The 57311-nt window shown below is 75.0% G+C and carries 52 protein-coding genes and 1 pseudogene (2 of these 53 only partly in view); 15 read left to right on the top strand and 38 right to left on the bottom strand.

What is annotated here, in order from left to right; genetic code table 11:
• Together EDF32_RS03465 and EDF32_RS03470 are read left to right on the top strand one after the other, a co-directional pair.
• Positions 1 to 902 carry the 3' portion of an ABC transporter ATP-binding protein gene (locus EDF32_RS03465; RefSeq protein WP_123307102.1) on the top strand. Its footprint begins 223 nt before the window's first position, so the window shows 902 of its 1125 coding nt (coding positions 224–1125); its start codon lies off the left edge, out of view; the stop codon is at positions 900 to 902.
• Between the two features lie 80 nt (positions 903 to 982).
• Positions 983 to 2269, top strand: coding sequence for a DUF4032 domain-containing protein (locus EDF32_RS03470; protein WP_233565665.1), 1287 nt, complete (start codon positions 983 to 985; stop codon positions 2267 to 2269).
• 24 nt (positions 2270 to 2293) lie between these two features.
• On the opposite strand, the gene rlmB is transcribed toward EDF32_RS03470, so the two are convergent.
• The 3 genes from rlmB to EDF32_RS03485 form a co-directional block, all read right to left on the bottom strand.
• Positions 2294 to 3304, bottom strand: coding sequence for a 23S rRNA (guanosine(2251)-2'-O)-methyltransferase RlmB (gene rlmB, locus EDF32_RS03475; protein ID WP_123307103.1), 1011 nt, complete (start codon positions 3302 to 3304; stop codon positions 2294 to 2296).
• A gap of 90 nt (positions 3305 to 3394) precedes the next feature.
• Positions 3395 to 4837: a cysteine--tRNA ligase gene (gene cysS / locus EDF32_RS03480; protein WP_123307104.1), complete on the bottom strand. Its 1443-nt coding sequence runs from the start codon at positions 4835 to 4837 to the stop codon at positions 3395 to 3397.
• Positions 4838 to 4885: 48 nt separating this feature from the next.
• A complete protein-coding gene (locus tag EDF32_RS03485) occupies positions 4886 to 6160 on the bottom strand; it encodes an alanine racemase (RefSeq protein ID WP_123307105.1) in 1275 nt (424 codons plus the stop codon).
• A 63-nt stretch (positions 6161 to 6223) separates the two neighbouring features.
• Between EDF32_RS03485 and EDF32_RS03490 the strand changes: the two genes are divergently transcribed.
• Complete coding sequence (locus EDF32_RS03490; protein WP_123307106.1) at positions 6224 to 7579, top strand: D-arabinono-1,4-lactone oxidase; 1356 nt, start codon at positions 6224 to 6226, stop codon at positions 7577 to 7579.
• Between the two features lie 13 nt (positions 7580 to 7592).
• On the opposite strand, the gene EDF32_RS03495 is transcribed toward EDF32_RS03490, so the two are convergent.
• Entirely contained in the window at positions 7593 to 8198 is a 606-nt protein-coding gene (locus EDF32_RS03495; protein ID WP_123307107.1) for a TetR/AcrR family transcriptional regulator, read from the bottom strand.
• A 90-nt stretch (positions 8199 to 8288) separates the two neighbouring features.
• Here EDF32_RS03495 and EDF32_RS03500 point away from each other — a divergent pair, with 90 nt between their 5' ends.
• Positions 8289 to 8903, top strand: coding sequence for a hypothetical protein (locus EDF32_RS03500; RefSeq protein WP_148061558.1), 615 nt, complete (start codon positions 8289 to 8291; stop codon positions 8901 to 8903).
• Between the two features lie 15 nt (positions 8904 to 8918).
• On the opposite strand, the gene ispF is transcribed toward EDF32_RS03500, so the two are convergent.
• The 3 genes from ispF to EDF32_RS03515 form a co-directional block, all read right to left on the bottom strand.
• Entirely contained in the window at positions 8919 to 9449 is a 531-nt protein-coding gene (ispF, locus tag EDF32_RS03505) for a 2-C-methyl-D-erythritol 2,4-cyclodiphosphate synthase (protein WP_123307109.1), read from the bottom strand.
• Complete coding sequence (locus EDF32_RS03510) at positions 9425 to 10276, bottom strand: 2-C-methyl-D-erythritol 4-phosphate cytidylyltransferase (protein ID WP_233565667.1); 852 nt, start codon at positions 10274 to 10276, stop codon at positions 9425 to 9427. The genes ispF and EDF32_RS03510 overlap by 25 nt, the downstream gene beginning before the upstream one ends.
• Before the next feature lie 104 nt (positions 10277 to 10380).
• Positions 10381 to 10863, bottom strand: a complete 483-nt coding sequence (locus EDF32_RS03515) for a CarD family transcriptional regulator (RefSeq protein ID WP_123307110.1) — start codon at positions 10861 to 10863, stop codon at positions 10381 to 10383.
• A gap of 215 nt (positions 10864 to 11078) precedes the next feature.
• Between EDF32_RS03515 and EDF32_RS03520 the strand changes: the two genes are divergently transcribed.
• A complete protein-coding gene (locus EDF32_RS03520; protein WP_148061559.1) occupies positions 11079 to 11579 on the top strand; it encodes a hypothetical protein in 501 nt (166 codons plus the stop codon).
• A gap of 122 nt (positions 11580 to 11701) precedes the next feature.
• On the opposite strand, the gene pstB is transcribed toward EDF32_RS03520, so the two are convergent.
• The 6 genes from pstB to EDF32_RS03550 all read right to left on the bottom strand — a co-directional run bounded on the left by pstB (position 11702) and on the right by EDF32_RS03550 (position 17866).
• Complete coding sequence (gene pstB, locus EDF32_RS03525) at positions 11702 to 12481, bottom strand: phosphate ABC transporter ATP-binding protein PstB (protein ID WP_123307112.1); 780 nt, start codon at positions 12479 to 12481, stop codon at positions 11702 to 11704.
• Between the two features lie 85 nt (positions 12482 to 12566).
• The gene (pstA, locus tag EDF32_RS03530) at positions 12567 to 13544 is read right to left on the bottom strand and encodes a phosphate ABC transporter permease PstA (protein WP_123307113.1); all 978 of its coding nucleotides are present in this window, start codon (positions 13542 to 13544) and stop codon (positions 12567 to 12569) included.
• A gap of 1 nt (position 13545) precedes the next feature.
• On the bottom strand, positions 13546 to 14547 hold the full coding sequence (pstC, locus tag EDF32_RS03535; protein WP_233565669.1) for a phosphate ABC transporter permease subunit PstC: 1002 nt from the start codon (positions 14545 to 14547) through the stop codon (positions 13546 to 13548).
• A gap of 127 nt (positions 14548 to 14674) precedes the next feature.
• A complete protein-coding gene (locus tag EDF32_RS03540; protein ID WP_233565670.1) occupies positions 14675 to 15802 on the bottom strand; it encodes a phosphate ABC transporter substrate-binding protein PstS in 1128 nt (375 codons plus the stop codon).
• A gap of 169 nt (positions 15803 to 15971) precedes the next feature.
• Complete coding sequence (locus tag EDF32_RS03545) at positions 15972 to 16670, bottom strand: response regulator transcription factor (RefSeq protein WP_123307116.1); 699 nt, start codon at positions 16668 to 16670, stop codon at positions 15972 to 15974.
• Positions 16667 to 17866 (bottom strand): cell wall metabolism sensor histidine kinase WalK, encoded by a 1200-nt coding sequence (locus EDF32_RS03550; protein WP_123307260.1) that lies wholly within the window; start codon positions 17864 to 17866, stop codon positions 16667 to 16669. Before EDF32_RS03550 ends, EDF32_RS03545 begins: the two co-directional genes overlap by 4 nt.
• A gap of 293 nt (positions 17867 to 18159) precedes the next feature.
• Here EDF32_RS03550 and phoU point away from each other — a divergent pair, with 293 nt between their 5' ends.
• Positions 18160 to 18837 carry a phosphate signaling complex protein PhoU gene (phoU, locus tag EDF32_RS03555; RefSeq protein ID WP_123307117.1) on the top strand — a complete coding sequence of 226 codons (678 nt, stop codon included), beginning with the start codon at positions 18160 to 18162 and terminating at the stop codon, positions 18835 to 18837.
• 86 nt (positions 18838 to 18923) lie between these two features.
• On the opposite strand, the gene EDF32_RS03560 is transcribed toward phoU, so the two are convergent.
• Positions 18924 to 19661: a phosphoglyceromutase gene (locus tag EDF32_RS03560; RefSeq protein ID WP_123307118.1), complete on the bottom strand. Its 738-nt coding sequence runs from the start codon at positions 19659 to 19661 to the stop codon at positions 18924 to 18926.
• 94 nt (positions 19662 to 19755) lie between these two features.
• On the opposite strand from EDF32_RS03560, the gene EDF32_RS03565 reads away from it, so the two are divergent.
• A complete protein-coding gene (locus tag EDF32_RS03565) occupies positions 19756 to 20193 on the top strand; it encodes a nitroreductase family deazaflavin-dependent oxidoreductase (protein WP_123307119.1) in 438 nt (145 codons plus the stop codon).
• A 43-nt stretch (positions 20194 to 20236) separates the two neighbouring features.
• Here the strand turns inward: EDF32_RS03565 and mshA are convergent, their stop codons facing one another.
• The 21 genes from mshA to EDF32_RS03670 form a co-directional block, all read right to left on the bottom strand.
• Positions 20237 to 21544, bottom strand: a complete 1308-nt coding sequence (gene mshA / locus EDF32_RS03570; protein ID WP_123307120.1) for a D-inositol-3-phosphate glycosyltransferase — start codon at positions 21542 to 21544, stop codon at positions 20237 to 20239.
• A 56-nt stretch (positions 21545 to 21600) separates the two neighbouring features.
• Positions 21601 to 22776, bottom strand: coding sequence for a beta-propeller fold lactonase family protein (locus EDF32_RS03575; protein WP_123307121.1), 1176 nt, complete (start codon positions 22774 to 22776; stop codon positions 21601 to 21603).
• A gap of 19 nt (positions 22777 to 22795) precedes the next feature.
• Entirely contained in the window at positions 22796 to 23131 is a 336-nt protein-coding gene (locus tag EDF32_RS03580) for an Lsr2 family protein (RefSeq protein ID WP_123307122.1), read from the bottom strand.
• Positions 23132 to 23228: 97 nt separating this feature from the next.
• Positions 23229 to 23417: a hypothetical protein gene (locus EDF32_RS03585; RefSeq protein WP_123307123.1), complete on the bottom strand. Its 189-nt coding sequence runs from the start codon at positions 23415 to 23417 to the stop codon at positions 23229 to 23231.
• Positions 23418 to 23460: 43 nt separating this feature from the next.
• On the bottom strand, positions 23461 to 24987 hold the full coding sequence (gene lysS / locus EDF32_RS03590) for a lysine--tRNA ligase (RefSeq protein ID WP_370449901.1): 1527 nt from the start codon (positions 24985 to 24987) through the stop codon (positions 23461 to 23463).
• Positions 24988 to 25067: 80 nt separating this feature from the next.
• A complete protein-coding gene (gene nadC / locus EDF32_RS03595) occupies positions 25068 to 26012 on the bottom strand; it encodes a carboxylating nicotinate-nucleotide diphosphorylase (RefSeq protein ID WP_123307262.1) in 945 nt (314 codons plus the stop codon).
• Positions 26013 to 26033: 21 nt separating this feature from the next.
• The gene (locus EDF32_RS03600) at positions 26034 to 27047 is read right to left on the bottom strand and encodes a M15 family metallopeptidase (RefSeq protein WP_148061560.1); all 1014 of its coding nucleotides are present in this window, start codon (positions 27045 to 27047) and stop codon (positions 26034 to 26036) included.
• A 29-nt stretch (positions 27048 to 27076) separates the two neighbouring features.
• Complete coding sequence (locus EDF32_RS03605; protein WP_123307125.1) at positions 27077 to 28768, bottom strand: L-aspartate oxidase; 1692 nt, start codon at positions 28766 to 28768, stop codon at positions 27077 to 27079.
• A gap of 7 nt (positions 28769 to 28775) precedes the next feature.
• Entirely contained in the window at positions 28776 to 29207 is a 432-nt protein-coding gene (gene panD / locus EDF32_RS03610; RefSeq protein ID WP_123307263.1) for an aspartate 1-decarboxylase, read from the bottom strand.
• A gap of 65 nt (positions 29208 to 29272) precedes the next feature.
• Positions 29273 to 30223, bottom strand: coding sequence for a pantoate--beta-alanine ligase (gene panC / locus EDF32_RS03615; RefSeq protein ID WP_123307126.1), 951 nt, complete (start codon positions 30221 to 30223; stop codon positions 29273 to 29275).
• Positions 30220 to 31248 (bottom strand): Rossmann-like and DUF2520 domain-containing protein, encoded by a 1029-nt coding sequence (locus tag EDF32_RS03620; protein ID WP_123307127.1) that lies wholly within the window; start codon positions 31246 to 31248, stop codon positions 30220 to 30222. Before EDF32_RS03620 ends, panC begins: the two co-directional genes overlap by 4 nt.
• A complete protein-coding gene (locus tag EDF32_RS03625) occupies positions 31245 to 32735 on the bottom strand; it encodes a PH domain-containing protein (RefSeq protein ID WP_123307128.1) in 1491 nt (496 codons plus the stop codon). Before EDF32_RS03625 ends, EDF32_RS03620 begins: the two co-directional genes overlap by 4 nt.
• Positions 32732 to 33238 (bottom strand): PH domain-containing protein, encoded by a 507-nt coding sequence (locus EDF32_RS03630; protein ID WP_123307129.1) that lies wholly within the window; start codon positions 33236 to 33238, stop codon positions 32732 to 32734. The genes EDF32_RS03625 and EDF32_RS03630 overlap by 4 nt, the downstream gene beginning before the upstream one ends.
• Positions 33239 to 33250: 12 nt before the next feature.
• Positions 33251 to 33772 (bottom strand): DUF3180 domain-containing protein, encoded by a 522-nt coding sequence (locus tag EDF32_RS03635; RefSeq protein ID WP_123307130.1) that lies wholly within the window; start codon positions 33770 to 33772, stop codon positions 33251 to 33253.
• An 11-nt stretch (positions 33773 to 33783) separates the two neighbouring features.
• Positions 33784 to 35310: a 2-amino-4-hydroxy-6-hydroxymethyldihydropteridine diphosphokinase gene (gene folK / locus EDF32_RS03640; RefSeq protein WP_233565671.1), complete on the bottom strand. Its 1527-nt coding sequence runs from the start codon at positions 35308 to 35310 to the stop codon at positions 33784 to 33786.
• Positions 35307 to 36236: a dihydropteroate synthase gene (gene folP / locus EDF32_RS03645; RefSeq protein ID WP_123307265.1), complete on the bottom strand. Its 930-nt coding sequence runs from the start codon at positions 36234 to 36236 to the stop codon at positions 35307 to 35309. Before folP ends, folK begins: the two co-directional genes overlap by 4 nt.
• A gap of 88 nt (positions 36237 to 36324) precedes the next feature.
• On the bottom strand, positions 36325 to 36912 hold the full coding sequence (gene folE, locus EDF32_RS03650) for a GTP cyclohydrolase I FolE (protein WP_123307266.1): 588 nt from the start codon (positions 36910 to 36912) through the stop codon (positions 36325 to 36327).
• A gap of 73 nt (positions 36913 to 36985) precedes the next feature.
• Entirely contained in the window at positions 36986 to 39067 is a 2082-nt protein-coding gene (ftsH, locus tag EDF32_RS03655; RefSeq protein ID WP_123307131.1) for an ATP-dependent zinc metalloprotease FtsH, read from the bottom strand.
• A 129-nt stretch (positions 39068 to 39196) separates the two neighbouring features.
• Positions 39197 to 39754, bottom strand: coding sequence for a hypoxanthine phosphoribosyltransferase (gene hpt, locus EDF32_RS03660; RefSeq protein WP_123307132.1), 558 nt, complete (start codon positions 39752 to 39754; stop codon positions 39197 to 39199).
• 40 nt (positions 39755 to 39794) lie between these two features.
• On the bottom strand, positions 39795 to 40862 hold the full coding sequence (tilS, locus tag EDF32_RS03665; RefSeq protein WP_123307133.1) for a tRNA lysidine(34) synthetase TilS: 1068 nt from the start codon (positions 40860 to 40862) through the stop codon (positions 39795 to 39797).
• A 2-nt stretch (positions 40863 to 40864) separates the two neighbouring features.
• A complete protein-coding gene (locus EDF32_RS03670; protein WP_123307267.1) occupies positions 40865 to 42022 on the bottom strand; it encodes a zinc-dependent metalloprotease in 1158 nt (385 codons plus the stop codon).
• Positions 42023 to 42115: 93 nt separating this feature from the next.
• On the opposite strand from EDF32_RS03670, the gene EDF32_RS03675 reads away from it, so the two are divergent.
• A complete protein-coding gene (locus tag EDF32_RS03675) occupies positions 42116 to 43801 on the top strand; it encodes an urea amidolyase family protein (RefSeq protein ID WP_123307134.1) in 1686 nt (561 codons plus the stop codon).
• 100 nt (positions 43802 to 43901) lie between these two features.
• Here EDF32_RS03675 and dacB read toward each other — a convergent pair whose 3' ends face one another.
• Positions 43902 to 45320 carry a D-alanyl-D-alanine carboxypeptidase/D-alanyl-D-alanine-endopeptidase gene (dacB, locus tag EDF32_RS03680; RefSeq protein ID WP_123307135.1) on the bottom strand — a complete coding sequence of 473 codons (1419 nt, stop codon included), beginning with the start codon at positions 45318 to 45320 and terminating at the stop codon, positions 43902 to 43904.
• 178 nt (positions 45321 to 45498) lie between these two features.
• On the opposite strand from dacB, the gene EDF32_RS03685 reads away from it, so the two are divergent.
• A complete protein-coding gene (locus EDF32_RS03685) occupies positions 45499 to 45999 on the top strand; it encodes an inorganic diphosphatase (protein ID WP_123307136.1) in 501 nt (166 codons plus the stop codon).
• A gap of 155 nt (positions 46000 to 46154) precedes the next feature.
• Here EDF32_RS03685 and EDF32_RS03690 read toward each other — a convergent pair whose 3' ends face one another.
• Positions 46155 to 49589: a GH92 family glycosyl hydrolase gene (locus tag EDF32_RS03690; RefSeq protein WP_123307137.1), complete on the bottom strand. Its 3435-nt coding sequence runs from the start codon at positions 49587 to 49589 to the stop codon at positions 46155 to 46157.
• 146 nt (positions 49590 to 49735) lie between these two features.
• Entirely contained in the window at positions 49736 to 51190 is a 1455-nt protein-coding gene (locus EDF32_RS03695) for a C40 family peptidase (protein WP_123307138.1), read from the bottom strand.
• Between the two features lie 389 nt (positions 51191 to 51579).
• Here EDF32_RS03695 and EDF32_RS03700 point away from each other — a divergent pair, with 389 nt between their 5' ends.
• From EDF32_RS03700 to EDF32_RS03725, 6 genes and pseudogenes are all read left to right on the top strand, one after another.
• Positions 51580 to 52917, top strand: a complete 1338-nt coding sequence (locus tag EDF32_RS03700; protein ID WP_123307139.1) for a bifunctional o-acetylhomoserine/o-acetylserine sulfhydrylase — start codon at positions 51580 to 51582, stop codon at positions 52915 to 52917.
• Positions 52918 to 52947: 30 nt separating this feature from the next.
• Positions 52948 to 54141: pseudogene (locus EDF32_RS03705) on the top strand (homoserine O-acetyltransferase); the annotation flags it as partial.
• Positions 54142 to 54191: 50 nt separating this feature from the next.
• On the top strand, positions 54192 to 54902 hold the full coding sequence (locus EDF32_RS03710; RefSeq protein WP_123307140.1) for a maleylpyruvate isomerase N-terminal domain-containing protein: 711 nt from the start codon (positions 54192 to 54194) through the stop codon (positions 54900 to 54902).
• A 93-nt stretch (positions 54903 to 54995) separates the two neighbouring features.
• Positions 54996 to 55415 carry a VOC family protein gene (locus EDF32_RS03715; RefSeq protein WP_123307268.1) on the top strand — a complete coding sequence of 140 codons (420 nt, stop codon included), beginning with the start codon at positions 54996 to 54998 and terminating at the stop codon, positions 55413 to 55415.
• A 9-nt stretch (positions 55416 to 55424) separates the two neighbouring features.
• The gene (locus tag EDF32_RS03720) at positions 55425 to 56384 is read left to right on the top strand and encodes a zinc-binding dehydrogenase (protein WP_123307141.1); all 960 of its coding nucleotides are present in this window, start codon (positions 55425 to 55427) and stop codon (positions 56382 to 56384) included.
• A gap of 47 nt (positions 56385 to 56431) precedes the next feature.
• A protein-coding gene (locus tag EDF32_RS03725; RefSeq protein ID WP_123307269.1) for an alpha/beta hydrolase crosses the window boundary here: on the top strand, positions 56432 to 57311 show its 5' portion. 113 nt of this gene lie beyond the right edge of the window; only the first 880 of its 993 coding nucleotides appear in the window; its start codon is at positions 56432 to 56434; its stop codon lies beyond the right edge, outside the window.

Below are 57311 nucleotides of genomic sequence, written 5' to 3' on the forward strand. Positions count from 1 at the left end.
AGGACCGCGACATCGCGATGGTCTTCCAGAACTACGCGCTGTACCCGCACATGTCGGTCGCCGACAACATGGGCTTCGCGCTGAAGATCGCCGGCACGCCCAAGCAGGAGATCCGCAAGCGCGTCGAGGAGGCCGCGGCCATCCTCGACCTCACGGAGTACCTCGACCGCAAGCCGAAGGCGCTCTCCGGCGGTCAGCGTCAGCGCGTGGCCATGGGCCGCGCGATCGTGCGCCAGCCGCAGGTGTTCCTCATGGACGAGCCGCTGTCGAACCTCGACGCCAAGCTGCGCGTCCAGACCCGCACGCAGATCGCGTCGCTGCAGCGCCGCCTCGGCGTCACCACGGTCTACGTCACGCACGACCAGACCGAGGCCCTGACCATGGGCGACCGCATCGCGGTCCTCAAGGACGGGATCCTGCAGCAGGTCGGGACGCCGCGCGACATGTACGACACCCCCGCGAACGTCTTCGTCGCCGGGTTCATCGGCTCGCCCGCGATGAACCTCGCCACGTTCGACGTCACGGACGGCTACGCGAAGGTCGGCGCGGCGCAGGTGCGCATCGACCCCGCGGTCCTCGCGAAGCTCACGCCGGAGGACAAGAACCAGATCGTGCTGGGCTTCCGCCCCGAGGCGCTCGACCAGGCCGAGGCCGACGCGCCCGGCGCGTTCCCGGTCGAGGTCAACATCGTCGAGGAGCTCGGCTCGGACGCGTTCGTCTACGGCAGCCTCACCGGTCCCGCCGCCCAGGACGCGCAGCTGACGTCCGGTGCCGGCGAGGGTCAGGTCATCGTGCGCGTCAACCCGCGCACCGTGCCGGGCAAGGGCTCGACCATCTGGGTCACCATCCGCGAGGGCAGCCAGCACGTGTTCTCCAAGTCGACGGGCGAGCGCCTCTCCTGACGACCGCACCACCACGCACGCCGATCGGGGCGGGTCCGGCTCTGCCGGGCCCGCCCCGTTCGTTATCCTTCCCGGGGGCGGTGGACGCACCGACCGCGACGAAAGGCACCACAGTGCAGAACCTGCAGAAGCTGCAGATCACCGCGTCGGCACCGGACCCGGCCATCCTCGACCTGCCCTGGAGCATCCCGCTGGCCGAGTGGCCCGACGAGGTGCTGGCGGCACTGCCCCGCGGCATCTCGCGGCACATCGTGCGCTTCGTCCGCCTCTCGGGCCGCGTCATCGCGATCAAGGAGATCGGCGAGTCCGTCGCGTACCGGGAGTTCGAGCTGCTGCGCCAGCTGCGCAAGCTCGAGGTGCCGAGCGTCGTCCCCGTCGGGGTCATCACCGGCCGCCAGGACGCCCACGGCGAGCGGCTCGAGGCCGTGCTCGTCACCGAGCACCTGCAGTTCTCGTTGCCGTACCGCGCCCTGTACAGCCAGTCGCTGCAGCCCACCACCGCGACCCGCCTCATCGACGCGCTGGCGGTGCTGATGGTCCGGCTGCACCTGGTCGGCTTCTACTGGGGCGACGTGTCGCTGTCCAACACCCTCTTCCGCCGCGACGCGGAGACGTTCGCGGCGTACCTGGTCGACGCCGAGACGGGCGACCTGCACCGCACGCTGACGCCCGGGCAGCGGGCATACGACCTCGACCTCGCGCGGACCAACATCATCGGCGAGCTCATGGACCTCGCGGCGGGCGAGCTGCTCGACGAGGAGGTCGACGAGGTCGCGATCGGCGACCGCCTCGTGGAGCGCTACCAGGAGCTGTGGAACACGCTCACCGACGAGGAGTCCTTCGCGAGCGGCGACCGCTGGCGCGTGGCGGCCCGCATCGAGCGGCTCAACGAGCTGGGGTTCGACGTCGGCGAGCTGGACATCACGACGGACATCGACGGCACCTCCGTGCGCATCCAGCCGAAGGTGGTCGACGCGGGGCACCACTCCCGCCGCCTGCTGCGCCTGACCGGCCTGGACGTCCAGGAGAACCAGGCCCGCCGGCTGCTCAACGACCTCGACTCCTACCGCGCCGCGACGGACCGGCAGAACGACGACGAGGAGTTCGTCGCGCACGACTGGCTGCGCGAGGTGTACGAGCACACCATCCAGTCCGTGCCGCGGACGATGCGGCGCAAGCTCGAGGCCGCCCAGCTGTTCCACGAGATCCTCGACCACCGCTGGTTCATCTCCGAGCAGGCCGGGCACGACGTCCCGATGGCCGAGGCGGTCGCCTCGTACGTCGAGCACGTGCTGCAGCACCGCCCCGACGAGAAGTCGCTGCTGGGGCTCGCCCCCGGGGAGAAGGACCCCGAGGACGTGGAGTAGCGCGCCGGCGCGGGCCGGTGCGGCTCAGCCCTCGGCGGCCTCGCGCCGCAGGCGAGCCACCTCGTACAGCGAGATGCCCGTGGCCGTGGCCGCGTTCAGCGACTCGGTCTGGCTGCTGATCGGGATCGACGCGATCGCGTCGCACGCCGAGCGCACGAGCCGGCTGAGCCCCTTGCCCTCGGAGCCGGCCACGAGCACGACCGGGTCGTTCGCGAAGGGCAGGCCCGAGATCTCGACGTCGCCCCCGGCGTCGAGCCCGACGACGAAGCACCCGGCCTGCTTGAGGTCCTCGAGCGCCCGCACGAGGTTCTTCACGCGGGCGACCGGGACGCGCGCGGCGGCACCGGCGGAGACCTTCCACACCGACGCCGTGACCCCGGCGGCGCGCCGCTCGGGCACGACGACCCCGTGCGCGCCGAACGCGCCGGCCGAGCGGAGCGTGGCCCCGACGTTGCGGGGGTCGGTGACGCCGTCGAGCGCCACGATCAGCGGCGGGCGGCCGCTCGCGGCGGCGAGGTCGAGCAGGTCGTCGACGTCCTTGTACTCGTACGGCGGCACGTGCAGGGCCACGCCCTGGTGCACCGAGCCGTCGGTCAGCCGGTCGAGGTCCGTGCGGGACGCCTCGCGCAGGTCGTAGCCGCGGCCCATGGCGATCTCGAGGATCTCCTTGGTCCGGTCGTCGCTCTCCAGCCGGCTCGAGACGAAGACGGTCTCGACCGGCGTCTCGGCGCGCAGGGCCTCGAGGACGGCGTTGCGCCCCGCGACGAACTCCTGGGCCGTGCCCTGCGAGCCGGCGCGGTCGCGCGCCTTGGCGTCCTTGCCGCCGCGCGGCCCGGACCGGGCGCCCGACGACGTCGCTGCCTTCTTCTCGGCCTCCACCTTGCGCTGGTGGGCCGGGTGGTAGGTGCGGTCCTCGGCCTTCGGGGTCGGGCCCTTGCCCTCGAGCGAGCGGCGGTTCTTGCCGCCGGTGCCCGCGGTCGTCGCCTTCTTCGTGGTCCGTCGCGTCGCTCCGCGACGCTGGGAGTTGCCTGCCATGGTGGTGACCGTCCTCGGTGGTGGTGTGCGTGGGAGCCCCAGGGGCTCATCGGTGCCGGTGCGTCCGGCGCGGCGGGCCCGCGGCCCGCATCAGGTCTCGGTGCGGCGCTCCGCGAGCGACCAGCGGACGCCGCCCGCCGAGTCCTGCACGACGATCCCCGCGGCGGCGAGCCGGTCGCGGATCGCGTCGGAGGTGGCGAAGTCCCTGGCGCCGCGCGCCTCGACCCGGGCCTGCAGCTCGGCCTCGACCAGCGCGGCGAGCGCGACGGCGGCCGTCGAGTCGCCGCCCTCCGTCCAGCGCGGGTGGCGCGGGTCGAGCCCGAGCACGTCGAGCATCGCCCGCAGCGCCACCAGGTGGTGCCGGGCGACGGCGTCGGCGGCCCGTGAGCCGTCCGCGAGCGCGGAGTTCCCGGCGCGCAGGTGCTCGTGCACCACCGCGAGCGCGGCAGGCACGTTGAGGTCGTCGTCCATCGCCGCGGCGAAGCCCGTCGGCAGCTCGGCGCCGCGCACCTCGTCGCGCGGGACGTCGCCCACGCGCTCCGACGCGCGGTCGACGAAGCCGGCGAGGCGGTCCCAGGTCGCCTCGGCCTCGGCCACCGTGTCGCCGGACCACTCGAGCATCGAGCGGTACTGCACGCTGACGATCGCGTAGCGCAGGACGACCGGCCGCGTCTTCGCGAGCAGCTCGCTCGCGAGGAGCCCGTTGCCGAGGGACTTGCTCATCTTCACGCCGGACTGCGTGATCCACGCGCTGTGCAGCCAGTACCGCGCGAACGGGTCCCCGGCCGCGTGCGACTGGGCGCGCTCGTTCTCGTGGTGCGGGAAGCGCAGGTCGAGGCCGCCGCCGTGGATGTCGAACTCGCTCCCGAGGTAGCGGGTCGCCATCGCCGAGCACTCGAGGTGCCAGCCGGGCCGCCCGCGGCCGAACGGGGCGTCCCACGACGCCGTCGCGGGCTCGTCCGGCTTGGCGCCCTTCCAGAGCGCGAAGTCCCGCGGGTCACGCTTGGTGCCCACTGGCGCCTCGTCCTCGGGGGCGGGCGTGAGGTCGTCGAGGCGCTGGTTGGTCAGTGCGCCGTAGTCGGGCAAGGAGCGCACGTCGAACCAGACGTCGCCGTCGCCGGTCGCATAGGCGTTCCCGGACGCGAGCAGCGTCTCGACGAGGGCGATCATCTCGATGACGTGCGCCGTGGCGTGCGGCTCGTAGGTCGGGCGGCGGACGCCGAGGGCGTCGTAGGCGGCCGTGAACTCCTGCTCGTGCCGCGCCGCCCAGGCCCACCACGGCACGCCGGCCTCGGCGGCGCGCGCGAAGATCTTGTCGTTGATGTCGGTGACGTTGCGGATCGTGGTGACGGCGCACCCGCTGCGCTCGAGCCAGCGACCGAGCACGTCGAAGGCGACCGCCGGGCGCAGGTGCCCGATGTGGGGAGGCGCCTGGACCGTCGCCCCGCAGTAGTAGATGCCGACCTCGCCCGGGGTCCGGGGCACGAAGTCGCGCAGCTGCCGCGCGGCGGTGTCGAAGAGGCGAAGGGTCACACCCGCCAGGCTACCGGGCGCGGTGCGGCCGGGCCGAACGGCGCTCGCTCACCCGAAGCAGTGCCCGTCCCCCCGGTACGTCGGCACCACCTCGACCGTCTCCCGCCCGCGCACGAGGTGCACGCTCGCGAAGCGCTCCATCATCTCGCCGGCCTTGGCGTGGCGGAACCAGACCCGGTCGCCGACGGCGAGCTCGCGGCGCGCCCCGCGCCCGCGGCGCAGCGGCGTCTGGACCTCCCCCGCGCCCTCGGCACCGGTCAGGGACCAGCCCTCGTCCTGCGCGGGGCGCGGGAGGCGGGAGGGGCCCGCCTTGCCCGACGCCGCGTACCCGCCCGCGAAGAGCGTCGCCCAGCCGGGCGCGGGGACCCGCACGACGTCGAGGCCGAAGAACGCTGCCGGCAGCGGCTCGAACGCCCGGTACCCGTCGAACGACGTCGGCACGAACAGCCCCGACCCGGCGCTGACCTCCGTGACGACCGGGTCCGCGGCGGACGTCTCCAGCGAACCGGTGCCGCCCGAGTTCACGAGCTCCAGCGGGTGCCCGACGGCGTCGGCCACCGCGGCGACGACCTCGCCCCGGCGCACGGCCAGGTCGGCGACCGAGGCGCGCTTGACCGCGCGCACGGCGGCGCTGGAGTCCTGCAGCCCCGCGACCTGGGCCTCGTAGAACATGGCGCCCCGCACGTGCAGGCCGGGTGTCGCGGCCACGCGCGCGGCGAGCGCCGCGGCCTGGCCCGGGGTCCGCAGCGGCGAGCGCCGGGTGCCGAGGTGCACCGCCCACCGCCCCCGTCCGAGCCGCAGCGAGGCGTCGACGTCGAGGCACACCTGCACCGGGCTGCCCTCGGCCGGGCCTGCCGCGCCCTCGGTGTCCTCGCCGGCCGCGGCGACCGCGGCGGCCAGGAGCGCGACGTGCGCGACGTCGTCGACCATCAGCGTGATCTCCGCACGGGCGGCGGCGGAGGCGGCCAGCCGCGCGAGGGCCCGGCGGTCGACCGTCGGGTAGGCGACGAGGACGTCGCGCGTCCCGCGCTCGACGAGCCACAGCGCCTCCGCGAGGGAGAAGGCCATCACCCCGGCGAAGCCGCCGACGCCCGCCACGCCGTGGGTCGGGTCGGCGAGCGCCCGCTCGACCAGGGCCGCGACGCGCACCGACTTGGAGGCGACCCGGACGGGCGCCCGCCCGGCCCGCGTGACCAGGCTCCGGGCGTTCGCGTCGAACCGGTCGAGGTCCACGACGGCGACCGGTCCGGCGACGTCGGAGGTCGCCGCGGTCAGCCGGGCGCCGAGGCTCTCGCCGCGGTCGGCGCGCGCTGCGTGGTCCATGTCGCGGAGAATATCGTGCCCGGGCTTCACCGTGGCCCACGTCACGTGACATCCTCGGCGTCCATGAGCACGAGCACGGGGTCGCCCGTCTGGACCAACTGGGCACGCACCGAGAGCGCGCGGCCCGCGCGCCGCGCCGCGCCGCGCGACGAGGCCGAGCTGAGCGCGCAGGTCGCGGCCGCCGCCGCCGCCGGGCTGCACGTGCGCGCGGTCGGCGCCGGGCACTCCTTCACGGGTGCCGCGGTCACCGACGGGCTGATGCTCTCGCTCGACGCGATGGCGCGCGTGCACGACGTGCGGCCCGGTCCCGGGGGCACGACGCACGTGACCGTGGACGCGGGCATGCGCCTGTCGCGCCTCAACGAGGCGCTCGGCACGCTGGGCCTGGCGATGCCCAACCTCGGCGACGTCGTCTACCAGTCGGTCGCGGGCGCGATCTCGACCGGGACGCACGGCACCGGCGCCCGGCTGCGCGGGCTCGCCGCGCAGGTGCGCGGCGTGCGGGTCGTCGGCCCCGACGGCACGGTGTCCGCGGCGAGCGCCACCCAGGACGCGGACCTGTTCGAGGCCAGCCGGCTCGGCCTCGGCCAGACCGGCGTCCTGTCGACCGTCACGCTCGAGGTCGTGCCGGCGTTCCTGCTGCGTGCGCACGAGGCACCCCTGCCGCTGGAGGAGGTCCTCACGGACCTCGACGGTCCCGGCGACCTCGTCGCCGGGAACGACCACTTCGAGCTCTACTGGTTCCCGGGCACGACGACGGCCCTCACCAAGCGCAACAACCGCCTCGGGCCCGACGAGCCGCACGTGGACCCGAGCGGCACCGCCCTCGCCCGCGCGCGCTCGTGGTTCGAGGAGGACTTCCTCGAGAACACCGTCCTCGGCGCGATCGACCGCCTCGCGGCCGCCGTGCCGCGCGCGACGCCGTCGCTCAACCGGTTCATCTCGGGGGCGCTGTCCGAGCGCACGTACGTCGCGCCGTCGCACCGCGTCTTCGCCTCGCCGCGCCGCGTCCGCTTCCGTGAGATGGAGTACGCCGTGCCCCGCGCCGAGCTCGTCGGCGTGCTGCGCGAGGTCGACGCGTGGCTGCGCCGCAGCGGGGAGCCGGTGCCGTTCCCGATCGAGGTCCGCTTCGCCGCGTCCGACGACGTCTGGCTCTCGACCGCCTACGGGCGCGAGACCGCGTACGTCGCCGTGCACCAGTACGAGCGCCTGCCCCACGAGCGGTGGTTCGCCGCGGTCGAGGAGATCGTCACCGCCGTCGGCGGCCGCCCGCACTGGGGCAAGCTCAACGGCCTGGACGCGGCACGCGCCGCGGACCTGTACCCGCGCTTCGAGGACTTCCGGCGGGTCCGCTCGGCCCGCGACCCCGGCGGGGTGTTCGCGAACCCCTACACCGACCGGGTCTTCGGGTCGCGCTGAGGACCGGGCCCGCTCAGGCGGGGTCGAGCGGCTGCGCGAGCGAGAGGACGTAGTCGGCGAGCGCGTGGAAGCTCGCGAGGGCGGCGTCGTCGTCCTGGTCGACGAGCCAGGCGATCTCGATGCCGTCGATGTAGCCCGCGACGAGGCGGCTCAGCATCGCGAACCCCAGGGGGAACTGCACGGAGCCGACCACGGCGAGCCGCTCGAGGATCGCGGACGTCATGGCCCAGGTCTGCTCGAGGTGCTCCTGGGCGACGGCCCGCAGCGCCATGCTCCGGACGCCCGCCGTCGCGAACTCGAAGGTCAGGAGCCGCATGTGGCGCCGCGGCTGCAGCCCGGTCCACAGCGCGTCGGCCAGCGCGTGCGCGACGACGGTCAGGTCGCCCTCCGTCTGCAGGGCGCCGACGACGTGCTCCGAGGCCACGAGCGCCATGCTCCGGCCCATCGCCTGGAGCAGGTCGTCCTTGCCGTCGAAGCAGTAGTGCACCACGCCCAGCGAGACCTGCGCCTCGTGCGCGACGCCGCGGATCGTCACGGCCTCGACGCCCTCGCGGGCCGCCAGGCTCAGCGCCGCGTCGAGGAGCTGCGCGCGGCGCTCCTCGATCGGCATCCTGGTCATGGCCTCCCCCTCACAGGGGCCGAGTCAAGCACGGTGCGGGCGCCGGTGCCTGCCAGGGCCGCCGTGCCGGGCGGCAGTAGGGTGTGCCCCATGCCCCCCGCACGCCTGAGCGGCCCCTGCCGCGCCGCCTCCCGGACGGCACCCCGGACGGCGGCCGCCGTGACCGGGCTCGTGCTCGTCGTGTCCGCCCTGGGCGGCTGCGCGAGCGGCGCGAGCACCGCCGCCCCGGCCTCGACCACGCGGACCTACCCGGTCCCCGGCTCGGCGCTGGACCTCTCGGTGACCGCGCCCTCGACCTGGGTCGCCGGCAGCCAGGACGGCGTGTACTTCGTCCGGTCCGGGACGCCCTACGGCCCGCAGGACGTGCGGCCGACGGTCGTCGTCGTGCCCGACGACGACCCCGCGGGCACCGTGAGCGACGGTGCCGAGGCCGTCGAGGCGTACGCGAGCGACACGTTCGCCGACTGGGTCACCACGGACTCGGGCCCCACCTCGCTCGGCACGCTCGACGGCGCCGGGGTCTCGGGCAGGCATTCGACGCGGGGCGTCGACGTCGTCCAGGAGTCCACCGTCGTTGACACCGGCCAGGCGGCCGGGGCCGACGACGACCACCAGGCCGTCGTCACGGTGACCTATGCCCCGGGGGACGAGGACGGCGCGCACGACGCCCGGTCGGTGGCCGCGAGCCTGACGGTCGGCGGCTGAGCGGGGCGTCCGACCTCAGGCGCGGGGCACGACGAGCGCGGTCGCGATCGCGAGCAGGCCCTCGCCGCGGCCCGTCAGCCCCAGACCGTCGGTCGTCGTCGCGGTGATCGACACGGGGGCGCCCACGGCCTCTCCGAGGACCGCCTCGGCCTCGGCACGCCGGGCGCCCAGGCGCGGGCGCTCCCCCACCACCTGGACGGCGACGTTCCCGATGACGAACCCCGCCGCACGCACCCGCCCCGCCGCCTCCCCGAGCAGCCGAGCGCCGCCCGCCCCGGCCCACTCCGGCGCCGACGTGCCGAAGTTGGACCCCAGGTCGCCGAGCCCGGCGGCGGAGAACAGCGCGTCGGCGGCGGCGTGCGCGACGACGTCCCCGTCGGAGTGGCCGGACAGCCCGCTCTCCTCCGGCCAGTAGAGCCCCGCGAGCCAGAGCTCGCGCTCCTCCCAGACCGGGGCGTAGGCGTGCACGTCCGTGCCCGTCCCGACGCGCGGCAGCACCGGTACCGCCGGCGCACCCCCGCTCACGTGCGTCTCGTGCTCGTCCATGCGTCCTCCTCCAGGAACAGGGTCGCGACCCGCAGGTCGTGCTCGGTCGTGATCTTCATCGCGCACGGCTCTCCGGGCACGAGCACGACGGGCCGGCCGAGCGCCTCGACGAGGGCCGCGTCGTCGGTCGCCGGTGCGGGGCTGCCCGGCCCCGCGTGGGCCGCGCGCAGCGTCGTGGCGTCGAACCCCTGCGGCGTCTGGACCGCGCGCAGCTCGTCGCGGGGGACGGTGGCGACGACGGTCTCCACGGCCGTGGGCGCCGTGCCCCCGCGAGCCGTGCCCCCGCGAGCCGTACCCCCGCGAGCCGTGACGACCCGCTTCACCGTGTCGGTGACCGGCAGCGCCGGCACGACGGCGGGGTGGCCCGCGCGGACCGCGGCGACCACCCGCCGCACGAGGCCCGGGGTGGCGAGCGGGCGGGCGGCGTCGTGCACGAGGACGACGCCGTGTCCCGGGAGCGGTGCTCCGCCGGACACGTCGCCGGGCGCGCCGGGCGCCTGGCCGGGTACGGCGTCGAGCGCCGCCGCGACCGACGCCTGGCGGGTCACGCCGCCGGGCACCACGTGGACCGGCACCGTCACGTCGGCGTCGTCGGCGAGCAGGGCCCGGACCGCGTCGACCGCGCCGGCGGGGGCTGTCACGACGATGGCGTCCACGACGCCGGAGGTCGCGAGGCGCCGGGCGGCATGCAGCACGAGGGGCGCACCGCCGAGCTCGACCAGCGCCTTGGGCACGCCGCGCCCGAGCCGGGTGCCCGAGCCGGCCGCGGTCAGCACCGCGAGCACCCCCGGTGCGGGGGCGCCGGCCGGCCGCTCTGCGCTCGTCACGCGCCCACGGTAGCCGAGCGGCGTACGACGACGGCGACCCCCGGCCGGAGCCGGGGGTCGCCGTCGTCGATGTCCGGAGCGCTCGTGCGCCCCCGCGAGGCCGCCTAGGAGGCGAGGACCTCGTCGAGGATCGCCTCCGCCTTCTCCTCCTCGGTGTGCTCCGCCAGCGCGAGCTCGGAGACGAGGATCTGGCGGGCCTTGGCGAGCATGCGCTTCTCGCCCGCCGAGAGCCCACGGTCGGCGTCCCGGCGCGAGAGGTCGCGCACGACCTCCGCCACCTTGATGACGTCGCCCGACGCGAGCTTCTCGAGGTTCGCCTTGTAGCGGCGCGACCAGTTCGTCGGCTCTTCCGTGTACGGCGCCCGGAGCACCTCGAACACCTTGTCGAGGCCCTCCTGGCCCACGACGTCGCGAACGCCGACGAGATCGACGTTCTCCGCCGGGACTTCGATGGTCAGGTCACCCTGTGCGACCCTGAGCTTGAGGTAGGTCTTGTCCTCCCCGCGGATGGTGCGCGTCTTGATCTCCTCGATCAAGGCTGCTCCGTGGTGAGGGTAGACAACTGTCTCGCCTACTGTGAACGTCATCGGCTTGGTGTCCCCTTTCGCGGCATTCAATTCTACCATGCAGGGGGTCGGCCTCCCGGTCCTCGTGCAGGTGACGGAGCCGCCGCGGTCCGCGGCACGCTCGCACCCCGGACGCACTAGGCTGTGGCCGTGGGCGCCGCGCGCTCCACCGCGCACGGCCACGGAGAGCCGCGCGCGAGCCCGAGCAAGCAACATTGGAGAGCACCGTGACCCGCGTGAGACGACCCGCCGACCGCCGGACCGCGCGACTGGGTCGCACCGCGACACTCGTGGTGGGCGCCGCCGCCCTCTCCCTGCTCGCCGGCTGCGCACCGAACGAGACGGACGCCTTCTACGCACCCTCGGACGGCCTGGACACCCGCGACCTGGGCGACGTGCGCGGCGTCAACCTCCTCGTGCTGTCCTCCGGGGAGGGCGACGCAGGCTCCCTGCACGGCGCGTTCACCAACGACGGCGGCTCGACCGTCCAGATCCAGGTCAGCCCCGAGGGCGGGTCGCCGGTGACGGTCCCCGTCGACGCGGGCGACACGGTCTACCTCGGCACGCAGGACGGCGAGGACGCGACCTTCGCGAGCGTCGACGTCGCGCCGGGCGGGCTCCTGCCCCTGACGATCACCGCCGGCGAGGCGACCGAGGACATCTCCGTCCCGGTCCTCGACGGCACGCTGCCCGCCTACTCGGACTCGGTCCCGAGCACCGGCCCGAGCGCCGGCTGACCCTGAGCACCGGCTGACCCTGGGGGCGCGCCGCGCCACCCTCCGCCGAGAAGTCGAAAAATGCCCCTCTTTCCGCGGAAAGAGGGGCTTTTTTCGACTTCTCGGCGGAACGGGTCAGACGATCACCCGAAGCGACCGGAGATGTAGTCCTCCGTGGCCTTCTCGGTCGGCGACGCGAACATGACGCCGGTCTCGTCCATCTCGATCAGGCGGCCCGGCTTGCCCGTGCCCGCGATGTTGAAGAACGCGGTGCGGTCGCTCACGCGCGCCGCCTGCTGCATGTTGTGCGTGACGATGACGATCGTGAAGTCCCGCTTGAGCTCGGAGATCAGATCCTCGATCGCGAGCGTCGAGATCGGGTCGAGCGCGGAGCACGGCTCGTCCATGAGCAGCACCTGCGGCTTGACGGCGATCGCCCGCGCGATGCACAGCCGCTGCTGCTGACCGCCGGACAGGCCCGAGCCCGGCTTGGCGAGCCGGTCCTTGACCTCCTCCCAGAGGTTCGCGCCGCGCAGCGACGTCTCCACGAGCTCCGCGGCGTCCGCCTTCGAGATCCTCTTGTTCACGAGGCGCACGCCCGCGAGGACGTTCTCCTCGATGGACATCGTCGGGAACGGGTTGGGCCGCTGGAAGACCATCCCGACCTGACGACGGACGGCGACCGGGTCGACGTCGTCCCCGTACAGGTCCACGCCCTCCATCGCCACGGTCCCCTCGACGCGGGCGCCGGGGATGACCTCGTGCATGCGGTTCAGCGTGCGCAGGAAGGTGGACTTGCCACAGCCGGAGGGGCCGATGAACGCGGTCACCGACTGCGGCTCGATCGCCATGCTGACGTCCTGGACGGCCAGGAAGTCGCCGTAGTAGATGTTCAGGTCCTTCACGTCGATGCGTTGTGACATCGTCAGCTCCTCGTTCTCGCGGGAGGCGCAGCGTGCCGCGCCGTGGTGCTCGTACCGGGCCGGCGGCCGGCCGGCCGCGTCGTCATCAGCGCATCCTCGGGGAGAAGTAGCGCGAGACGAGGCGGGCGAGCAGGTTGAGCAGCATGACGATGAGGATCAGCGTCAGCGCGGCCGCCCAGGCCCGGTCGTAGTTGATGGTCGTGATGCAGTCCGTCGCCGAGCTGCTGCAGGGCGCCAGGCCCTTGGAGTACTGGTCGTAGACGTACACCGGCAGCGTCATCATCCGGCCGGCGAACAGGTTGTAGTTGATCGAGTCGATGACGCCCACCGTGACCAGCAGCGGGGCGGTCTCCCCCACCACCCGCGCGACGGCGAGCATCACGCCCGTGACGATCCCGGCCACCGCGGTGCGCAGCACGACCTTCACGATGGTGAGCCACTTCGGCACGCCCAGCGCGTAGGAGGCCTCCCGCAGCTCGTTCGGCACGAGCTTGAGCATCTCCTCGGTCGAGCGCACCACCACGGGGATCATGAGGACCGACAGCGCGACCGAGCCCATGAGGCCGAACCGGGCACCGGCGCCGAAGAAGAGCGCGAAGAGCGCGTACGCGAAGAGCCCGGCGACGATCGAGGGGATGCCCGTCATCACGTCGACGAAGAACGTGACGGCGCGGGCCACGTGCCCGGTGCCGTACTCGACGAGGTAGATCGCGGTGAGGATGCCGATCGGCACCGAGATGACGGCGGCGCCCGCCGTGATCTCGAGCGTGCCGACGATCGCGTGGTAGATGCCGCCGGCGTCCATGCCGCCGAACACCCCGCGCATCGAGTGCTGCAGGAAGTACGGGCTGAACCGGTCGATCCCCTTGTCCACGACGGTCCACGCGACGGACACGAGCGGGACCATCGCGAGGGCGAACGCCAGGTAGACGAGCACCTGCATGATGCGGTCCGTGCGGAACCGGCGCGCGTCGACCTGGCGCAGGCTCGCGGCGACCGCGAGGGTCCGCTCGTCCGAGGAGCCGGGAGCGCCGGCCGGGGAGGGCGAGGTGAGCGTGGTCATGTCAGTTCGCCCCCGAGAAGTCCTTGCGCCGCGCGACGATCGCGCGGGCAGCCATGTTGACGACCATGGTGATGACGAACAGCGCCAGCCCGGTCGCGATCAGCGTGTTCACGCCCAGCGGCGGAGCCTCCGGGTACTGGGCGGCGATGTTCGCGGCGATGGTCTGCTGCTTGCCCGCCTGGAGGACGGCGAAGGAGTACACGAAGCCCGGCGAGAGGATCATCAGCACGGCCATCGTCTCGCCCAGCGCGCGGCCGAGGCCGAGCATCGCGCCCGAGACGATCCCGGACAGGGCGAACGGCAGGACGGCGGTGCGCACCATCTCCCAGCGCGTCGCGCCGAGCGCGAGCGCCGCCTCCTCGTGCAGCTTGGGCGTCTGGAGGAAGACCTCGCGGCACACGGCCGTGACGATCGGCAGGATCATCACTGCGAGCACGACCGATGCGGTCAGCAGCACGCGGGACGGGTCGGACGCCGGGCCGGCGAACAGCGGGAACCAGCCGAGGACGTCGGCGAGCCACACCCAGATCGGGTGGACGAACCCGACGAGCACGATCGCGCCCCAGAGTCCGTAGACCACCGAGGGGATGGCGGCGAGCAGGTCGACGGCGTACCCGAGCGCCTGGGCGAGCCGCCGCGGCGCGTAGTGCGAGATGAACAGCGCGATCCCGATCGCCAGCGGCACCGCGATGACGAGCGCGAGCGCGGAGGCGAGCAGGGTGCCGAAGACGAGGGGACCGATGAACTCCAGCAGCGAGGTGTCCTGGGGGAACCAGGAGACCGCGTCCGCGAGCTCGTCGCTCGGCGTCGAGATCGCGGGCCACGCCTGGACCACGAGGAACACCGCGACGGCGGCCAGCACCACGAGGATCAGGACGCCCGAGCCCGTCGAGACGAGGCGGAACGCGCGGTTCGCGCCGTGGTCGCGCGGCGTCCGGCGCGCACCCCGGCGGGGCGCCGGCTGCGGTCGGTCGGCGGCGGTCGGGGGCGACGTGGCGCTCACGCGGTCTCCCAGGGTCGGTGGTGCATGGTTCTCAGCCTCTCTGCGGACCCGCCGAGGCGGTTCCCGTGCGGACGCCGGCGGGCCGGTCGCGGGTGAGCGACCGTCCCGCCGGCGGGTGCGGCATCGATCAGGACTTGGCGCTGATGGCGTCGATCGCCTTCTGCGCCTCGGCCCGGAACTCGTCCGAGATCGGGGCGGAGCCCGCGGCGGACGCGGCGGCCTGCTGGCCCTCCTCGCTCACGACGTACGTGAGGAAGCCCTTGACGAGGTCGGCCGTGGCCCGGTCCTCGTACGTGGTGCAGGCGATGTCGTAGGAGGCGAGCACCAGCGGGTAGGTGCTCGGGTCCGTCGACGTGCGGTCGATCTCGAGGGCGAAGTCCGCGTCGCCGCGCCCCTCGACGCGGGGCGAGGCGTCGACGATCGCCGACGCGCCCTCGGGGTTGTGCGCCACGTACTCGTCGCCCACCTTGATCGAGACCGTGCCGAGGTCGCCGGCCTGCGAGGAGTCGGCGTAGGAGATGGTCCCCTGGCCGCCCTCGACGGTCTGGATGATCCCGGAGGTGCCCTTGGCGGACTGGCCGCCCTCGATCGGGAAGTCGCCCGACGGGTCGTACGGCCAGCCGTCCGCCCCGGCACCCTTGAGGTACTCGGTGAAGTTCTCGGTCGTGCCCGACTCGTCGGAGCGGTGCACCGGCGTGATCGCCAGGTCGGGGAGCTTCGCGTCCGTGTTCTGGTCCGCGATCGCCTTGTCGTTCCACTTGGTGATCTTGCCGTCGAAGATCTTGCCGATGGTCGCGGCGTCGAGGTTCAGGTTGTCCACGCCGTCGAGGTTGAAGACCACCGCGATCGGGCTGACGTAGACGGGGATCTCGATGACGTCGCTGTCGGAGCAGCGCGTCGCGGCGTCGGTGAGCTCGTCGTCGGCGAGCGCGGCGTCGGAGCCGGCGAACGCGGTGCCGCCCTTGATGAAGTTGGTGCGGCCACCGCCCGACCCGACCGGGTCGTAGTTGACGGTGACGTCCGGGTTGGCGCTCTGGAAGCCGGCGCGCCAGGCGTCCATCGCGGCGCCCTGGGCGGAGGAGCCGGCGCCGTTGAGCTCGCCGCTCAGGTCGCTCTCGGCGGCGGCCGGGGAGGCGGAGCCGTCGGAGCCCGCGGTGTCACCGACCGGGTCGTCGGAGCCGCATGCGGTCAGCGTCAGGGCGAGGGCGCCCACGGCGACCGCGGTACCCACGCGGGAGATTCGGCTGAGCTTCACGTGTCGATCCATCCTGTTCAGCGTCTGTGGTCACGGCGGGTGCCGTCGACGTGGCTGACGCTAAGGAGGGCGGATGACGCGCTCGGGCTCCGCGGGTGAACGAGGGATGAACGCTGGCGGTCAGGACGGGGCCCGGCGCGCGGGGCGGGCCGGGCTGCCGCACCATGCGTCAGCCCGCGTCGTCGGCGAGCTTGTAGCCGAGGCCGCGCACCGTCAGGAGCAGGGCGGGGGCCGACGGGTCGGGCTCGATCTTCGCGCGCACCCGCTTGACGTGGACGTCGAGCGTCTTGGTGTCGCCCACGTAGTCCGAGCCCCAGACCCGGTCGATGAGCTGGCCGCGGGTCAGCACGCGGCCGGGGTTGCGCAGGAAGAGCTCGAGCAGCTCGAACTCCTTGAGCGGGAACGAGACGGCCTCGCCGCGCACCGCGACGGTGTGCCGGTCGACGTCCATCGCCACGTCGCCGACGACGAGCGCGTCGTCGTCCTCCCCCTCGACCGCCCGGTCCGCGCCGCGCCGGCGCAGCACCGCGCGCACGCGAGCCAGGAGCTCACGGAACGAGTACGGCTTGGTCACGTAGTCGTCCGCCCCGAGCTCGAGCCCCACGACCTTGTCGATCTCCGAGTCCTTGGCCGTCAGCATGATGACGGGCACGTCGCCGCGGCGCCGCAGCTCCCGGCACACCTCCGTCCCGCTGAGGCCCGGCAGCATGAGGTCGAGCAGGACGATGTCGGCACCGCCCGCGTCGTAGGCCGCGAGCGCCTCGTTGCCGTCCGCCGCGGCGACGACGTCGTACCCCTCGCGGGTGAGCTGGTACGTCAGCGGGTCACGGTAGGACTCCTCGTCCTCGACCACCAGGATGCGCGTCACTCGTCGATCTCCTCGTCCCTCGCGGCGCCGGGCTGTCCCGGCGCGCCGTCGGTGTCCTGATCAGGTCCGGTCCCCGGGCCCTGCCCCGGTCCCCCCTGCGCCGCGGGGATCCGCAGCGTGAACGTCGAACCTCTGCCGGGCTCCGACCACACCGTCACGTCGCCGCCGTGGTCGGCGGCCACGTGCTTGACGATGCTCAGCCCGAGCCCCGTGCCCCCGGTGTCGCGCGAGCGCGCCGGGTCGACGCGGTAGAAGCGCTCGAACACCCGGTCCTGCGCCGCGCGCGAGATGCCGATCCCCTGGTCCACGACCGCGATCTCCACGAGGCCGGTGGTGCGGGCGACCGTGACCCCGACGCCTACGCGCGTGCCGGGGTTGGAGTAGGAGACCGCGTTGTCGAGCAGGTTGCGCAGCGCGGTGACGAGCAGCCCGTGGTCCCCGTAGACGTGGGCGTCGAGCTGCCCGCCGGCGGTCAGCGTGATGCCCTTGCCCTGCGCGGTGGTGCGGGCGCGGTCGACGGCCTCCTCGACGACGCTGCGCACGTCGACGACGCCCACCTGCTGCAGCGCCCCGGCGACCTGGAGGCGGGAGAGCTCGATGATCTCCTGCACGAGCGCCGACAGGCGCGTCGCCTCCTGCTGCATCCGCTCGCTGAAGCGTCGCACCGCGACCGGGTCGTCGGCAGCGTCCTGCACCGTCTCAGCGAGCAGCGCGAGGGCGCCCACCGGGGTCTTCAGCTCGTGGGAGACGTTGACGACGAAGTCACGGCGGATCATCTCGACCCGGTGGGCCTCCGTGCGGTCCTCGGCGAGGACCAGGATGTGGTGCGAGGAGAGCTGGGCGACCCGCACCTGCAGCACCACCTGCCCGCGCCCGACGGGACCGCGGGGCAGGTCCAGCTCCTCGTCGCGGATCACGCCGTCGCGCCGCACCGCGTCCACCAGGTCGCGGATCGCGACGTGCGCGATCGCGTCGTCGCGCACCACGCCGAGCGCGTAGGCGGGCGGGCTGGCCCGCAGCACGTCGCCGTCGGGGTCCAGGACCACGGCGGCCGAGCGCAGCACGGCGAGGACCCGGACGAGGCCGTCCTCGAGCTCAGGGGTCGTGTCCGTCCGGTCCGGGCGGCGGTGGCGCTCGCCCAGCCGGAACATCGCCGTGGCGACCACGCCGACGACCACCCCGACCACGCCGGCCATCAGTGCGCCCACGCCGCCGTCGAGCCCGCCCGCCTCCCAGATCACCCCCACAGGGTACGGGCGCGGCGCGGCGGCGCGGCGTCGCCCCGGGCACCGTGGGACGCCGTCACCCAACGTTCACCTCGCGGGGGCCCGTCGTTCATCGCGGCGACCGCGCCGACTCACGTCCCGGTGGCACAGTGGCCGGGACCGGCAGCGGCGCGCCCACAGGCGCGCGGGCCGGCGCCGCCCCCGCCGGACCGCGGTCGGGGCGACCGCAGACCAGGGAGCAGGGCTCCCGTGAAGGGGTATCCATGCGCGAGATCTTCGAGGCCGAGCTCAAGCAGGTCGGGGACGACCTCCTCGAGATGAGCACGCTCGTGGTGCAGGCCGTCGACAAGGCGGGCCGGGCGCTCCTGGAGGTCGACCTCGGCCTCGCGCAGGAGGTCATCGTCGCCGACCAGGCGATCGACGAGATCGAGCGCGAGCTCGACGCGCGGTGCGTGCTCCTGCTCGCCCAGCAGGCGCCGGTGGCGACGGACCTGCGCGTCGTGGTCAGCGCGCTGCGGATGAGCGCGACGCTCGAGCGGATGGGCGACCTCGCCCGGCACGTCGCGGAGATCGCCCGTGGCCGCTACCCCGAGCCCGCCACGCCGTCGCTCGCCGGGGTGTTCGCGCAGATGCACGAGGCGGCGACCCGCGCGGCGCGCCGCGTCGAGGCGCTCCTGCAGACCCGCGACCTGGCGGACGCCGACCAGATCGCCCGGGACGACGACGTGCTCGACGCCCTCCACCAGGAGACGTTCGCCGCGATGCTCGGGGGGACCTGGCCGGGGTCCACGCAGGAGACCGTGGACGTCACGCTGCTCAGCCGGTTCTACGAGCGCTTCGGGGACCACAGCGTCTCCATCGCCGAGCGCGTGACCTTCCTCGTCACCGGCGAGTTCAACGAGGCCGCCCACTCGCGCGGCGCGCACGAGAACTCGCTCTGAGCACGGCCCCCCGCACGACGACGGGCGGCGCCCGAGGATCCCCTCGGACGCCGCCCGTCGTCGTGCCGGCCGCGCCGGCGCCGCGGCTACCGGCCCTGGTTCGCGACCGCGGCGATCGCGTCGGACGCCGCCGCGGGGTCGAGGTACTGCCCGCCCCGGGTCACCGGCACCAGGTCCTCGTCCAGCTCGTACAGCAGCGGGATGCCCGTCGGGACGTTGAGGCCCGCGATGTCCTCGTCCGAGATCCCGTCGAGGTGCTTGATGATCGCGCGCAGCGAGTTGCCGTGCGCGGCGACCAGCACGGTCTTGCCCGCCCGCAGGTCCGGGACGATCTCGCCCTCCCAGTAGGGCAGCGCGCGCGTCAGGACGTCCTTGAGGCACTCGGTGCGCACGACGGGCGCGTCGGAGTAGCGCGGGTCGGAGTCCTGGGAGAACTCGGAGCCCAGCTCGATCTCCGGCGGCGGCGTGTCGTACGAGCGGCGCCAGAGCATGAACTGCTCGTTGCCGTACTCCTCGAGCGTCTCCTTCTTGTTCTTGCCCTGCAGCGCGCCGTAGTGCCGCTCGTTCAGGCGCCAGCTGCGCTTGACGGGGATCCAGTGCCGGTCCGCGGCGTCCAGCGCGAGGTTCGACGTCATGATCGCGCGGCGCAGGAGCGAGGTGTGCACGACGTCGGGCAGGACGCCCGCCTCCGTCAGGAGGGTCCCGCCGCGCCGCGCCTCCTCGGTGCCGGCCTCGGACAGGGGGACGTCCACCCAGCCGGTGAACAGGTTCTTGGCGTTCCAGTCGCTCTCGCCGTGGCGGAGGAGCACGAGGGTGTATGTCATGCTCCCATCTTGCCCCAGGGCGACGGCCCGGGCGCGGGTGTCCCGTCTGATGGTCCCGCGTGCGGGCGGCGCGCCGGGCACGTTGGATGGACGCATGCCAGTCACCGGAGAGTACGTCCCCAGCCCCAGCCGCCGGGCGGCCGACCAGGTCGAGCTGTTCGAGCGCACCGACGGCGCCGAGGGGAACACGATGGGCGGCGTCCCGATCGTCGTCGTCACGATGCTCGGCGCCTCGTCGGGCAAGGTCCGCAAGACGCCGCTCATGCGCGTGGAGCACGACGGCGCCTACGCGCTCTTCGCCTCCAAGGGCGGCGCCCCCGAGCACCCCACCTGGTACCGCAACCTCCTCGCCCACCCGGACGTCGAGGTCCAGGACGGCGCGCAGCGCCACGACTACCGGGTCCGCGAGGTGCACGACGACGAGCGGAGCGCGTGGTGGGAGCGCGGCACCGCCGTGTGGCCCGCCTACGACGAGTACCAGGCGAAGACCGACCGGCTCATCCCCGTGCTCGTCGCCGAGCGCAGCTCCTGACGGACCCGTCGGCCCGCCGCCGCGGCAACCGTGCCGCGGTCGCTCAGGACCGGCGGGCCGCCCGCTCGACGCGCGCGGCGTCGTAGACCTTGAGGACCTGCTCGGCGGCGGCGTCCCAGCCGAAGCGCTCGCGCGCGCGCTGGGCGCCGGCCCCGAGCGCGGCCCGCCGCCCGTCGTCGTCGAGCAGCGCCCCGAGCTCCGCCGCCCACGTCACGGGGGCGTGGTCCGCGACCAGGACGCCCGAGACGCCGTCGGTCACGACCGTCCGCAGGCCGCCGACCGCCGCCGCCACCACGGGCGTCCCGCAGGCCTGCGCCTCCGCGGCGACCAGCCCGAAGGACTCGTTGTGGGAGGGGACGGCGACGACGTCGGCCGCCCGGAACCAGCGGGCGAGCTCCTCGCGCGCCACCGGCGGGCGCACCTGGACGTGCTCGGCGACGCCCTCGGTGTGCGCGAGCGCCTCCAGCTCGCGGACCGCGCTGGAGCGGCCGGACGAGCCGCCGAGCACGACGAGGGTGGGCAGCGGCTCCCCCGCCGCGCGCATGACGCCGAGCGCCCGGACCAGCACGTCGGGACCCTTGAGCGGCTGGACGCGGCCCGCGAAGAGCACGAGGGGGCGCGGGCCGAGGCCCAGCTCCGCGCGCAGCGCCGCGCGGTCCGCGGGCGTGCCGCCGGGCCCGGGCGGCGACGGCGTGAACGTCTCCAGGTCGACGCCCGGCGTGACCACGTGCACCCGGGCCGGGTCGGCGTGGTACTGCTCGATCAGGTCCTGCGCCTCCGCGCCGGTGGACGCCACCAGCGCGTCCGCCTCCGCCGCGACCTGCTCCTCGCCGATGACCCGCCCCTGCGGCTCGGCCTCGTCGCCGGGGGCGAGCGACGCGTTCTTCACGCGCGCCATCGTGTGCATGGTGTGCACGAGGGGGACGTCCCAGCGGTCGGCCACCAGCCACCCGACCTCGCCGGAGAGCCAGTAGTGGGAGTGCACGACGTCGTACCAGCCCGGCGCGCGGCCGGCCTCCGTGCGCAGCACCCCCGCCGCGAACGCGCACAGCTGGCCGGGCAGGTCGCGCTTGTCGAGCCCCTCGAACGGCCCGGCCACCACGTGCCGGACCGTGACGCCCGGCGAGGCCTCGACCGCCCGCGGCTGGGCCGACGACGTCGCGCGGGTGAAGATCTCGACCGACGCGCCGCGCTCGGCGAGCGCCTTCGCGAGCTCGACGACGTAGACGTTCATGCCGCCGGCGTCGCCCGCGCCGGGCTGCTCGAGCGGCGAGGTGTGCACCGAGAGCATCGCGACCCGCGGGCCGCGGGGCTCGGGTGCCGCCCCGTCCTGGTCCGCGTGCGTCGACATGCCCCCAGTATCTCCCCGGTGCCGCGCCCCGCCGCACCCGCCGGCGGTCGGGTCCGTCAGGCCGGCAGGACGCAGGCGGGGCTCGGGACGCGGGCCGTGGAGAGCAGCTCGGCCCGCCCCGAGTCCCGCGCCACGCGCAGGCTCGCGAGCGTCCCCGAGACCTGGTTGGCGACGACGACGAGGTCGGCCGCCGGGTCCGCACCGTCCAGCTCGTCGCCGAGCGCGCCGACGACCGCGAAGTGGCGCGGCCACGCGCCGCCGACGGGGGTCTGCGCCAGGCGGCGCAGGGTGGGCGCCTGGTCGCGCGGCCCGGCGTCCTGCCCGCCGCCGGGCGCGGGGACGACCTCGAAGGCCACCAGGACGTCCGGGCCGCGCACCGCGACGTACAGGCGCGCACCGTCCGCGCTGAGCGCGACGTGGGAGGGCTGCACCGGCAGCTCCTGGCCCCCGGCCGGACCGGGAGCGCCGTCGACGACGTCGTAGCGCGCGACGACCGCCGGCTCGGCGGCCGCCTCGTCGCCGAGCGAGACGACCAGGACGCACGGGTCGAGCTCGCACACCACGAGCACGGCGCCCGGCACGGTGACGAAGTGCCGCGGCCCGGACCCCGCCGGCAGCGCGACCTCACCGACCACGGTGCCGTCGGGGGCGTACCGGACGAGCCGGTCCGTCCCCAGGTCGGCCGACCACACCTCGTCGTCGACCCGGCCCACGAAGTGCGCGTGCGGGCCCTCCTGCCGGTCCTCGCGCGGACCCGAGCCGGTGTGCCGGTCGGTGCGGGTCGCGCCCGCGAACGCCCCGCCGTCGTCCACGGGGAGCCGGCTCACGCTGCCGGAGCCGTAGTTCGCGACCCACACCGCGTCGTCGGTCGCCAGGACGTGGCACGGGTAGGCGCCGTGCGTGGTCAGGGACGCGTCGGGGTGCGGCTCGAGGTCCGCCGCGGCGGCGTCCAGGCCGAACGCCTCCACGACGCCGTCCGACGCCTCGGTCACGCTGTACAGGGTGCGCCCGCTCGGGTGCAGGGCGAGGAACGACGGCGAGGGGATCTCGGCGATCTGGCGCAGCTCCTCGAACGCGCCCGTCCGCGCGTGGACGTCGACGCGCCAGACCCCCTCCCCCGTCCCGACGCCGACGTCGGGGCCGTCGACCGGGTAGGTGCCGACCCACAGCGCCACCCTCCTCCGGTCGGAGAAGGGCGGCGCGGTGGTCGAGGGGGTCGGCGCTGGGGTCATGCGCCGAGCCTAGTGGGGCTCAGTGGGCGTCGTCGTACGCCTTCTGCACGTCCGCCGAGATGCGGCCGCGCTCGCTGACCTCGTGGCCGTTGGCACGGGCCCACTCGCGGACCTCGGTCGCCTTCGACGGGGTGCCGGCGCGGCGCGCGGCGCGCGCGGGACGAGGCGCGCGGGCCCCGCGGGTCACCTTGCGGGCGTGCCCGATCCACGACGCGAACGAGTCCCGCAGCTCCTGTGCGTGCTCCGTGCTGAGGTCGATCTCGTACGAGACGCCGTCGAGCGAGAAGGTGACCGTCTCGTCCGCCGCGGCCTCGTCGATGTCGTCGATGAGGATGACCTGGACCTTCTGAGCCATTTCTTGTGCGCCTTTCGGGGGTCGGGGTGCTGCGTCACGGAAATAGTGGCACACCGATTTCACCCGGTCAAAGCGGAAACGCCCGACGTCCGGAGAATTATCTTTCCGGGTGCTCCGGAACATTCGCCGCGGAATTGGCCGCCGCGTCCTGGGCAGCCTCCAGGCGGGCGACCGCGAGACGCTCGTTGCGATCGGCGCGGATCACCGCGCGCATGGCGAACCAGAAAAGGAGGCCGACGCCGACCGAGGGGACGAGCGCACCGAGTGCGGGCCAGATGTCGTTCACGTTCTCGATCCTACGTCGTCGGGAGAAGAAAGAAGCAGCGCGGTCAGCGCGACGGCTTGACGAGGGGGAAGAGGATCGTCTCGCGAACTCCCAGGCCCGTGAGCGCCATGAGGAGCCTGTCGACCCCCATCCCCATCCCGCCGGACGGCGGCATCGCGAACTCCATCGCGGTGAGGAAGTCGTCGTCGAGCCGCATGGCCTCGTCGTCCCCGGCCGCGGCCAGGCGCGCCTGCGTCTCGAACCGCTCCCGCTGGATCACCGGGTCGACCAGCTCGGAGTACCCGGTGCCCAGCTCGAACCCGCGCACGTACAGGTCCCACTTCTCGACGACGCCCGGCACGGTGCGGTGCGCGCGCACCAGCGGGGAGGTCTCCACCGGGAAGTCGCGCACGAACGTGGGCGCGTACAGGTCGTCGCCCACGTGGTGCTCCCACAGCTCCTCGACGAGCTTGCCGTGATTCATCTTCTTCAGGTCGACCGAGATCTCGGCCTTCTCGGCGAGCTCGGTCAGATGATCCACCGTGGTCTCGGGGGTGATCTCCTCGCCCAGCGCCTCGGAGAGCGAGCCGTACATCGTGATCTGCGCCCATTCGCCGCCGAGCTCGTACTCCTCACCGTCCGGGAGCGTCACCACGGTGGTCCCGAGAACCTCACGTGCCGCCCGCTGCACGAGATCCTGCGTGAGCGCCCCGATGGAGTTGTAGTCGCCGTACGCCTCGTAGGCCTCGATCATCGCGAACTCCGGGGAATGCGTGGAGTCGGCACCCTCGTTGCGGAAGTTCCGATTGATCTCGAAGACCTTCTCGACCCCGCCCACCACGGCGCGCTTGAGGAAGAGCTCCGGCGCGATCCGCAGGAAGAGCTCGATGTCGTAGGCGTTCATGTGGGTGGCGAACGGCCGCGCCGCCGCGCCGGACGCGACGGTCTGCAGCATCGGCGTCTCGACCTCGAGGAACCCGCGACCGTGCAGGTTGTCCCGCAGCGAGCGCATGACCCCCGCGCGCGTGCGGACCATGTCCCGCGCGGCGGGGCGAGCGATGAGGTCGACGTAGCGCTGGCGGACCCGCGCCTCCTCGGAGAGGTCCTTGTGCAGCACCGGCAGCGGGCGCAGCGCCTTCGCCGCCATCTGCCACGAGCCCGCGAAGACGCTCAGCTCGCCGCGCCGCGACGCGCCCACGCGACCGTGGACGAAGAGGTGGTCGCCGAGGTCGACGGTGGACTTGAACGCGGCCAGCGGCTCCTCGCCGACCTCCTTCAGGCTGAGCATCGCCTGCAGCCGGTTCCCCTCGCCGTCCTGCAGCGTGACGAAGCACAGCTTGCCCGTGTTGCGCAGGAAGACGACGCGGCCTGCGACGCCGACGACGTCGTCCGTCTCCTGGCCGGCCTCCAGGTGGCCGTACCCCTCGCGGACCGCCGCGATCGCGTGCGTGACGGGCAGGGTGACGGGGTAGGCCTCGCCCCCCTGCTCGAGCAGCCGGTCGCGCTTCTCGCGGCGCACGCGCATCTGCTCGGGAAGGTCGTCGGGCTCGCCGGACGGCGCGGCGGAGGCGGGGTTCTGCGGGGAGGTCACCCCTCGATTCTACGGGCGACGCACCTCACACCCGGCCGGGCACCTCGCCGAGACGGCGCGGGGCCTGCGCGACCCGGCACTCAGGGAGCGGGCCGCAGGTCGAGTGCGAGGTCGAGGATCGGCGCGGAGTGGGTCAGCGCACCGACCGAGAGGTGGTCGACGCCGGTGCCCGCGACCTCGCGCGCCCGGTCGAGCGTCAGCTTGCCGGTCGCCTCGAGCTCCACGGGGCCGGTCTCGGCCTCCCGGGCCCGCACCGCCGCGACGGCGCGCGCCAGGACGGGGGTCGCCATGTTGTCGAGCAGCAGGAAGTCGGCGCCCGCGTCGAGCGCCTCCATCGCCTGCTCGACCGTGTCCGCCTCGACCTGCACGAGCACGTCGGGGAACGCCCCGCGCACGGCCGCGACCGCGCCCGCCACGGAGCCCGCGGCCACCACGTGGTTGTCCTTGACCATCGCGACGTCGTACAGCCCCATGCGCTTGTTCGTCCCCCCGCCGGCCCGCACGGCGTACTTCTCCAGCGCACGCAGCCCGGGCGTGGTCTTGCGGGTGTCGAGCACCTGCGCGCCCGTGCCCGCGAGGGCGTCCGCCCAGGCGCGGGTCGCCGTCGCGACGCCGCTCGCGCGGCTCGCGAGGTTGAGGAGCGTGCGCTCGGCGACGAGCAGCACCTGCGTCGGTCCGGCGAGCCGGGCCAGCACCTGGCCGGCGACGACGGCGTCCCCGTCGCGGGCGGCGAACGTCACCTCGGGGACGTCGAGGCCGAGCCGCCCGGCCACCTGGGCGAGCACCTCGGGGACGACGACGAGCCCCGCCACGACGCCCGGGGCGCGCGCGACCAGGTCGGCCGTGCCGCGGGCCGACGCCGGGACCGTCGCCTGCGTGGTGACGTCGCGGCCGGGCGCGGCGCCGAGGTCCTCGTCGAGCGCGGTCTGCACGGCGCGCGCCGCCCAGGCCGGGTCGAGCGGAGGCTCGACGAGGGATGCGGCGCTGCCCGCGGCGAGCTGGGGTGCGTGCTGGTCGGCGGTCACGCGCACACGCTAGCCGACGGGCTACGGGTAGTCGGGCGCCGCGGGCAGACCGAGGAACGTCTCGAGGACCGTCGCGTGCTGAGCGCGCATGGTCACGGCGACGTCCCGCCCGACGTAGCGCAGGTGCCACGGCTCGTAGACGTAGCCCGTCGTGGCCTCCGCGCCCTTCGGGTAGCGGACCACGAACCCGTAGCGGTACGCGTTCTGCGCGAGCCAGCGCGCCTCGGGGGTGCCGGCGAAGCAGCCGAACGCGTCGCAGGGCCCGTCCGCGGGCAGCAGGTCCAGGGCCAGCCCGGTCTGGTGCTCGGAGAACCCCGGACGCGCCGACTCGCGGTCGGCCTCGTCGTCGCCGAGGGTCGCCGACCACTTGCGATAGGCGTCCTTCTGGTCCGCGTAGGAGCGGTACCCGCTGCGCACGGTCATGGGCAGGTCGGCCTTGCGGGCGGCCGCCAGCAGCGTCTTCGCGGCCGGTGCCACCGCCGTCGACAGGCTCTGGCCGCCGCTGACCTCCACGACGCGGGGCGCGTAGTCGCGCGGGTGCAGGGGTCGGGCCTTGTTGACGACCACGAGCGGGCCGGACGCGTCGTCCGCCGCGGCGAGGTGCGCGCCGTCGTCCACCGTCCAGACCAGCGTGCCGCCGGCGAAGCGCTGCACGCAGCGCGTCGCGTCGACGTCCGACGGCGTGCACGCGGCCGTCGCCTCCGGCGCGCCGAGGAACCCGTCGTCGCCGCCCATCGCGGACCAGCGGTCGAGCATGCGCAGGTCCACCACCACGGCGTCCGACGACGGCGCGCCCGACGGCGGCCCGTCCGTCGCGCGCGCGGCGCCCGGGGCGGAGGTGGAGGCGGAGGGGGCGACGGTCGGGGCCGGGGCGTGCGCGGCGGGCCCCTCGTCCACGGGGGCGACGGCGGCGTCGCCGCCCCGCCCGGAGGCCGACGTGCCGGCGTCCCGGTCGTCGGGTCCCGCACCTACGGCGACGACCCAGACGACGACCACGACCACGAGGGCCAGGCCGAGACGCGCGACGATCCTCACGCCGCCCACCCTAGCCGCGGCGGGTGCCGTCACCGGACGACGCGGACCTCGCCGTCGTCCTCCAGCCGCACGACGACGCGCCGCTCCCAGGCGGGGTCCGTGCCCGGGGCGTCGGCCCGGAAGTGCCCGCCGCGGCTCTCGGTCCGGGCGCGCGCGGCGAGCGCGAGCGCCGTCGCGACCTGGTGCACGTTCGTGGTCTCCCACTCGGCGACCTGCGGCTGCGCCGCCACGCCGGTCGCGGCCCGGGCCTCGGCGGCGTGGGCGTCGGTGCGCACCGACGCGAGCCCGGCGAGCTCCTGCGCGAGCCCGTCCTCCGTGCGGATCGGCCCGGACCCCTCGGACGCGAGCGCCTGGACGCGGGTGCGGGCCGCGGCGGGCACGAGGGCCGACGGTCCCGGGCGCGGCACCGGCGAGGTCGCCGGCAGCTCCCCCGCGATGATGCGCGCGATGATGTCGTGGGCCGCCCGGTGGGCGAAGACCAGCCCCTCGAGGAGCGAGTTCGACGCGAGCCGGTTGGCGCCGTGCACGCCCGTGCACGCGACCTCGCCGACCGCGTACAGGCCGTCCAGCGTCGAGCGCCCGAGCACGTCCGTGACCACCCCGCCCGAGTGGTAGTGCTGGGCGGGGGCGACCGGCACGGGCTCCTCGGTGATGTCGACGCCCTGGGCGAGCAGGTTCGCGGTGATGGTCGGGAAGCGCCGGCGCAGGAAGTCCGCACCCAGGTGGCGGGCGTCCAGCAGCACGTGGTCCGAGCCGGTCTGCGCCGTGCGGCGCACGATGGCGTGGGCGACGACGTCGCGCGGCGCGAGCTCCGCCATGGGGTGCACCGCGGGCATGAACCGCGTCCCGTGCGTGTCCAGCAGCAGGGCCCCCTCGCCCCGCACCGCCTCGGACACGAGCGTCAGCTGGCCCTTGGCGCCCGCGCCCCGCCAGAGCACCGTCGGGTGGAACTGGACGAACTCCAGGTCGCCGAGGTCCGCCCCCGCGCGCAGCGCCGCCGCCATCCCGTCGCCCGTGGCCGCCGCCGGGTTCGTCGACGCGCGGAACACCTGGCCGATGCCGCCGGTCGCGAGGACCACCGCCCGGGCCAGGGCCCGGCCGACACCGTCGCGCGTGCCGGCGCCGCGCACGTGCAGCGTCACGCCGCAGGCCCGCGGGCCGCCGGGCGCCGCCGGGTCGCTCGTCAGGACGTCGAGGACCAGCGCGTTCTCGAGGACCTCGATGCCCGGGTCGTGCCGGACAGCCTCGATCTGCGCCACCAGCGCGCGCGAGATCTCGGCGCCCGTCGCGTCGCCGCCGGCGTGCGCGATCCGGTCGGCGCGGTGCCCGCCCTCGCGGGTCAGCGCGATGCCGCCGCCGTCGTCCAGGTCGAAGACGGCGCCGCGTGCCACGAGCTCGCGGACGCGGGCCGGGCCCTCGGTGACGAGCACCTCGACCGCCGCCCGGTCGCACACCCCGCCGCCCGCCGTGAGGGTGTCGGCCAGGTGCGCGGCGGGCGAGTCGTCCGGGTCGAGCGCCGCGGCGATGCCGCCCTGCGCCCACACCGTCGAGCCCGAGGACAGCGCGTCCTTGGTGACCAGCAGGACGTGGGACACCTTGGTGCGCAGTTCGAGGGCGGCGGTGAGACCGGCGACGCCGGAGCCGACCACGATCACGTCGGCCGACGTCGTCCACCCGGGCGCGGGCGCCGCGAGGCTCCGGGCGAGCCGGGCCGCGCTCACGCGTGCGTCACTCGACGCCCACCGCGACCTGGAGGTCGTGGATCGGGAGCCCGCTGGGCTCGAGGTCGTAGCCGTCGGGCACCTGGCCCGGCTCGTCCGAGACCTCGACGATGCGGTTGTCGCCGTCGACGAACACGACGTGCGGCAGGAAGTGCCGCGCGTCCGCCGAGGACATGGTGCCGTAGGCGATGAGGATGACGGTGTCCCCCGGGCGCACGTGGTGGGCGGCGGCACCGTTGATGCACACCTGGCCGGCTCCCCGCTCGCCGGGGATGACGTACGTCGTCAGCCGGGAGCCGTTGGTGACGTCGACGACGTCGACCTGCTGGCCCGGGTAGAGGTCTGCCGCGTCCAGCAGGTCGCAGTCCACCGTGATGGAGCCCACGTAGTGCAGGTTCGCCTGGGTGACCGTGGCGCGATGGATCTTGCCGATCATCATCGGTCGCCGCAGCGAGCCGGGGGCCCGGTCGCTGCCGGTACCGGTGGTGGTCGCGCCGTCGGTGCTCACGCGTTCGCCTTTCCGCCGTCCGCGCGGCCGGTCTGCGAGATCCGCACCGCGAGGTTGTCGATGAGTCGTGTCGTGCCGACCCGCGCCGCGACGAGCAGCAGGGCCGGCCCCGAGAACCCGGGCCCGACCTCCTCCACGGTAGTCGGGTCCACGAGGACCAGGTAATCCACGTCAACGCCCGGGCGCTCGTCCAGCATTCCCGCGGCGCGCGCGACGACGGCGTCCGGGGCCGCGCCGTCCGCGGCGGCGGCCGCGCCGGCCCGGAGCGCGGCGGCCAGCGCGACGGCGTCCGCGCGGTCCGCCGCGGAGAGGTAGGCGTTGCGCGAGGACATCGCGAGCCCGTCCGGGTCCCTCGCGATGGGCACGCCGGCGATCTCGACGCCGAGGTCCAGGTCCCGGACCATGCGGCGCACGGCGAGCAGCTGCTGCGCGTCCTTCTCGCCGAACACCGCGACGTCGGGCCGCACGAGCTGCAGCAGCTTGAGCACCACCGTGAGCACGCCGTCGAAGTGCCCGGGGCGGTGCGCGCCCTCGAGCACCCGCCCCAGCCGCCCGGAGCTCACGCGCACGATCGGGTCGCCGTCGGGGTAGACGACGTCGGTCGCGGGCGCGAGGACCAGGTCCGGCCGCAGCGGGGCGAGGCGCGCCAGGTCGCCGGCCAGGTCGCGCGGGTAGCGCTCGAGGTCCTCGCCGGGCCCGAACTGCAGGGGATTGACGAAGATCGTCACGACGACCTGCCCGTCCGGGCCGACGAGGTCCCGCGCCCGGGCGACGAGCCGCAGGTGCCCGTCGTGCAGGGCGCCCATCGTCATGACGACCGCGCGCCGGGCGGGGACGGCGCGGGCGCCGGCCGTGCCCGGGCACGCGCCGTCGAGGGCCTCCGCGAGCTCCTCGCGGGTGCGGGCGACCGGCGGCAGCGGGTGGGTCTGGTCGGGCGGGGGGGTCATCGGGTCTCCTCCTCGAGGACGTCGAGCAGCCGCTCGGTCTGGGCCGGGCCGATGCGCCCGGCGGCGAGCGCGCGGCGCGCCCCGGCGCGCGCGAGCTCTCGGTAGGACGACGGGAGGTCCGTCGCGCCGTCGTCGGCCGCCAGCGCCTCCAGGACCCGCAGGTGCTCGACGACGGTGCCCACGTCCCCCCGGGAGACGGGGCCGGTGAGCGCGGCGATGGCGCCGGGGTCGACGTCGAGGTGGTCGTCGGCGCGGGTGGCGGGGCCGTCGTCCGGACCGACGGCGGGACCGGCGAGCTCGCCCGCCGCGTCGGCGGCGGCGTCCGCGGCGCGCAGCGACCCGTCGAGCGCGGCCGACAGCAGCGGGGCGAGCGTGCGGCCGGGCCGTGCGACGCCCGCCGCCCGCAGCGCCTGGGCGGCCTGCGCCACGAGCACGACGAGGTGGTTCGCGCCGTGCGCGAGCGCCGCGTGGTAGAGCCCGCGCAGGTCCTCGGCGACGACGACGGGCTCGCCGCCCATCTCGACGACCAGCGCCTGACCGATCGGCTGGACGGCGGGCGCGGAGGTGACGGCGAACGTCGTGCCCTCCAGGCGGGCGAGGTCCAGGGACGTGCCCGTGAACGTCATCGCGGGGTGCACCGCGAGCGGGATGGCGCCCTGGGCGCGCGCGGGCTCGAGCACGCCCACGCCGTAGCGGCCGGAGGTGTGCACGACCAGCTGGCCCGGCTGCCACGCCCCGGTCGCCGCGAGCCCGGACACGAGCTCGGCGAGCTCGTCGTCGGGCACGGCGAGGAGCACGAGCTCGGCACGCTCGACCACGTCGGCGACCTCGAGCACCGGCACGCCGGGCAGGAGGATCTCGATCCGCTCGCGCGAGGCCTGCGAGACGCCGCTCGCCCCGACGACGGCGTGACCCGTGGCGCGCAGCGCGCTGCCGAGCACGGCGCCGACGCGGCCGGCGCCCACGACGCCGATGCCGAGGCGCCCGGGGCGCGGCGGCTGCGAGGGCGGGACGGGGCCGGTCATGTGGGGTCCTCCGGGGTGGGTCGGGGGCCGGGCGCCATCCAGCGCTCGGGGACGTCGTGCGCGCGGGCCTCGCGCGCCCGCGCCGCCTGGGCGTCCACGAGCGCCGCGGCGTCGGCCGCCCGCAGGTGCGGGACCTGCGGCGCGACCGGGCCGGGAGTGGAGTGCACGAGGACGCTCGCGAGACCCAGCCGGCGCTGCAGGGGCCCCTGCTCGAGGCCGACGGACTGGGTGCGCTCGTGCGGCACGAGCACGAGGCGGCGCACGAGCCGCCCGCCGCGCAGCAGCAGCGCCCGTCCGGTGACCGCGAAGCCGTCCCGCGACCACGCCCACGGGTCGAGCCAGCGCGCGGCGCGAGGGCTCACCGTGAAGCGGCCGTGCGGCCCGGCGCCGGACCCGGCGAGGGCCTCGTCGAGCAGGTCGACCGGGTCGGGCGTCCCGAGGTCGGGCAGCACCAGCCACACGGTGCGTACGGCGTCCTCGCGGGAGCCCACGGGCAGCAGGACCGAGGAGCTCTCGCCGTCCTGCCCCCCGCGCCCGTAGCCGGCGACGTTGACCTCGACGCGCCACCAGTCCCGGTCGCGCCACAGCAGCGGCTGCGTCAGCCGCACCGCCTGCACGCGTCCGGGCGGGATGGTCTGCGCGCGCGACTCCAGGAGCCCGTGCCGCAGGCGGATGCCGTCCGGCGAGATCGCGCTGCGGAACCCGAACTCCCGGGAGAACCGCGAGAACGCGTACCCGAGGATGCCCAGCATCGCGGGGAGCAGGCTCACGAGCAGCACGGTCTGGCGCGTCCCCGCCGTCACCGCCGCGAGGGCCAGCGCGCCGAGCACGAAGAGCACGAACGCCCCCGAGCGGACCAGCGACCAGATCAGGCGCCCGGGCGAGACCTCGAGCAGCGGGCGCTCGGGGGCCGCCGCGGCGGGCGGCACACCAGGCACGGCCGCGGCGGGCGGCACAGCAGGCACGGCCGCGGCGGCCCGCGCCGCCCGCACGCCCGCCGCCCGGGCGAGCAGCTCGTTGCGCAGCGCGTCCGTCTCCCCGACCCGCAGCAGCCCGAGGCGGATCGCGGAGTCGCCGCCGCCGGCGACCTCGAGGCGCAGCTCCGCGAGCCCCACGAGCCGGGCGACCAGCGGCTGGACGACGTCGACCGCCTGCAGCCGGTCCAGGCGCGCCTTGCGCTGCTGGCGGAAGAGGACGCCGGTGCGCAGGTGCACCGAGTCGTCGTCGATCGCGTACGTGGTGCACCGCCACGAGACCGCCGACCAGCCGAGGCCCAGCACGGCGACGGCCGCGAGGCCGAGGAGGATCGTGCCGAAGTGCGCCGGGACACCCAGGCCACGGCCGGCGAGGAGGTCGTCGGACGACTGCTGCGCGACGACCACGGCGAGCGCCGCGAAGACGGTCCAGCCGCGCACGAGCGCCGTCACGGGATGCACCCGGCGCCACTCGAGCCCCGTGCCGTCCGCGGGCTGCGACCCGGCGCTCACAGACCGGCCAGCCGGGCCTCACCGCGCGCGGCGAGCCGGTCGCGGAGGCGGGCGGCGTCGTCGGGCGCCAGGCCGGGCACCGCGGCGTCGGTCGCGGGCGAGGCGGTGTGCAGCTGGACCTGGGCGATGCGGAAGCGCGCCGCGACCGGGCCCGCCTCGACGTCCACGTACTGCAGGCGCCCGTAGGGGACCACCACGAGCGAGCGGAACATGATCCCGCGCCGGATCAGCAGGTCGTCGGCGCGCTCCGCGTACCCGGTGGCCCGCACCTGGCGGGGCACCAGCCAGCCCGCCCAGCAGACCCCGACGAGAGCCGCCGCCGCGAGCACCCAGCACCACGGCGTGACCGCGACGGCCAGGACGATCCCCGCCGCGAACGGCACGAGCGCCCACAGCGAGACCACGAGGAGCCGCGCGGCGACGAGCCGGGGGCTGACGCCGCGCCACTCGACGCCGGGCGGGTCGAACGGCCCGCGCGCAGGCGACGAGGGTGGGGTGCTCATGGCCGCATCATCTCAGGCCGCGGCCGCCCCGGCCTCGTCCGGGCCCTCGTCGCGACGCGCGTCGGCGTCACCGCCGCCCCGGCCGCCTCCCGGCCCGTCGTCGGGCGGGAGCCGGCACCAGTGCTCCGCGAGCAGGCCGGCGACCGCGACCAGCACCGAGCAGAGGACCGCGACCCCGGCGGCGACCGCCTTGTCGCGGCGCGCCTCGATGCCGAGCTCGCCGAGGAACAGCAGGGCCTGGCCGCCGTACCAGCCGACGAGCACGGCACCGGTGAGCGCCGTCGCCTTCGCGAGCACCAGCGTCCGGGCGGCACGCAGGCCGCTCAGCGCCGGGCGGTCGCCGCGCTGGTACGCGCGCACGCCCCAGCCCGCCCAGGCCACGGCCGCCGCGATCACGACGAGCGTGGCGTCGACCGGCCAGGGCACCGCGGGCAGGAAGACTCCCCCGTCCTCGGCGAGGCCGGCCAGACCCCACGTGAGGACGGCCACGACCACCGCGACGAGCACGAGGGTCCGACGCCGGGTGCTGCCCATGGGACCTCCGCTCACCCCTCGCTCGGGGGCATCCACGGGGACGGGCGCTCGCTCGCGGGGCCGTCCTGGACCGGCGGCGCGGGCGGGACGACCGGCGCCTGCTGTACGGCGGGTGCTGCGGGCGCGCCGGGAGCGCCCGCCGCGACGGGAGCCGGGTGTTCGACCGATGCGGTCCCGCGCCCCTCGACCGCCTCCGCGTCGTCGGCCGGGCGGGGAGTGTCTCCGCTGCCCCGCGCGTCCTCGGTGCCCACCACCGGCACCTGCGCGTCGACCTCCGGGGCGGTGCGGTGACCTCCCGTCACCGGGGCGACGACGGCCGGGCCGGGCTCCGGCTCCGTCAGCCAGTCGAGCGCGAGCCAGCGCACGCCCGGGCGGTCCGGCGCGGTCGCCGCCAGCGCCGCGACCCCGCCGCCGCCGAGGCCGGGCAGGACGGCGTCCGGGTCGACCTGCGCCCACGGCTCCAGCACGAACGCCCGCTCGTGCGCGCGGGGGTGCGGGATCTCGAGGTCGTCGGCCGACCCGACGAGCGTGCCGTAGGTGACGATGTCGACGTCGAGGGTGCGCGGCCCCCAGCGCTCGTGCCGCTCGCGCCCGTGCTTGAGCTCGACCTCCTGGCACGCGTGCAGCAGGTCGCGCGCCGAGAGGGTGGTGCGGCCGAGCACGACCGTGTTGAGGTAGTCGGGCTGCTCGGGGCCGACCGCCGCGGTCCGGGCGAGGGGGGCCACCTCCGTCAGCTCGAGGCCCGAGATCCGGTCCACGTCCAGGACAGCGGCACGCAGGGTCGCGCGCGGGTCGCCCAGGTTCGCGCCGAGCGCGAGCACGACGTCGACCGGGCCGGCCGGGATCTGGTCCATGCGGTCCGGCTCGTGGTCCTCGGGCGCGGCGCTCTGCTCGGCACCGTCGGGACCGGCACCGTCCGGCCCGTCGCCCGTCCCGTCGAGGGACGGGGCCGCGTCGACCGCCGGTGCGGCCTCCGCCAGCGGCTCGACGGGCACCGACGGCGCCGTCGGCACGGGCGGCACCGACAGCGCCGTCGGCACCGCGTGCTCGCTCCGGTCCGCCGCGTCGTCGTCGGCGGCGGCGGCGGGCGGGGCCCCGAGCGGCGGGGCCGGGGGGACCACCGGCGGGCGGTGCACCCGGTCCCGGCGCACCGAGACGACCGCGTCGTCGAACGGGACCGCGATCGGCGCCTGCGGCTTGTGGATCGTGGTGTCGACCGCGAGCACGCCCGGGTGCGCGAGCACGGTGGCCGCCACCCGCTCGGCGACGGTCTCGATGAGGTCGCTGGGCGAGCCCTCGAGCACCGCCACGACCTCCTCGGCGACCTCGGCGTAGCTCGTGGTCTCGGCGAGGTCGTCGCCCGCCGCCGCCGGTCGCGTGTCGACGTGCATGACGACGTCGGCGACGAACGTCTGACCGTCCCGGCGCTCGTGCGCCAGCACCCCGTGGTGGCCCGTGGCCGTCAGCCCGGTCACCCGGATCTGGTCGGCCACCATGCCGTCCGGTCCGGGGTACGGTCCCGCGCTCGCGTCGCTCACGTCGTCCTCCGCCTCGTGTCGTCCTGCTGGTCGTCCTGGGTCCCCTGCCCGCGCCGGTCACGGGCCGTGCGGTCGGCGGGGCCGTCGACGCCCCTGACCGACCCGCGGTCCGACTCATACCTTCGCGCCCCCGACGCCGCCTGCCAAGCCGCGGCGACCCGGACGGCGTCGGCCGAGCCGGGCACGTCGTGCACGCGCACGCACCAGGCGCCGGCCGCCGCGGACAGCGCGGAGACCGCCGCCGTCGCGCCGTCCCGCGCACCGGCGGGCACCGGCTCCGCCGTGTCCTCCGCGAGGAGCCGGCCGAGGAACCGCTTGCGCGAGGCGCCCACGAGCACCGGGCGGCCGAGGGATTGCAGCGCGTCCAGGTGCGCGAGCAGGGGCCAGTTCGCGGCCCCCGCCTTCGAGAAGCCGAGCCCGGGGTCGAGCACCACCTGCTCGGCCCGGACGCCCGCCGCGAGCATCCGCTCGAGCCGCTGGGCGAGCTCGTCCCGGACCTCCGCGACGACGTCGTCGTAGTGCTCCAGGTCGTCCATCACGTCCGACGGCCCGCGCCAGTGCATGGCGACGTACACGACGCCGAGGCGCGCCACGGCGTCGTACATGGCCGGGTCGGCAAGGCCGCCCGAGACGTCGTTGACGACGACCGCGCCCGCCGCGACGGCCTCCGCCGCCACCGCGGCGCGGGTGGTGTCCACGCTGACGAGGGCGCCCTCCCCCGCCAGGGTCCGCACGACGGGCAGCACGCGGGCGAGCTCGACGTCCTCCGGGACGCGCGTCGACCCGGGGCGCGTCGACTCGCCGCCGACGTCGAGCAGGTCCGCGCCCTGGGCGAGCAGCTCGCGGCCGTGGGCGGCGGCGGCGGCCGGCTCGAACCATCGGCCGCCGTCGGAGAACGAGTCGGGCGTCACGTTGACCACACCCATGACGAGGGTGCGCTGCAGGGATGTCAGGCGGTCCGGCAGCGGTGCCGGGTGCGTGGGGGTCACGAGAAGGGCCCGGGCTCGCCGGCGCCTAGCGGCCCAGGATGAGGCTCATGGCCTCGGCCCGGGTCGCGCCGTCGCGCATCTGGCCGCGCACGGCCGACGTCACCGTGCGCGAGGCGGGCTTGCGCACCCCGCGCATCGACATGCACAGGTGCTCGCACTCGACGACGACGATCACGCCGCGCGCCTCGAGGTGCGTCACGAGCGCGTCCGCGATCTGCGTCGTCAGGCGCTCCTGGACCTGGGGCCGGCGGGCGTAGACGTCGACGAGCCGCGCGAGCTTGGACAGGCCGGTGATCCGCCCGTCGGCGCTGGGGATGTAACCGACGTGCGCGACGCCGTGGAACGGCACCAGGTGGTGCTCGCACGTGGAGTACACCTCGATGTCCTTGACGAGGACCATCTCCTCGTGGCCGAGGTCGAAGGTCGTGGTCAGGACGTCGTCGGGCTCCTGGCGCAGGCCCGCGAAGATCTCGCGGTAGGCGCGCGCGACGCGCCCGGGGGTCTCGCGCAGCCCCTCGCGGTCCGGGTCCTCGCCGACGGCGAGGAGGAACTCGCGGGTGGCCGCGGCGACCCGCGCCTCGTCGTACTCCGGCACGTCGGCCGGGCGACGCAGGTCGCGCCCGGCGTCGTGCCGCGCCGGAGCGTCCGGCACGACGCCCGGCCCCGAGGCACGCCCCGAGGCGCTGTCAGCCACGCTCGTCCGGCCCGTCGACCGCGTCCTGCGTGCCACCGACGGCGCCGCCCGGCGGCACCTCGCCGACGCGCTCCGGGGGCAGCTCGTCGTTCGCGGCGGCGGCGTAGTCCTGCGGGACGACCTCGGCCCCGTCGAGCTCGGCCTTCTCCGCCTCGGTGAGCACGGGGCCGCGGGTCGAGACCGCGCGCTGCTCGGAGGAGAGCCACACGTCGCGGGCCTCGCGCTTGACGACGGGAGCGAAGACCCGGGCGAGCTCGGCCTGGTTGAGCGTCTCCTTCTCCAGGAGCTCGAGCACGAGCGTGTCGAGCACGTCGCGGTACTCGTTGAGCACCGTCCACGCCTCGTCGTGCGCCGCCTCGACGAGCTTGCGCACCTCGTGGTCCACCGTGCCCGCGACCGACTCGGAGTAGTCGCGCTGGTGGCCCATGTCGCGGCCGAGGAACGGCTCGCCGGCCGCGGTGCCGAGCTTGATCGCCCCGACGCGCTCGCTCATGCCGAACTCGGTGACCATCTTGCGGGCGATCGAGCTGGCCTTCTCGATGTCGTTGGACGCCCCCGTGGTCGGGTCGTGGAAGACGATCTCCTCGGCCACGCGCCCGCCCATCGCGTAGGCGAGCTGGTCCAGCAGCTCGTTGCGCGTCGTCGAGTACTTGTCCTCGGTCGGCATGACCATCGTGTAGCCGAGGGCACGCCCGCGCGGGAGGATGGTCACCTTCGTGACCGGGTCCGTGTAGCGCATCGCGGCCGCCACGAGCGCGTGTCCGCCCTCGTGGTACGCCGTGATCTTCTGCTCCTTGATGTTCATCACCCGGGTGCGCTTCTGCGGGCCGGCGATCACCCGGTCGATGGCCTCGTCGAGGGCGCGGTCGTCGATGAGCTGGGCGCCGCTGCGCGCGGTGAGCAGCGCCGCCTCGTTGAGCACGTTCGCGAGGTCCGCGCCGGTGAACCCGGGGGTGCGGCGCGCGACGCCGACGAGGTCGATGTCGGGGACGATCGGCTTGCCCGCGGCGTGCACGCGCAGGATCGCCTCGCGGCCCTTGAGGTCGGGGGCCTCGACGGCGACCTGGCGGTCGAAGCGGCCGGGTCGCAGCAGCGCCGGGTCGAGGATGTCGGGGCGGTTCGTCGCGGCGATGAGGATGACGTTCGTCTTGACGTCGAACCCGTCCATCTCGACGAGCAGCTGGTTGAGCGTCTGCTCCCGCTCGTCGTGCCCGCCACCCATGCCGGCGCCGCGGTGCCGGCCCACGGCGTCGATCTCGTCGACGAAGATGATGGCGGGCGAGTTCTGCTTCGCCTGCTCGAAGAGGTCGCGCACGCGGCTCGCGCCGACGCCGACGAACATCTCGACGAAGTCCGAGCCCGAGATCGTGTAGAAGGGCACGCCCGCCTCGCCCGCGACCGCGCGCGCCAGGAGGGTCTTGCCCGTCCCGGGGGGGCCGTAGAGCAGCACGCCCTTGGGGATCTTCGCGCCGACGGCCTGGAACTTCGCGGGCTCGGCGAGGAACTCCTTGATCTCGTGGAGCTCCTCGACGGCCTCGTCCGCGCCGGCGACGTCGGCGAACGTGACCTGCGGGGTGTCCTTGGAGACGAGCTTCGCCTTCGACTTGCCGAAGCCCATGACCTTGGACCCGCCGCCCTGCATGCGCGAGAGCAGGAACCAGAAGAGCACGCCGATGATGAGGAACGGGATGATCAGCGAGAGCAGCGACGCGAGGAACGACTGCTTGGCGACCTCGGAGTTGTAGCCGTCCTTCGGGCTGGCGGTCGCCACCGCGTCGACGACCGCCTCGCCCTGCGGCGCGACGTAGAAGAACTCCACGTTCTTGCCCTTGTTCTGGGACTTGCCGTCGGCGTCGTCGTAGACGAAGTCGTCGTCGAGGGTCAGGCGTACGCGCTGGTCGCCGTCGACGATCAGCGCCTGGTCGACCTTGCCGTCGGCGAGGAGCTCGAAGCCCTGCGACGTGTCGATCCGCTGGACGGACGGCGTGCGGAAGGTGGTGAAGGCGATCCACAGGAGGAGCAGCCCGAGGACGATCCACACGTACGGACCACTGAAGATCTTCTTGGCGTTCATCGACGACGGGGACCGAGGCCCGTTTTCCCTCCGCTTGCGCAACGATTCCGACTGCGAAACTACACGCTCACCCTGGGCGCGCGCTGACGTGTTCGCCCAGGGCTTGGCGACCGCCCGGGCCCGCTCCGGTCAGCCGGCGGAGTAGACGTGCGGCGCCAGCGTCCCGACGAACGGCAGGTTCCGGTAGGCCTCGGCGTAGTCGAGGCCGTAGCCGACGACGAACTCCGTGGGGATGTCGAACCCCACGTAGCGGACGTCCACCTCGACCTTCGCGGCCTCCGGCTTGCGCAGCATCGTGGCGATCTCCACCGACGCCGGCCCGCGGCTGCGCAGGTTCTGCACCAGCCAGGAGAGCGTGAGCCCCGAGTCGATGATGTCCTCGACGATCAGGACGTTGCGGCCCTGCAGGTCGGCGTCCAGGTCCTTGAGGATGCGCACCACGCCCGAGGACTTGGTCCCGGATCCGTAGGAGGAGACCGCCATCCAGTCCATCTGCACCTTGTGGTGCAGCCGCCGCGAGAGGTCGGCCATCACCATGACGGCGCCCTTGAGCACGCCCACGAGCAGCAGGTCCTTGCCCGCGTAGTCGCGGTCGATCTCCGCCGCCATCTCGTCGAGCCGGGTCATGAGCTGCTCCTCGGTGAGCAGCACGGAGGAGAGGTCGGTGCCGAGGTCGGACGGTTCCACGGAGTGCTCCAAGAGGGCGTCGGGTCTGGGGTGGGTCTGCTCAGGTGGCAGGGCCGATGACCAGCGTGCCACACCGCCGGTGCGCGCGGCGCGCCCCGGGCAGGTGCGCGGGCCCCTGCCCGTGCCAGGCCAGGACGAGCCGCTCGAGGGTCTCGACGTGCCCCGCGGACAGGTCGCCCGCCGGGCACCCGGCAGCGATCGCGGCCCGGCGCAGCACGCGCCTGCGCACCGCCCGCGGGAGCCCGGACAGCCCGTCGGCGTCGAGGGCGAGCGTCCCCGGACCGGGCATCGGGCCCGGCGCCCGGCGTCGGACCGTGACGAACGCCTCGTCCGCGAGCGCCTCCAGCGCGTCGGCGTCGTCGCGCAGCTGTGCCGCCGTGCGCGCCAGCGCCTGCGCCACCCCCGGGCCGAGCACGTCCTCGAGGACGGGCAGCACCTCGTGACGCACCCGCGAGCGCAGGGGCAGGCGCGCCGAGGCGGTGCCCGGCGCCGGGCCGTTCGTCGGGTCGTGCCAGGGCTCGAGCCCGAGCGCGGCGCACACCGCCTCCGTGTCCGCGCGGCGCAGCCCGAGGAACGGCCGGCGCAGCGCGCCGCGGGCCGCGGGCATGCCGGCCAGCGATCGCGCTCCCGACCCGCGGGCCAGGCCGAGCAGCACCCCCTCCGCCTGGTCGTCGAGGGTGTGCCCCAGCAGGGTGGCGCGCGCGCCCGCCCGTCCGGCGGCCTCGTCGAGCGCCGCGTACCGGGCGTCCCGGGCCGCGGCCTCCACGCCCCCCGGACCCTCGACCCGCACGCGGACGACCTCGACCGGGCCCAGCCCCAGCGCGGCGCACGCGGCCGCCGCGCCGGCGCAGACCTGCGCGGAGCCCTCCTGGAGGCCGTGGTCGACGACGACGGCCCCGGCCCGCAGGCCGGCGCGCGGCGCGACGAACGCCGTCGCCGCCGCGAGCGCCAGCGAGTCCGCCCCGCCGGAGACGGCGACCAGGACCAGCGGCGCGGCCCCGTCCGGCGCCCCCGCGTCCGCGGGGTCCCGGCCGTCCTGCGCGAGGTCGGCGAGGCAGGCCCGGACCGCGGAGCGCGCGGCCGCGACGGCGGGCGCCGGTCCGGCCACGGTCAGCCGTGCACCCGGCGCACCCAGGCCGCCGGCTCACGGATCTCGGCCGCGCTCGGCAGCGCCTCGGGTCCCGTCCAGACGGCGTTCAGCCCGTCCCGCCCGACGACGTCCTCCACCTCCCGGACGAACGCCGCCCCGTCGCGGTACTGGGCGAGCTTGGCGTCCATGCCGAGGACGCGGCGCAGGACGCCGTCGAACACGCTGCGCCCGGCGCCGTCGCGGCGCTGCTCGAAGCGCCGCCGGATGCGGCGCACGCTCGGCACGACGCGCGGGCCGACGGCGTCCATGGCCACGTCCGCGTGCCCCTCGAGCAGCGCCATCACCGCGGTCAGCTCGTCGAGCTCGCGGCGGGAGCGCTCGTCGAGGAAGCCGTGCACGAGCGAGGCGTCCGTGCCGCGGACCCCGTGCACCAGCCCCCGGCCGAGGGCGGCGGCGCGCTCGGTCCAGCGCGCGGACGTGACCCGGCGGCCGGTCGAGGTGACCCCGGCGAGCAGCTCGCCCGAGCGGCGCGAGAGGTGCCCCGCGAGCCACGGCGCCGCGGCGAACTGCAGGGCGTGGGTCTGCTCGTGGAGGCAGACCCAGAGCCGGAAGTCCCGGGGGCGCAGGCCGAGGGTGCGCTCGGCCTGCAGCACGTTGGGCGCGACGAGCAGCAGGCGGCCGAGGGCGGGGGCGCCCGCGGTCGCGGCCGCGGCCGCGTACGGGTCGAACTGGCCGAGCACCCGGCTCGAGAGCGCGGCGAGCACCACGCCGACCTCCGACGCCCCGATCAGGCTCGGCAGGGGCGCTGCCAGGCGAGAGCGCTCGGAGTCGGTCAGCGCCGCGGCGACGGGTCGCGTCATCGTCTCCATGACCTCCGTGTTCGCCACGGCCCAGCGCGCCCGGTCGACGACGTACACGCGCGAGAGCACGTCGCTCGTCGCGGGCGAGGCCGGGTCGGGGCGCATCCCGGTCACGTCCAGCACGGCGGGGACCGCGCGGGCGGCGGCCTCGCGCAGCCCGGCGACGAGGTCGTCGAGATCGTCCCGCGTCGCCTCCGGCCCGGGGCGGGCGACCTTGCCCGCGATGCTCGCCGCGGCGCGCCAGTCGACGACCCGGGGTGCGGGGGCGGGCTGCGCCGCCGTCGCGAGGGCGGGAGCGGGCAGGGAGGATGACGTCACGGGTCCACCGTAGCCGCGGCGTCCGACGCCCGGCCGGGCGCGTGACCGCGGCCGGGGCAGGACGAGCAGCAGGACGAGCGCAGGAGGGACCACGTGCGGGCACGACTGCTGGAGGCGGGCACGCTGGCGCTGCTCGTGGAGCCGGGCGCCCCGCGAGCGGGAGACCCGACCGACGCCGCCGCCGACGCCGCCGCGCTCGCCGCGGTCGCCGAGCGCCTGCGGGCGGTCCCCGGCGTCGTCGAGGTCGTCCCCGGGGCCGAGACCCTGCTCGTGCGGGTCGCCGCCGGCCCGGTGCCGCGCGCCGCCGTGCGGGCCGCGCTGGAGGGTGCGCCCGCCGGCACTGCTCGCGCCCGCACCGCTCCCGCCGGGACCACGCGCGCTGGGACCACGGCGGACCTCGCTCGCGCGCCGCGCACCGTCGTCGTGCCCGTGCGCTACGACGGCGAGGACCTCGCCGAGGTCGCCCGGATCCTCGGCACGGAGCCCGCGGAGGTCGTGCGCCGGCACACGGCCGCCACGCACCGGGTCGCGTTCACCGGGTTCGCGCCGGGGTTCGCGTACCTCGCCGGGGCGCGCGGGCTCGAGGTCCCCCGGCGCGCCACGCCCCGCACGCGCATCCCCGCGGGCGCCGTCGGCCTCGCCGGCCCCTACAGCGGCGTCTACCCGCGGGCGAGCCCGGGCGGGTGGCAGCTCGTCGGCACCACGGACGTGCCGATGTGGGACCTCGAGCGCGACCCCCCGGCGCTCCTCCTGCCCGGCGACGAGGTGCGGTTCGTCGACGCCGCGACGTTGCCCGACCCCGCGGGCCGCTCGGCCGCCGACCTCGCCCGGGACGCCTGGTCGGGCGTGCCGCGGGAGGCGACCGTCCGCCCCTGGCGGCGCGCCGGCTCGTCCGGGCTCGAGCTCGTCGCCTCGACCGCCCCGGCGGCGGTCGAGGACCTGGGGCGCCCCGGCCTGGCGCACCTCGGGGTGACCGCGTCGGGCGCGCTGGACCCGCCGGCCCTGCGCGCGGCGAACCGGGCCGTGGGCAACGGGCCGTCGTTCGCCTGCCTCGAGCTGACGGGCTCCGCGACCCTGCGCGCCGTCGGGCGCTCGACCGTGGCGGTCGCGGGCGCGGTGACGCGCGCCGCCGTCGTCCTCGAGGAGGGGGACGAGATCACGCTGGACGCGCCGGCGCACGGGCAGCACAGCTACGTCGCCGTGCGGGGCGGGATCGACGTGCCGCAGGTGCTCGGCAGCGCGTCGACCGACCTGCTGTCCGGGCTCGGCCCCGCGCCGGTGCGCCCGGGCGAGATCGTCCCCGTCCGGGACGTGCCCGACGACGTCCTGGGTCCCCTCCGGCGCGGTGCCCCGCCTCGCGGTCCCCGGGACGGGCCGCACGGTCCGGGTGCCGGTCCGGAGGACCCGGACGTCGTCGTCGTGGACGTGGTGCTCGGTCCCCGGGACGACTGGTTCGACGACGAGTCCCTCGCGCGCCTGCTCGCCCAGGAGTGGACCGTCACGCCGCGCCTCGACCGGGTCGGCGCGCGGCTCGAGGGCCCGCACGCCCTCGTCCGGCGCGAGGAGCGGGCCGCGGCGGAGCTGCCGAGCGAGGGGGTCGCGCTCGGGGCGCTGCAGGTCCCGCCGGACGGTCAGCCCGTGCTGCTGCTCGCCGACCACCCCGTCACGGGCGGCTACCCGGTGGTCGCCGTCGTCGCGGCTGCCGACGTGCCCCGGGCCGCCCAGGTCCCGCCCGGCGGCCGGCTGCGGTTCCGCCGCGTCGAGCAGCCCTCGGCCTGAGCCGACCGGTCCTCGCCCCGTCCGCCGAGACGTCGAATTCCGCCCCTGAGATCGCAGATCTCGGGGCGGAATTCGACGTCTCGGCGGATCAGGGGCGCGGTCAGCCGCCGCAGCCGCAGTCGGCGAGCTGCCCGACGAACCGGTCGAAGATCACCCGCGCGCCCCACGTGCCGCCGTCGGGCACCCGGTCGGCGAGCACGACGAAGGTGAGCATCCGCTCGTCCGCGGTCACCACCGTCCCCGAGAGCGCCGTGACGTCCGGCAGGCTCCCCGTCTTCGAGCGGACGACGCCGGCCGCGTCCGTCCCGACGAACCGCTCGGCCAGCGTCCCGGTCAGGCCGGCGATCGGGATGCCGACGGCGGCGGTGCGCAGCCGCGGCCGCTCCGGGTCGGTGATCGCGCGCAGCACCTGGTCGAGCTGCTGAGGGCTGACCTTCGACCCGTCGCCCAGCCCGCTGCAGTCGGCCAGGACCATCCCCTCGGTGTCCACGTCGAGCCGCTGGACCGCGGTGCGCACGGCCCGCGTCGCACCGTCGAACGTCGCCGGCACCCCCGCCTCGATCGCGACCAGGCGCCCGACCCCCTCGGTCACCGAGTTGTCCGAGTGCTCCAGGAAGTAGTCGACGACCTGCCACAGCGGCGCGGACTCCACGGCGCCGAGCTGCTTCGGGTCCTTCGGGACGCTGGAGCGCACCGGGTCGCCCGTGACCGTCACGCCGCGCTTCTCCAGCGCCGCCGCGAACGTCTGCGCCGCGGCCATGCTCGGGTCCGGCGAGCGCAGCGCGTACTCGTCGTCGGAGAGCCGGGCGATGTCGACCTCGAGCGGGGTTACCGGCGCCGCGTAGCCCGCCGCCACCGACCGGGGGTCCCACGTGGGGCTGACCGTCGGCCCCTCGAAGAGCGTGTCGTCGAGGGCCAGGTGCACGGAGTCCTCGCCGCGCAGCAGCAGCTTCCCGGCGACCTGCTTCGCGAGGTCCGCGAGCCCCGCGTGCCCGTTCGTGGCCTCCGGGTCGCCCGCGCCCGCCGCGAGGAGCATGTCTCCCCCGCCGTGCAGGTAGATCGTGCCGTCCCCGGGCTTCGCCTGGACCACCGACGTCGTCAGGGTCGAGTGCGGGTCGAGGGTCGACAGCGCCGCGGCCGCCGTGAAGAGCTTCTGGGTGGAGGCCGGGACGAACGCGGCGGTGGGGGCGTGCGCACCGAGGACGTCGCCGCTGTCGCGGTCCGTGACCAGGACGCCGACGCGCTTGCCCAGCCTCGTGTCCGCCGCCAGGTCGTCCACCAGGCCCTGCACGTCGCTCGGCGAGGGCTCGGGCGCGTCGTCCGCCAGCGCCGGCGCGACCGCGACGGGCTCGTCCCCGAGCGCCGCGCCGGGCGCGTCCGGGAAGGGTGCCGCGGGCGCCGGGACCGGCTCGACGGTGAGGAGGCCGGGCACGAGGTCGTACGCGTCGGCCGTCAGGTATGCCCCGGTGGCGACGAGCACGACCGCCACGGTGCCGCCGGCCCGTGCTCCCCAGCCCATCGCCGTCCTTCGTCGTCGGGTGCCGCCGTCGGGCGGTCCTGAGGGCCGCCCCGGCCCACCGTGGGAATTATCACTGATGATCCTCCACGGCGGGGCCGCCGGGTCCCGGGCGGCGCGTACCGGCGTGTCACACTTGTCCAGGACAGGGCGCGCCCGCGGCCGGACGACTGGAGGAACAGTGGAGTTCGACGTCACGATCGAGATCCCCAAGGGGCAGCGCAACAAGTACGAGGTCGACCACGAGACCGGGCGCATCAAGCTCGACCGGATGCTCTTCACCTCGACGCGCTACCCCGACGACTACGGTTTCATCGAGGAGACCCTCGGCGAGGACGGCGATCCCCTGGACGCGCTCGTGCTGCTGGAAGAGCCCACGTTCCCCGGCTGCCTGATCCGCTGCCGCGCGCTCGGCATGTTCCGCATGCGCGACGAGGCCGGCGGCGACGACAAGGTGCTGTGCGTGCCGACCGGTGACCAGCGCGCCGCGTGGCGCCAGGACATCGACGACGTCTCCGACTTCCACCGCCTGGAGATCCAGCACTTCTTCGAGGTCTACAAGGACCTCGAGCCCGGCAAGTCCGTCGAGGGCGCCCACTGGGTCGGCCGCGCGGAGGCCGAGGCCGAGATCACCCGCTCCGTGCAGCGGGCGATCGACACCGGGTACCACACCGGTCACTGACGCACGCCACGCACCACCCGTCGCCGACGCCGGCCTGCTCACCAGCGGTCGCCGAACCGGCGGTTACCGTCGCCGAACCGGCGGTTGCAGGTCCCCAGAGGCTCTGGAAGACCTGCAACCGCCGGTTCGGCGTCTTTCTGGGCAGGGGCGCGGGCTCAGCGGCCGTCCGTCGAGCCCTGCAGCGTCATCGCGTAGACGTTCAGGTCGCTGTCGTGGTCCCACGCCGTCCCGGTCAGCCCGGGCGCGACCCATTCCGGCACCGCCGGCCGCGGCAGGGTGATGGCCCGCACGGTCTTGTACACGTCCAGCCGGACCGACGTGCGGTAGAGCGCGACGTCGTCGGACACCTTCCCGTCCTTCGCCGAGACCCGGTACGGCATGTCGAGCGCGACGGCGTTGCCGAACTCCGGCTCGTCGGCCGTCCACTCCGTCATGCTCACCGGGACGTCCGCGGTGCTGCCGTCCCGGTAGGTGACCACGGCGGTGCCACCCTCGACCCCCGTGCCGCCGTTGGTCGACGTGCCGAGGATCTGGAGCCGGCTGTAGCGCCCCGCCGGCAGGGCGACGGTCTGGCCGTGAGCCTTGACGAAGTTGGCGTCCGTGCCCACGGTCGACGGCGCCTCATAGGTGACGCCGTCGAGCGTCGTCGGGCCCGCGGCGGGCAGGAGATCGGCAGCGAGGCTGGAACCCTTCCCGTCGAGGTCGCCCGAGCCCGGGTCGGCGAGCGACGCGACACCGTCGGTGTCGTAGTCACCGCTCAGGTCGACCGCGCAGGACGTGCTCGTCCGGGCGGCGCAGCCGCCTGTCGCCTTCGCGGAGACCGTCGCGCTCGTGCGCACCGGGTCGGAGCCGGACGCGCGAGCCGTGACCGTCACCGGGTAGTCGCCGGCCGCCGTCCCCGCGGGCGCCGTGACGGTCACGGGGACCTCGACCTGGGTCGGGAGCCCGTCCGAGGAGATGCGGACGGTCTGTGCGGTCTTCGAGACCTTCCACCCCGCCGGAACCTTGGCGGCGACCGTCACCTCGGCGGTCCCGGGGTCCGTGGCCTGGACCGTCAGTGTGAGCCGCTGGTGCGACGCGGCCTTCGCCGACGCCGGAACCGTGGCCGCGGTGGGCGAGAGGCTCGCGCTGAGGTCCTTCGTCGCGACCGGGTCGTGGTTGACCGACGGCGGCGCGTCCTCCGGCGACGTGCCCCAGCTCGTGGGCTGCGTGCTCAGGGCGTAGTCGATCGTCCCACCGTGGGCGATGTCGGACTGGCGGACCCAGGGACGCTGCGTGTCCTTGCCGTTGACCGTGGCCGTCGCGATGTACCGCTTGTCCATGCTGGCGCCCGGGGCGGTGAGCTTCAGGGTGCCGCCCTGGACCGACCCGTAGCTGCCGATGCGCACGGTCGTGCTCGGGAACAGCGGTGTGGAGGCGACGTAGTCGTTCGAGCCCGACATCGTCGGGTACAGCCCGATCGCAGCCATCACGTACCAGGCCGACATCTCACCCATGTCGTCGTTCCCCGTCATCCCCTCGGGGGTGTTGGTGAACAGCGTCTGCTGGGCGCGCACGACGGTCGCGGTCTTGTCGGGCCGCCCGGTCCACGCGTACAGGTACGGCGCGAGCAGGTCCGGCTCGTTGGTGGGCGTGTACGTCGTGTTGCCGTAGTAGCCGTACGGGGCCGTGACCCACGCGTCCTGCGCGGTGCGCTCCGGGTTGTTCACCAGGTCGGAGTACACGAAGAACTGGTCCAGCTTCTGGGTGGTCGCCCGGCGCCCGCCCATCATGTCGACCAGCCCGGACGGGTCCTGCGGCACCATCCACTGGTACTGGCTCGGCCCGCTCTCGTGGAAACCGTGCGAGCCGGTCGTGGTGTCGTACGGCTCGAGCCAGGTGCCGTCCGCCGTGCGCGGGCGGAACGTGCCGAGCGTCTTGTCGTAGATGTTGCGGTACGACTGGCCGCGCTCCGCGAACATCGCCGCGTCGTCGTCATGGCCCAGGCCCTTCGCCATCAGCGCCAGCGACGAGTCAGCGATCGCGTACTCGAGCTGGGACGACGCCGGGTAGTAGCAGTCGTTGTCGTTGCCGTGCGTCGGGCAGCACGCGCCGGAGGAGTCGCCCGTCGGGCAGCTGTCGCGGTCGGCCACGTGCAGGCCGTAGGGGATGTAGCCACGGTCGGCGTAGAACGCCTGGCCGGCGCGACCGTTCTGCGCGACGTCGGCCGGCGGCACCTGGGTGGCGTTCTTGCGGAGGTAGCCGTACGCCTCCTCGGCCTCGTCGTCGGAGAGCAGGCCCTTGGACCAGTTCTCGACGACGAACGGCGTGACCGGGTCGCCGGTCATGATGTTGCCGTCCTTGTTCCCCAGGAACCAGCGTGGTAGCCAGCCGCCGTCGCGGGCGATCGCGACGATCGACCGGGCGACGTCGTGCGCGACCTTCGGGTCCAGCATCTCGACGAGCTGGTTCTGCGTCCGGTAGGTGTCCCAGAGCGAGAGGACGCCGTATGGGGTGAAGCCCTTCGCCTTGTGGATCTGGTCGTCCGTGCCCATGTAGCGCCCGTCGACGTCGCCGACGACGTTCGGGGAGAGGGTCGCGTGGTACAGCGCGGTGTAGAAGACGATCCGCTGCGTACGGCTGCCACCGGCGGTGTCGACCCGGTGCAGCATCTCGTTCCAGCGGTCGTGCAGGGCGTCCTGGACGGCGTCGAAGTCGAAGCCGACGTCGCCCGTCTCGACATCGAGGTTCTTGCGCGCGCCGGCGAGCCCCGTGTACGACAGGGCGGTCTTGACCACCACCGGGTCGTCGTTCTTCGTCGTGTCGAAGGTGACCCAGCCGCCGTTCGCGCCGTCGTTCGCCGACTCGCTCGACCCGGGGCTCAGCGTGTCGTTCTTCCAGGTGCCGTGCGCGGTGAACGGCCGGCTGAGCTTCGCCACGAAGTACGCCTTCTGCCCGCCCTCGCCGGCCACCCAGCCCTCGACGGTGCGGTTGCCGACGACGTGGACCTCGGACTCGGACACGCCCTCGCCGGTGTTGAACAGGACGTTCGCCCGCGCGGTGCGGCCGAAGTCGTAGCGCTGCCAGGTGGTGCGCTCGGTCGCGGCCAGGCTCACGTCGACGCCGTACCTCTCCAGGCGCACGCGGTAGTCGTCCGGGTGCACCTCCTCGCGGGCGCGGTTGAAGCTCGAGGCGTAGTCGGCCGGGTCGCCGGACGTGACCTCGCCGGTGGTGGCCATGACGGGCACATAGTTGTACCGGCAGGCGTTGACGGCGGTCTGGCTGAAGCCGTAGATCTTCTCCGCGGAGTCGGAGTCGCACCGGTTCCCGCCCGCGCCGGGCGCGTTCAGCACGTTCGGCACCGCCTGCGCCATGCCGAACGGCTCACCCACGGCGGGGAAGTCGAACCCCTCGTTCTTGGTGCCGATGAACGGGTTGACCAGCGAGGTGAGGTCCGCGCCGGGCCGGGCGACGTCACCGCCCGCGGTCGGCGCGGCGGAGGCTCCGGCAGGGACGGCAAGCGCCGTCAGGAGGGCCGCGACGAGCGTGGCGGCCAGCGCCCCGCCACGTCGGGGGCGCCCTCCGGCGAGCGCTCGGGGGAAGAAGTGCATGGTGGTCAGATCCTCTGCATCGAGTGGGCATCAACAACCTTGTCAAGCCTGACAGCGTTGTCATCCAGGGTGAATTGATCGCATCACGGCACGTCGAGCGTGTCAAACGCATGCCACCGGGGTGTGGCGATATGCCGGGCGCAGGCTCAGGGACGACCGGCGTACGGCATCTGGTCCGGGTAGCGGATCGGGTCGATCGACAGCGGCTTGCCGGGCCGGCGGGCCTCGATCATCATCCCGTCGCCCACGAACATCGCGACGTGGTAGATCGAGCCCGGGTCGCCGGGGTTCGAGCCGTAGAAGATCAGGTCGCCCGGACGCATGCTCCCGTAGGAGATCTTCGCGACGTGCTGGTACTGCGAGCGCGACGTCCGGGTGATCTCCACGCCCGCCGCCTCCCACGCCCGCATGGTCAGGCCCGAGCAGTCGTAGGAGGTGGGACCCGTACCGCCGAGGACGTAGGGCGCGCCGATCTTCGTCCGCGCCCAGGCGACGGCCTCGCGCCCCCGCGCCGCCGACCCCGAGGAGGCGCCCGTCCCGGACGACGGCGGCGGCGCCGGGGCGGTGGTGTGCGTGGGCTTCGGGGCCGGCTCGGGCTTCGGGGCGGGCGCCGGCTTCGGCTTCGCGGCCGGCTCGGGCTTCGGGGCGGGCGCCGGCTTCGGCTTCGCGGCCGGCTCGGGCGCAGGCTTCGGCGCCGCGGCCGGCTCCGGTGCCGGTCCCGCAGCAGCCTCTGGCGCCGCCGACGTGATTTTCGGGGCGTCGGACGGTTCGGCGCCGGGCTCGGCAGCCGCCGCCCCGGCCGACCCGCTGGCGCGTGCCGGGGCCCGCGACGGCGCGACGGTCGCCTCCGGCTCCTGCTCCGCCGCTGCCTCGGCGGCGGCGTCCAACGCCGCCTGGCGCCGGGCCTCGAGCGCCACGCTCGTGCCGCGGGCGTCCGCGAGCTCGGCGACCAGCCGGTCCCGCTCGCCCTGCGTCCGGGCCACCTGCTGCGCGGTCGCCGCCTGCGTCGTGCGGGCGGCGTCGAGCCGCCGCTCCGCCAGGCTCCGCGCGGCGTCGAGGTCGTCGCGGGCGGCGTCCGCCTCCGCGCCCGCGGTCCGCGCGACGGCGGCCGCGGTCCGGTACTCCGAGAGCGCCTGGCTCGACGTCCGCCCCGCGGCCCGCCGTGCCCGGTCGTCCTGGACCATCCCGTCGAGGTCCGCCGCGTCGACGAGCACCGCGAGCGACGCGAGACCGGGGCCGGAGCGCTGCGCCGAGCGGTAGACCGCACCGAGCGCGGTGCGGCTCGCCTCCGCCCTGGTGCTCGCGGCGGCGGCCGCCGCACGCTGCTCGTCGTACTCCTGTGCCGCGTCGGCCACTGCCTCCTTCGCCTCGAGGTAGTCCTCGGCGGCGGTCCCGACGGCTCGGTCGGCCGCACGGTCCTGCCCGGCGAGCGCGGAGAGCCGGTCCTCGATCGACGCGACGTCCCCCGCGGCCGCGGCGACGTGCTGGCGGGCGGCGGCGACGTCGTCGGACGTCGGCGGCGCCGGGGACGGGTCGGCCTGCACCGGGCCGGCGACGAGGCCGGCGAGGGCGAGGGACGCGACGAGGCCGGCACCTACCATCCGTGACGAGCGGCGCAAGATACCTCCACGAGGGCCGAGGGCCGTGAGCGACACGGCACCTCGTGCACCTTTGCACCGCTCGCAGGGCTCGGCAACACCTCACGGGTGCGCGGAGCGGGGCCAGGTGTCCACATCGTGGTCTCACATCGCGGACGGATGCTGGTGCGGGCCGCCCGCGCGGCCTACCGTCGTCGGCATGACCCGCCGAATGTGCTGTCGCTGACACCGCACGTTCGCCTGCCCTGATCCGGCACGACGACGGTCCGCGACCCTCGCCGACCCTCGCCTCCCGGGACGCGCCACCACCCCGTGGTCGACGGCGCCGGCGGTACCGCGTGCACCAGTCCACGGACCGCGCGCCGGTCCCCGAACCGTCCCCGGAGACTCCCATGAGCACGCAGCCCGCCTGGTCCTTCGAGACCCGCCAGATCCACGCCGGCCAGGAGCCGGACCCCGCCACGGGCGCCCGCGCCCTGCCGATCTACCAGACCACCTCGTTCGTCTTCCCCGACGCCGGCGTCGCGGCCGACCGCTTCGCGCTCAAGGACCTCGGGCCGATCTACACGCGCATCGGCAACCCCACCCAGGGCGTCGTCGAGGAGCGCGTGGCGAACCTCGAGGGCGGGGTCGGCGCCCTGCTGCTCGCGTCCGGCCAGGCCGCGGCGACCTACTCGATCCTCAACCTCGCCGAGGCGGGCGACCACGTCGTGGCGAGCGCGAGCCTGTACGGCGGCACCTACAACCTGCTGCACCACTCGCTGCCGAAGCTCGGCATCGAGACGACGTTCGTCGAGGACGCGGCCGACCCGCAGGCCTGGCGCGACGCCGTCCGGCCGAGCACGAAGGCGTTCTTCGCCGAGACGATCCCCAACCCGCGCTCGGACGTGCTCGACATCGCGCTCGTCGCCGACGAGGCGCACGCCGCCGGCGTCCCGCTGATCGTCGACAACACCGTCGCGAGCCCCTACCTGGTGCGGCCGATCGAGCACGGCGCGGACATCGTGGTGCACTCGGCCACCAAGTACCTCGGCGGGCACGGCGCCGCGATCGGCGGGGTGATCGTCGACTCGGGGAACTTCGACTTCGCCGCCTCGCCCGAGCGGTTCCCCGGCTTCAACACGCCCGACCCGTCCTACAACGGCATCGTCTACGCCCGCGACCTCGGCGTCGACGGAGCCCTGGGCGCCAACCTCGCGTACGTGCTCAAGGCGCGCGTGCAGCTCCTGCGCGACCTCGGCGCGGCCGTCTCGCCGTTCAACGCGTTCCTCCTGGCGCAGGGCATCGAGACCCTGTCGCTGCGGGTCGAGCGGCACGTCGCCAACGCCCAGCACGTCGCGCAGTGGCTCGAGGCGCGCGACGACGTGCTGCGCGTCCACTACGCGGGGCTGCCGTCCAGCCCGTCGTACGCCACGGCGCAGAAGTACCTGCCGCGCGGCGCCGGAGGGGTCCTGGCGTTCGAGATCGACGGCGGGACCGAGGCGGGCCAGGCCTTCGTCTCGGCGCTCGAGCTGCACTCGAACGTGGCCAACATCGGCGACGTGCGCTCGCTGGTGATCCACCCGGCGTCGACCACCCACAGCCAGCTCACCGTCGCCGAGCAGGCGCTCTCCGGGGTGACGCCCGGGCTGGTGCGGCTCTCCGTCGGGCTCGAGAACGTCGAGGACATCCTCGCGGACCTCGAGCTGGGGTTCACGGCGGCCAAGGCAGCATCGACCCCGTCGGCCTGACCGCCGCCCGACCCCGCTCGACCCCGCCCCACCCCGCCCGCCCCGGCGCGCCGCGGGCGCGTCCGCGCGCCCGGCCCGGTCCCCGCCTCGAGTGCCTGGCGCGAGGGCGACCCCGCCGGCCACCGGCGCTTCGCCGACGTCGGCACCTTCGACCTCGAGAACGGCGCCCGGATCCCCGACGTGCGCGTCGCCTACGAGACCTGGGGCGCGCTCGCCCCCGACGGCTCCAACGCCGTCCTCGTGCTGCACGCCCTCACCGGCGACTCCCACGTCACCGGCCCCGCCGGCGACGGCCACCGCACCGCGGGCTGGTGGGAGGCCATGGTCGGCCCCGGCCGCCCCATCGACACCGACCGCTACTTCGTCGTCGCGCCGAACGTGCTCGGCGGCTGCCAGGGCACCACCGGCCCCGCGAGCAGCGCGCCCGACGGCGCCCCCTGGGGCGGGCGGTTCCCCCGCGTCACCCCGCGCGACCAGGTCGCGGTCGAGATCGAGCTCGCGCGCACCCTCGACATCAGCTCGTGGCACCTGGTCGTCGGCGCCTCGATGGGCGGCCACCGCGTGCTCGAGTGGGCGATCCTCGGCCCGGAGAACGGCGTCGAGGTCGAGGCGATCGCCACCGTCGTCACGTGCGCGCAGTCCACCGGCGACCAGATCGCCTGGGCGCACTCCCAGATCGGCGCGATCCGCGCCGACCCCCGGTTCCGCGGCGGCGACTACTACGACGCGGCGGACGACGACGGCCCGCACGTCGGCCTCGCGATCGCCCGCCAGATCGCGCACACCACCTACCGCACGGCCCAGGAGCTCGACACGCGCTTCGGCCGCCTCCCGCAGGGCGGCGAGGACCCGTTCACGGACGGCCGCTACGCGGTGCAGTCCTACCTCGACCACCACGGCGACAAGCTCGCCCGGCGGTTCGACGCGAACAGCTACCTGCGCCTGACCGAGTCGATGATCACCCACGACCTCGGGCGGGACCGTGGGGGCGTCGACGCGGCCCTCGGCACGATCACGGCGCGCGCGCTCGTGGTGGCCGTCGACAGCGACCGCCTCTTCCGCCCGGCCGAGAGCGCCCGGATCGCGGCGGGCGTCCCCCGCGCGGAGCCGCTCGTCGTCCTCGAGTCCGAGTTCGGGCACGACGGGTTCCTCATCGAGTTCGACCAGCTCGGGCCGCTCGTGACGACGTTCCTCACCGAGCTCCGCGAGGACGCGCGGCTCTGACGCGCTCCGCCTCCCCCGCCGGCGCGCGGCGCCGGTGCACCATGACGGGTATGACGGCCGACCTGCGCGAGCTCACCGAGGCCCTGCACGCCCAGTGGCAGGCCCTGAGCGCGTGGCTGCGCGAGGCCGACCTCGACGACGACGCCCTGGAGTCCCCGAGCGTCCTGCCGGGGTGGAGCGTCGGCGCGCTCGTCACCCACCTCGGCCGCGTCATGGACACCCTCGCCGCGGCGGGCCCGGTCCCGCCCGGCACCGTCCCGATGTCGCTCGCCGAGTACCTCGGGACCTACCCGCAGCGGGCCGAGGAGATCGCCGAGGCCACCCGGGCGCTGGACGCCCGCACCCGCGGGGACCGGCTCGGGGCGGCCGACGGCGCCGCGGCGCGCGGCTTCGCGGCGCTGGACCGGCTCGCGGCGGCCGACGACGTGGTGCAGGCCCGGCGCGGGCCGCTCACCCTGCGCGACATGGTGGCTTCCCGGGTCGTCGAGCTCGTGGTGCACGCCGACGACCTGGACCGCTCCCTCCCGGGAGTCTCAGGCAGCCCGCGGGACCGCGGGGCCCTCGACCTCGCGGCCGCGGAGCTGCTGGCGATCGTCGTCGCGCGCGGCGGGTGGCACGTCGAGATCGAGGACCCGCTGACCTGGGTGCGGCTCGCGGCCGGGCGCGCGGCGTACGACGTCGACGTCCTCGCCCGGGCGCTGCGCCCCGAGTTCACGGCGGGCGGCGTGCCGGACCTGGGCCGCGTGCTCCCCGTCCTCTGAACGGCCGAGCCCGCGCGAACCCCGGGCGCCGCGCCTACCCTCGGTGCATCAGCGGCGCGCGCCCCGCGGGCCGTGGTCGAGGAAGGCTCGATGATGACTGCGGTGCTCAACCCGTACCTCGGGTTCCGTGACGACGCGCGACAGGCCCTGGAGTTCTACCGCTCGGTGTTCGGGGGCGAGCTGGCGCTCTCCACCTTCGGCGAGATGCACGCCAGCGAGGACCCGTCCGAGCAGGACAAGATCATGCACGGCCAGCTGACGACCGAGCGCGGGTTCACGCTCATGGGAGCCGACACCCCGAACTCCATGGAGTACTCGCCCGGCGGCCCGCACCAGGTCTCTCTGAGCGGCGACGACGCCGTCCTGGCCCAGTACTGGGAGGCGCTGTCCGACGGCGGCACCGTGCTCGAGCCGCTGACGAAGGCGCCCTGGGGCGACAGCTTCGGCATGTGCATCGACCGGTTCGGCGTGCGGTGGCTCGTCAACATCTCGGGCGGCGGCCCGGTCGCCTAGGTTGGGGGGATGCTCGCCGCCTACGCCGCCCGCCTCGACCACGACGACCCGATCAGCGCGCTGGAGGTCGGCGAGCGTCCCGCCCCCGGACCCCGCGAGCACTGGACGACGGTCGACGTCCGCGCCGCCGCCGTCAACCACCACGACCTGTGGGCGCTGCGCGGCGTCGGGCTGTCCCCGAAGGCGCTGCCGATGATCCTCGGCACCGACGCCGCCGGGGTCGCACCCGACGGGAGCGACGTCGTCGTGCACGGCGTCATCGGGGCGGACGGCCACGGCGTGGGGCCCGACGAGCCGACGACGCTGCTCTCGGAGCGCCACCCCGGCACCCTCGCGGAGCAGGTCGCCGTCCCGACGGCGAACCTGGTCCCCAAGCCGGCCGAACTCTCCTTCGAGGAGGCGGCCTGCCTGCCGACGGCGTGGCTGACCGCCTACCGCATGCTCTTCGTCGCGGCGGACCTCTCCCCCGGCGACCGGGTGCTCGTCCAGGGCGCGGGCGGCGGGCTGACGAGCGCGGCGATCACGCTCGGCGCCGCCGCCGGCCTCGAGGTGTACGCGACGTCCCGCTCGGAGGCCAAGCGTGCCCGGGCGCTCGAGCTCGGCGCGGCGGCGGTCTTCGAGCCCGGCGCCCGGCTGCCGGCGCGGGTCGACGCCGTCGTCGAGTCCGTCGGCCGCGCGACGTGGAAGCACTCCGTGTCCTCCGTCCGGGCGGGCGGCACCATCGCGCTGTGCGGGCTCACGTCCGGCGACCCGGAGCCGGCGGAGCTCACCCGCGTCTTCTACCAGCAGGTCCGCATCCAGGGCGTGACCATGGGCGAGCGTGCCGACCTCGCCGCGCTCCTGCGGTTCGTGGCACGCACCGGCGTGCGACCGGTGATCGACCGGGTGCTGCCGCTCGCCGAGGCCCGCGCGGGCCTGGCGCGCGTGTGGTCCGGCGAGCACTTCGGCAAGGTGGTGCTGACCCCGTGACGACGCTCCCCGGCGGCCCGCTCGGCGGCGCGCCGCCGGAGGAGTCGCTGCCCGGGCCGACGTCCCCCGACCCGGCCGACGGCTGGGTCGAGGACGTGCTGGGCCCGGACTACCGCCGTCGGACCCTGGACCTCGGGACCGACGACGAGGGCGCGGTGGTCGCGAGCATCGTGCGCTACGCGCCCCGCGACGACCCGTTCCCCCGCCCGGCGCGGGCGGTGCTGTACGTGCACGGCTGGTCCGACTACTTCTTCCAGACCGGGCTCGCGGAGTACTGGCACGCGCAGGGCGCCGCGTTCTACGCCCTCGACCTGCGCAAGTACGGCCGCAGCCTCCTGCCGCACCAGACCCCGGGCTACGTCGAGCACCTCGACACCTACGACGCCGACCTCGACGCGGCCCTCGCCGTCGTGCACGCCGACCTCGGCCAGCACGCCGCGGTCGTGCTCGTCGGGCACTCCACCGGGGGGCTCGTCGGGACCCTGTGGGCGGACCGCCACCCCGGGCGGCTCAGCGGGCTCGTGCTCAACTCGCCGTGGCTCGAGATGCAGGGCTCGTCCGTGGTGCGGACCGTCTCGACGCCCGCGATCCGCCAGCTCGCCCGGTTCCAGCCCAAGGCCCCGCTGCCGAACATCGACCCCGGCTACTACTCCCGCGCGCTGCTCGCCGAGTCCGGCGGCGAGTGGGAGTGGGACCTCGCCTGGCGGCCGACGCCGACGTTCCCCGTCCGCGGCGGGTGGCTCAACGCCATCATCGACGGGCACGCGCGCGTCGCGCAGGGCCTGCGGATCACCGTGCCGGTGCTGATGCTCACGTCCACGCGCTCGATGATCAGCCCGCGCTGGAGCGAGGAGATGCGGTACGCCGACGTCGTGCTCGACGTCGACGCGCTGGCCCGCCGCGCGCCGTCGCTCGGGCAGGTGGTCA

The sequence above is a fragment of the Cellulomonas sp. PhB143 genome, assembly GCF_003752595.1.
Classification (GTDB): domain Bacteria; phylum Actinomycetota; class Actinomycetes; order Actinomycetales; family Cellulomonadaceae; genus Paraoerskovia.

Bases quoted from the DNA above. Each gene is read 5' to 3' on its own strand.
- rlmB (WP_123307103.1), bottom strand. From the start codon at position 3,304: ATGGCAGGCAACTCCCAGCGTCGCGGAGCGACGCGACGGACCACGAAG.
- EDF32_RS03485 (WP_123307105.1), bottom strand. From the start codon at position 6,160: ATGGACCACGCAGCGCGCGCCGACCGCGGCGAGAGCCTCGGCGCCCGG.
- EDF32_RS03490 (WP_123307106.1), top strand. From the start codon at position 6,224: ATGAGCACGAGCACGGGGTCGCCCGTCTGGACCAACTGGGCACGCACC.
- EDF32_RS03495 (WP_123307107.1), bottom strand. From the start codon at position 8,198: ATGACCAGGATGCCGATCGAGGAGCGCCGCGCGCAGCTCCTCGACGCG.
- EDF32_RS03500 (WP_148061558.1), top strand. From the start codon at position 8,289: ATGCCCCCCGCACGCCTGAGCGGCCCCTGCCGCGCCGCCTCCCGGACG.
- ispF (WP_123307109.1), bottom strand. From the start codon at position 9,449: ATGGACGAGCACGAGACGCACGTGAGCGGGGGTGCGCCGGCGGTACCG.
- EDF32_RS03515 (WP_123307110.1), bottom strand. From the start codon at position 10,863: ATGACGTTCACAGTAGGCGAGACAGTTGTCTACCCTCACCACGGAGCA.
- pstB (WP_123307112.1), bottom strand. From the start codon at position 12,481: ATGTCACAACGCATCGACGTGAAGGACCTGAACATCTACTACGGCGAC.
- pstA (WP_123307113.1), bottom strand. From the start codon at position 13,544: ATGACCACGCTCACCTCGCCCTCCCCGGCCGGCGCTCCCGGCTCCTCG.
- EDF32_RS03550 (WP_123307260.1), bottom strand. From the start codon at position 17,866: ATGGCCGGCGTGGTCGGGGTGGTCGTCGGCGTGGTCGCCACGGCGATG.
- phoU (WP_123307117.1), top strand. From the start codon at position 18,160: ATGCGCGAGATCTTCGAGGCCGAGCTCAAGCAGGTCGGGGACGACCTC.
- EDF32_RS03560 (WP_123307118.1), bottom strand. From the start codon at position 19,661: ATGACATACACCCTCGTGCTCCTCCGCCACGGCGAGAGCGACTGGAAC.
- EDF32_RS03565 (WP_123307119.1), top strand. From the start codon at position 19,756: ATGCCAGTCACCGGAGAGTACGTCCCCAGCCCCAGCCGCCGGGCGGCC.
- mshA (WP_123307120.1), bottom strand. From the start codon at position 21,544: ATGTCGACGCACGCGGACCAGGACGGGGCGGCACCCGAGCCCCGCGGC.
- EDF32_RS03575 (WP_123307121.1), bottom strand. From the start codon at position 22,776: ATGACCCCAGCGCCGACCCCCTCGACCACCGCGCCGCCCTTCTCCGAC.
- EDF32_RS03580 (WP_123307122.1), bottom strand. From the start codon at position 23,131: ATGGCTCAGAAGGTCCAGGTCATCCTCATCGACGACATCGACGAGGCC.
- panD (WP_123307263.1), bottom strand. From the start codon at position 29,207: ATGATGATCGGCAAGATCCATCGCGCCACGGTCACCCAGGCGAACCTG.
- panC (WP_123307126.1), bottom strand. From the start codon at position 30,223: ATGACCCCCCCGCCCGACCAGACCCACCCGCTGCCGCCGGTCGCCCGC.
- EDF32_RS03620 (WP_123307127.1), bottom strand. From the start codon at position 31,248: ATGACCGGCCCCGTCCCGCCCTCGCAGCCGCCGCGCCCCGGGCGCCTC.
- EDF32_RS03630 (WP_123307129.1), bottom strand. From the start codon at position 33,238: ATGAGCACCCCACCCTCGTCGCCTGCGCGCGGGCCGTTCGACCCGCCC.
- EDF32_RS03635 (WP_123307130.1), bottom strand. From the start codon at position 33,772: ATGGGCAGCACCCGGCGTCGGACCCTCGTGCTCGTCGCGGTGGTCGTG.
- folP (WP_123307265.1), bottom strand. From the start codon at position 36,236: ATGGGTGTGGTCAACGTGACGCCCGACTCGTTCTCCGACGGCGGCCGA.
- ftsH (WP_123307131.1), bottom strand. From the start codon at position 39,067: ATGAACGCCAAGAAGATCTTCAGTGGTCCGTACGTGTGGATCGTCCTC.
- dacB (WP_123307135.1), bottom strand. From the start codon at position 45,320: ATGGGCTGGGGAGCACGGGCCGGCGGCACCGTGGCGGTCGTGCTCGTC.
- EDF32_RS03690 (WP_123307137.1), bottom strand. From the start codon at position 49,589: ATGCACTTCTTCCCCCGAGCGCTCGCCGGAGGGCGCCCCCGACGTGGC.
- EDF32_RS03695 (WP_123307138.1), bottom strand. From the start codon at position 51,190: ATGGTAGGTGCCGGCCTCGTCGCGTCCCTCGCCCTCGCCGGCCTCGTC.
- EDF32_RS03700 (WP_123307139.1), top strand. From the start codon at position 51,580: ATGAGCACGCAGCCCGCCTGGTCCTTCGAGACCCGCCAGATCCACGCC.
- EDF32_RS03710 (WP_123307140.1), top strand. From the start codon at position 54,192: ATGACGGCCGACCTGCGCGAGCTCACCGAGGCCCTGCACGCCCAGTGG.
- EDF32_RS03715 (WP_123307268.1), top strand. From the start codon at position 54,996: ATGACTGCGGTGCTCAACCCGTACCTCGGGTTCCGTGACGACGCGCGA.
- EDF32_RS03720 (WP_123307141.1), top strand. From the start codon at position 55,425: ATGCTCGCCGCCTACGCCGCCCGCCTCGACCACGACGACCCGATCAGC.